Consider the following 57109-nt stretch of genomic DNA (forward strand, 5'->3'; position numbering starts at 1 on the left):
GATCCTGGCGTTCTTCCTCAACACGGTGATCGACCAGGAAATGGCGAAGGGCGGCACCGCGGCGGACGCGCTGACGAAGGTGCGGGGCACCGTCCAGGCCGACATCCTCAAGGAGGACCAGGGCCAGAACACGTGCCTGTTCTCCACCGAGTTCAGCCTGAAGATGATGGCCGACATCCAGGAGTGGTTCATCCAGAACCAGGTCCGGAACTTCTACTCGGTGAGCATCTCCGGCTACCACATCGCCGAAGCCGGGGCGAACCCCATCAGCCAGCTCGCGTTCACGCTGGCCAACGGCTTCACCTATGTGGAGTCGTACCTGGCACGCGGGATGGACATCGACGACTTCGCGCCGAACCTGTCGTTCTTCTTCTCCAACGGCATGGACGCCGAGTACACCGTGCTCGGCCGCGTCGCCCGGCGGATCTGGGCGATCGCGATGAAGGAGCGGTACGGCGCGAACGAGCGCAGCCAGAAGCTCAAGTACCACGTCCAGACGTCCGGGCGGTCGCTGCACGCCCAGGAAATGCAATTCAACGACATCCGAACGACGCTCCAGGCGCTGACCGCGATCTACGACAACTGCAACAGCCTGCACACCAACGCCTACGACGAGGCGATCACGACGCCGACCGAAGCGTCGGTGCGGCGGGCCCTGGCGATCCAGCTGATCATCAACCGCGAGTGGGGTCTCGCGGTGAACGAGAACCCGCTGCAGGGCGCCTACGTCGTCGACGAGCTGACCGACCTGGTCGAGGAAGCGGTGCTCGCCGAGTTCGACCGCATCTCCGAGCGCGGCGGTGTGCTCGGCGCGATGGAGACCGGTTACCAGCGTGGCCGGATCCAGGACGAGTCGATGCTGTACGAGCAGCGCAAACACGACGGGTCGCTGCCGATCATCGGCGTCAACACGTTCCTGCCGCCGGCCGGTGGCGAGGAGATCGGCGAGATCGAGCTCGCCCGGGCCACCGAGGACGAGAAGCGATCCCAGGTCGACCGGGTGCGCGCGTACCAGGAGAGCCACCGGTCGGAGGCGCGCGACGCGATCCAGCGCCTCAAGGACGCCGCGATGGCCGGTGACAACGTGTTCGCGGTGCTGATGGACGCCGCCCGGGTGTGCAGCCTGGGTCAGATCACCGAGGCCTTCTTCGAAGTGGGTGGCGAATACCGACGCAACGTCTAGCGTGTCGGATTGGGGTGAATGGGGTGAATCGGGTTTGATTTGGCCCGGTGGAGCGCAGCCTTCAGGAGCCTGAGTTCCGGGAACCCAACAGCGATGAACCTGACTGGACCCGGTACGACGTGCCCTACGGATCGCCGTACGAGCGTCCTGGCACGGTCTACGGCCGATCCTCGACGGTGTACGGGCGAACGGTCACCGACCCCGAGGAGGCCGAGGAGACCGGCTTTCTCGGGTTCAGCGGCGAGCCGGAGCCGGCTCCCGGACGGCACTCCGTGGCGCGGCGGATGGGGCGGTCGTTCGAGGCGGCAGGTCTGCCCGCCGTCGCGCTCGGTCTCGCGGTGCTGGCGATCCTGATCGGCGGCATCGCGACGATCACCGGAATCATCGCGGTCGGGCGGGCGGCGACGGCGGAGTCCGCGGCCGAGCGGGCCGCCAGTGCGGCGGCGAGCGCGGTGGCGTGGGCTGGAGCTACGCAGGCTGTCCCGCAGCCGGTGGTGCCCGCGCCCTCGTCGGCGTCACCCACGCCGCCACCTTCGCCGAGTCCTTCGCTGGATCCCGACCGCCTCGATCCGGGTGCCAACTACGAGCTGGCGTACTCCGCGCAGCTGGTCCGGGTGCAGCCGAGCACGTGCGAGGGCACCGATGTCGACCTGGACGAGCCCCGCGTGCTGCCGCCGGCCGGTGCCGACGCGGCCTACCGCAGCTGCGCCGACGGCTTCCACCTGGACTTCGACGAGTCGTCGCGATTCGCGGTGGTGGCCGACCCGCAGGCGTCGGCGGGCGGGTGCGTGAACGCGATCCGCGCCGACCCGGGCGTCGGCTGGGTGTCGCCCACGCCCGGCACGACGGTCTGTGTCCTCACGTCGCGGCTCGCGGCCGAACCGCAGCGGCTCTCGACGAAACTCGCGCGGCTGAACGTGGAGAGTGTCGAGGCCGACGGGACGTTGGTCGCCGCGGTCACGGCGTGGGTCGTTCCGTAACGCGCTCAGGAGTCGGCGGGCCGGGCCGATTCAAGTGAGGTGACGAACCTTACGGACCGGACCGGCGTCGAGTTGCTCGTCGAGGTCGGCGCGCTGCTGTCCGCGTCGCCGTCGGTGGCGGCGCTGGACAGTGCGCTCGAGCTCTCGGTGGTCGCGGTCACCGCGTTCGTCGGCGGCCGCCGGGGCGAACTGGTCGTCCGCCCCACCGACCCCACCACCCCGTTTCCGCTCGCGGATGCCCCGGGCGCACGCCCGCCCGAGTCCGGGCGGCCGAGCGTCGAACTGCCCGAATCTGGGCGGCCGAACGCCGAACTGCCCGAATCCGGGCGGCCGAGCGCTGGGCGGCCCGTGCGCGTGAGCCTGGCGGATGCGCCGGGGCTCATGCCCGGGTTGCCGCCTGCTCCGGAGCCCGGTGGGCACGCCGCGCCGGTCCCGCCGGCGCTGACTCCGGCGGCGGGACCGGCGCCGTTGCCCGGGTTGCCCGCCGGCGCGCCCGGTATCGGCGCCGCGCCCGGGCTCAGCGACGTCCAGTGGCAGCGCCTCGACGAGGGCCGACCCATCGTCGACGACACCAGCCTCGGCGGCCCGGCCGTACTGATCCCGGTGTCGCACGGAGGCCTGGTCACCGCCGCCATCCGCATCGGCGGCGTCCTGAACGAGAACGCGGTGGTCGAGCACCTGCGCGGCAGCGACCGCGGTGAGATCGCGGTCGGCGCCGGTTCGCTGATCGGTGCCGCGATCGCGCGTCGGGCGTCGCTGCTCACCGAGGAGTCCGCCGACCAGCACGCCCGGACGCTCCTCGAGCAACTCGGCTCGGTGGTCGTGCAGATCGACACCCTGGGCCGCATCGCCTACGTCAACCCGGCGTTCACGCAGTTCACCGGCATCCCGGCCGCGGACGTGATCGGCCAGGGCGCGATGGACGGCGTCCACCCCGACGACCGCCAGGTCGCCGCCGAGCACATGGCCGAGACGTCGCGCCCCGGCCGCCCCGGCTCCGCCGTCCGCGACGTGCGTTTCCGCGACCGCGACGGCAACCCACGCTGGATGGAGGTACAGGGCGGCCCGCTGCTCGACGCCTCCGGCAACGCCGTCGGGTTCGCCGGCACGCTCCACGACGTCACCGAACGACGTCAGGAGACGCTGAACGCGAACGTCGCCAGGGACCGCGCCGAGCAGGCCCGCGACCGCGCCGAACGCTCGAACCGCGCGAAGGGTGAGTTCCTCTCCCGGATGAGCCACGAGCTGCGAACGCCGCTCAACGCGATCCTCGGCTTCGCCCAGCTGCTCGAGTCCGCGGAGCTCTCACCGATCGACGCGGACAACCTCGGCCAGATCCTCCGCGCCGGACGCCACCTGCTCGCGGTACTCAACGACGCGCTCGACGTCGCCCGGATCGAGACCGGGCGGCTCTCGCTCTCGGTCGAGAGTGTGCACGTCGAGCCGCTCGTCGAGGAAGCGCTCACGCTGATGCGGCCGGCCGCCGAGGAGGCCGCCCTCACGCTCGAGCGCCCCACGCTGGCCACCACCGGCATGGTCGCGCGCGCCGACCGGCAGCGGCTGCGCCAGGTGCTGCTCAACCTGCTGTCCAACGCGGTGAAGTACAACCGGCCCGGTGGCCGCGTCACCGTCGATTTCCACCCCGCCGACGACCAGGGCAGCCGGGTGGCCCCCCAGGCCGCGAACTGGCTGCGGATCACGGTCACCGACACCGGCCTCGGCATCCCCGCCGACCGCCTCGACGACGTGTTCGTGCCGTTCGAGCGCCTCGGCGCCGAGCGGACCGGCGTCGAAGGCACCGGACTGGGCCTGTCGCTGGTCAAGAGCCTGCTCGAGGCGATGGGCGCGCGGATCGGCGTGAGCAGCGTCGCGGGGTTCGGCAGCACGTTCCAGATCGACCTCCCCGCCAGCGCGACCGGCCCCGACGACGCGGTCGAGCTGATCGTCGCCGGGACCGCGCCGGTGTCGCCGGACGTCTCCACGTCCACCGTGCTCTACGTCGAGGACAACCCGGCGAACGTGACGCTCGTGCAGCGCGTCCTGAGCAAGCGGGAGCAGCTCAACCTCGTCGTGGCGCCCGACGGCCCGTCGGGGCTGCGGCTGCTGGAGGAGCTCCGGCCCGCGCTCGTGCTGCTCGACGTGCACCTGCCCGGGCTCTCCGGCGACGAACTACTGGCCGCGGTGCGCCACCACGCGGACCCGGTGCTGCGCCGGACCCCGATCGTGGTCGTGACCGCGGACGTCTCCGGGGGTGCCGAGCAGCGTCTCCGGGGCGCCGGAGCGGACGCGTTCCTCGCCAAGCCGATCGACGTGATGGCGTTGCTGGCGGAGGTCGATCTTCACGTGAGGTGAGGTGGGGCGGCTTTCTCGGGGGCGTCGCGGTGGGTGTCGTACCAGGTCAGGAGGCCTTTGACGTTCACCCCGTGCGGTGGTGCGTCGGCGTACGGACGCAAGCGCGCCACACCCCGGGCCAGGAGCGTCGCGGAGCCGGCCCGGTTGCCGCGCTGGGCGTGCGTAATGCCCACGCAGAACTGTGCGAGCCCCTGCCACAGCTCCCGCTCAGGTTCGGGTGCGGCCTTCCAGGCCGCTTCGAGCACCTCGTGGGCCGAAAAAGCGCGCCCACCGTCCAGGAGTCGCTGAGCTTCGTCGAGCGTCTGCGGAGGCGGCAACGGCTCTTCCGACACCGGATCGACGCCATTCGGGTCGCCGTAGTTCAGCGGACGTCCCATCGAGTCGCGCGGCCGAGCCTGGCGAGGCCGCCCCTCCATGTCCCGATCCCGGTCGCTGCGCATGACTTCACGATATTCGGATGCACGCGTGCGGGGCATCCTGTCCACTGTGGCGCTGTGGAGATCATCCTCTCGACGCTCATCAGCGTGCCCACCGGCATGCTGACGTCGTTCCTGTTCTGGTGGTGGTTCAGTCGCCGCCTGGCGCCCAGGATCGCCTGGTCGGACCTGATGGTCGCGCCCGCGGACGCCGACCTGACCGGTACCGACTTCGACATGCCACGGGTCAAGATCGTCAACGTCGGCCGCCGGAACGCGATCGACCTGCAGGTCTGGGCGCAGTTACGCCTGCCGCACGAGGTCGACGGGGCCGGTTCGCCGATGTCGCTGGTCGAGCTGCCGACGTCGATCACCTGGCTGCCGCGGCTCCAGCGGGACGGGTACCGGTACGTGCGGCTGTGCCTGGGCAAGGTGCCGCCGGAGGAGCTCGAACGCGTCGGCCTCGACCCGTCGGTCGAACTGCCCACGCTGCTGCGCGAGCACGAGGACGCCGCGGTTCGAGTGTTCCTGTTCGCCTACGACGGGTTCAGCGGCGCCCGCAAGATCTTCGTCTCGCCGGACTACTGCGCGGACACGCTGATCACCGGCGCGTTCGAACCGGGCACCGCCCTGAACGCCCACCCGGCCCCGGCTCCACCCGCCGCGGACTGAGCAGCCGCGGCGCACACGCACGGACCGCGGCACCCCCGGGGCTCGCGCCGCGCGTGAGCGCGGCGCGAGCCGGGCTCACGCCTCGGTGGGGTCCTCGGCCGGGGTGGAACGCGGGGGGACGCCGGCCACGCCGGTACCCGCGGTGTCGGAGCGTAACTTTTCGAAGCCGGGCGCTACCCGCGTGGGGTCGAACTCGACCACGGTGTAGTCGGCCAGGCACTTCTCGGCGTAGGGGTCGAGCGAGAGGCGCCGGTTGAGCTCCTCGCGATCGACGTTGTCGGCGAAGATCACGCCACCGTGGCGCGGCACGCGCCGACCCGAGGCCACGAACACACCGTCGGCGAACTGGCTGTCGAGCCAGGCGAGGTGGGCCTCCTCTTCGGCGTCCACTTCGGAGATATCAGCGACGTAAGTGAGTGTCACAACGAACATTCGCGAACACTATCGGCTGCGCGCCAGCCGCCTGGCCGATATGCGGAGAACGGTAGCTGACCAGCGCTGGGCGGAACGGCAATCGTGTGACCTAGCCCATGAGGTGGAATACCCGATCGGCTCGATAGGGTTTGCAGGACGTAACGTCACCCACCGTGGTCGGTTCCGCAGTGCGCGGAGCGGCCCGTCCCACCGCCGAAGTGAGCCCTGCCCCGATGTCCGCACACGCCTCGACCAGTCCCGCCGTCGCCGAGTGGGAAGCCTGGCGCACCCGCCGGGAAGCCGCCGTCACGTCGCCCACCGGGAACCTCGCGCTGGTGGAGACCCGCTGGTCAGGGCCGGGAGAGCCGGAACCGGAACTGGACTCGCGCGACGGGGAGACGGTCACCCGGCTGCAGCGGCGGAACATCGTCACCGGTGCGGTGGAGCACGGGTTGCGGCGGTGGCACCCGCAGTCTCCAGCTATTTCGCACTTCGTCCGGATCGACGCGTTCCCGTACGATCCCGCGCTGGTACTGGAAGCGACGCTCCGTAGCGATCCGCAGCCGAAACTCGTCGCGTTCGAGCATCTGCAGGACAACGGGCGCACCCGGGATCTCGCGGTTCCCGGCGACATTCTGCTCCGCTACGACGGTGCCGACTACACGCTGAACGCGTTCGACGACGACGGCACGCTGCTCCTGGTGTTCGGCGACGCGACGAACGGCGTCGACACGTACGACGCCGGGCGGTTCCTGTTCGTCGAACGGCAGGCCGGCACGGACCGGGTCGTGCTCGACTTCAACCGGGCGTTCGTGCCGCCGTGCGGGTTCTCGGCGGAGTACAACTGTCCGATGCCGCCGCGGCAGAACCGTTTTCCCGGCCGCATCGAGGCCGGCGAGAAACGCCCCGTGTTCCGCACCGGCTTCTCGATCCACTGACAAGGCGCACCAGCGCACGGTCAGTAACCCTCATCTCACCCCCCAGCGTGCGGCGGTTCGCCGTGTGGCGTAGTCAGGAGCATTGTGAAACGGACAGCAGTGATCGGCGGGATCCTCAGCGCGGTTCTGGCGCTCGCCGCTTGCGGCGGTGGCGGGAGCGGGTCGGGGGAGCCGGACACGAACGCGACGATCCAGGTCGGGTCGCTGTACGAGCCGTCGAACCTGGACAACACGAACGGTGGCGGCCAGGGGGTCACCGAGGCGTTCAACGGCAACGTCTACGAGGGGCTGTTCAAGCTCACCGACGACGGCAAGGTCGAGCCGCTGCTGGCGACCGACCACACCGTGAGCCCGGACGGCCTGACCTATACGTTCACGCTGCGTGACGGCGTGAAGTTCCACTCGGGCAAGACGCTGACCTCGGCGGACGTGAAGTACAGCATCGAGAAGGTCACCGCCGCGAACTCGCAGTCGGCGCGCAAAAGCAGCTTCGAGGTCATCAAGAACATCGCGACGCCGGACGCCAAGACCGTCGTGGTGACGCTCTCGTCGAAGTCGATCTCGTTCGTCTACAACCTGAGCTACATCTGGGTCATCAACGACCAGGCGAAGAACCTGAACGCCAGCGAGGACGGTACCGGCCCGTACAAGCTCGGTGCCTGGAAGCGCGGATCGACGCTCACCCTGACGAGGTTCGACGGCTACTGGGGCACCAAGCCGAAGAACAACGGTGTGGAATTCCACTACTTCACCGAGGCGACCGCGCTGAACAACGCGTTGCTCACCAACCAGGTGGACGTGGTGACGTCCGAGCAGTCGCCGGATGCGTTGAAGCAGTTCGACAATGCGGACTACACGATCAACGACGGCAAGTCGACGACGAAGCTCCTGCTGGCGTTCAACGACAAGAAGGCGCCGTTCGACAAGGTCGAGGTGCGCAAGGCGGTGTCGGCGGCGATCGACGACAAGAAGCTGCTGCAGTCGATCTGGGGCGAGTACGGCACGTTGATCGGCTCGATGGTTCCGCCGACCGACCCGTGGTACGAGGATTTGACCTCGGTGAACGCGTACGACGTCGCGGCGGCGAAGAAGGAACTGGCTGCGGCCGGGCTGCCGAACGGATTCACGTTCACGCTCGACACCCCGAACTACGACCCGCACCCGACCGTCGCGACGTTCGTGAAATCGGAGCTGGCCAAGGTCGGAATCACTGTGAACATCAACGTGATCACCGCGGACGAGTGGTACACGAAGGTCTACAAGAACCACGACTTCGTCGCGACGCTGCAGGAGCACGTGAACGACCGGGACGTGGTCTGGTACGGCGACCCCACGTTCTACTGGGGTTACGACAACCCGCAGGTCACCGCGTGGGTGAAGCAGGCCGAGCAGTCCGACACCGAGGCCGCTCAGACCGAGCTGCTCAAGAAGGTCAACCAGCAGATCGCGGCCGACGCGGCGTCGGACTGGCTGTACCTGTACCCGCAGATCGTGGTCGCGTCGTCGACGCTGTCGGGGTACCCGGTCAACGGGCTGAACTCGCAGTTCTACGTCTACGGGATCACGAAGAGCTGACATGCTTCGGTATCTGCTCCGGCGACTCGCCTTTCTGATCGTGTCGCTGTTCCTGGCCAGTGTCGTGCTGTTCCTGCTGCTGCGTCTGTTGCCGGGGGATCCGGCGAATGCGTTGCTGTCGGTCGGGGCGACGCCGGAGCAGATCGAAGCGGCGCGGCACCAGATCGGTACGGATCGGCCGCTGCTTTCGCAGTTCCTGCCGTGGCTCGGGGATCTGGCGACGTTCTCTTTCGGGACGTCGTTCGTGTCGTCGTTGCCGGTGGGGCCGGAGATCGCCTCCCGGTTGGTCGTGACCGTGCCGTTGACGCTGTTGGCTTTTCTGCTGGCGTTGGTGATCGCGGTGCCGGTGGGGTATCTCGCGGCGTCGCGGACGTGGTACGGGTCGGTGTTTTCTGCTGTCTCGCAGTTGGGCATCGCGGTGCCGGCGTTCTGGATCGGCATTCTGCTGGTCACGGTGTTCGCGTTGCAGTGGCGCGTGTTGCCGGCGGGTGGGTTCCCGTCGTCGGATTGGGCTTCGATTCCGGATGCCTTGCGGTCGCTGGCATTGCCGATCGTCACCATTGCGCTGGTGATGTCGGCGTCGCTGATCCGGTACGTGCGGTCGGCGACGTTGGACGTCGTGGGGTCGGATTATCTGCGTACCGCCCGGTCGCTGGGGTCGTCGTTCTCCGGGGCGTTTCTCCGGCACGGGGTGCGTAACGGCGCGGTGCCGGTGGTGTCCATTCTCGGGATCGAATTGGCGACGACGTTTCTCGGCGCCGTGGTGATCGAGAGTGTGTTCGCGCTGCCGGGGCTCGGGTCGTTGCTGACGGATGCGATCGCGGAGCACGACTACCCGGTGATCCAGGGCGTGCTGTTCGTGAGCACCCTTGCAGTGCTGGTGATCGGGTTCCTCGCCGATCTGGCTCAACGGTTGATCGATCCGCGGCTGCGGTCGGGGATGGTGTCGTGAGCGGGCGGTCTCGGCGGCGGTCGGTGGCTTTGGTGGTCGGTGGGGTGGTCGTCGGGCTTGTCGTGTTGGTGGCGGTGGTGTCGCTGTTCTGGACGCCGTACGCACCGGACGACACGACCGGTGGGCGGCTCACCGGACCCTCCGGTGCGCACTGGCTCGGCACCGACAAGCTCGGCCAGGACCTGGTGACCCGCCTGATGATCGGTGCCCGGATCGCGCTGGAGACGGGGCTGGGCGCCGTGCTCCTGGGCGGCGCGCTGGGGATCGCGTTCGGCCTCGCGGCCGGGTTCGCGCAGCGCTGGCTGGACGACACGGTCGCCGCGCTGCTCGACATCCTGATCGCGTTCCCGACGCTGCTGCTCGCGATGCTCGTGGTGGCCGCGCGCGGCGCGTCGTTGACGTCGGCGGTGCTCGCGATCGGGCTCGCGATGTCGGCGATCGTGGCGCGGCTGACCCGCATCCTGGTGAAACGCGTGCTCGCGCAGGACTACATCACCGCGTCGAGGACCTCGGGTACGCCGTGGCTCCGGGTGATCTGGGAACACGTGCTGCCCAACATCTGGCCGACGCTCGTCGTCAACCTTGCTCTGCAGTTCGGGCTGGCGGTTCTGGCCGAGGCCTCGCTGTCGTACCTGGGGCTCGGTCCGCCGCCGCCCAACGCCTCGTGGGGTCAGTTGCTGCAGGAGGCGCAGGCCACGGTGCTGACCGCGCCCGTCGGTGCGCTCGCGCCGGGCGTCGCTCTGGTGTTGTTGGTCGTTGGCGTGAACCTGATCGCTGACGGGCTGCGGGACGTGGCGGATCCGACGCGGCGGAGGTCGGCGTGAGCGTGTTGTCGGTCTCGCAGCTCTCCGTGTCGGGGCTTTCCGGGCCCGTGGAGGGCGCGCTCGTGGACGGCGTTTCGTTCTCCGTGGACGCGGGGGAGCGGCTCGGGCTGATCGGGGAGTCGGGGTCGGGGAAGTCGTTGACCGCGTTGGCGGTGCTCGGGCTGCTGCCGGCGGGGCTGGCGGCGTCGGGCAGCGTGCGGCTCGGGGGCACCGAGGTGGTCGGTGCGTCCGAGCGGGTGCTGAACGGGGTGCGGGGGCGGTCCGCGGCGATCGTGTTCCAGGAGCCGCTGACCGCGTTGGACCCGTTGATGCGGATCGGCAAACAGGTGGCGGTACCGCTGCGCCGATTCGGTGGCGGCTCGGTGACCGATGCGCTCGACGAGGTCCAGTTGCCTGCCCGCGTCGCGCGGGCGTATCCGCACGAGATTTCCGGTGGGCAACGGCAGCGGGTCGCGATCGCGATGGCGCTGGCGTGCCGTCCGGCGCTGCTCATCGCGGACGAGCCGACGACCGCGTTGGACGTCACCGTGCAGGCGGACGTGCTGACGCTGCTGGACGGGTTGGTGCGCGACCGGGGCATGGGGCTGCTGTTCATCAGCCACGACCTGGCCGTGGTCTCGCGGATGACCGACCGGGTCTTGGTGCTGTCGCAGGGGCGCGCGGTGGAAGCCGGCGTACTGACCGATCTGCTGCGCGAGCCGCAGCATCCGTACACCCGATCGCTGGTAGCGGCCGCGCGCCAACTCGATTCGGCGCTGGATTGGAGCGCGCGATGACATCGCCAAGTGCCGCGGGCGCGGCGGGCGGCACTGCACGGGGGGCGGTGTTGGAGGCTCGGGGGATCGGGTTTGCGTATCGGGGTGCCGCGGCGGTGCTTTCGGACGTTTCGGTCGCGGTGACCGAGGGACGCAGTCTGGCGCTGGTGGGGGAGTCGGGGGCGGGAAAGACCACGTTGTTGCGGCTGCTGCTCGGGCTGGCGCGGCCGTCGTCCGGGTCGGTGTTGTTCGACGGGGCACCGCTGGCGTCGGCGGGGCGGACGTTCCGGCGCAGCGTGCAGACGGTGTTCCAGGACCCGTACTCGTCGCTGGATCCTCGGCAACGGGTGGGGCGGATCGTGTCCGAGCCGCTGCGGTCGCTCGGCGTCGCCGGGGACGTCGCGGCGGCGCTGGACGCGGTGGGGCTGCCGCCGGACGTCGTCGACCGTTACCCGCACGAGTTCTCCGGCGGCCAGCGGCAACGGATCGCGATCGCCCGCGCGATCGTGTGCAATCCGCGCGTGCTGCTCGCGGACGAACCGGTGAGCGCGCTCGACGTCTCGACCCGCGTGCGGATCGTGGACCTGCTCGCGTCCTTGCGCGAAGAGCGCGGGTTGACGCTGGTGATGGTGTCGCACGACCTCGCGGTGGTGGCGAGCTTGTGTTCCGAGGTTGCCGTGCTCGAGAAGGGTCGAATCGTCGAGCAGGGTGACACGACCACGGTGCTGGGGTCGCCGTCGCACGCGTACACGCAACGGCTCGTCGCGAGCGTCCCCCGGCTGCCTGGGGTGTGAACCCTTTGGTGGGGTATAGCCCACCACAGGGTTCAGGGCTCAGCGGGTGAGTTCGGCGATTCCGGCGAGCAGGCGGTCTATGTGGGCCGGGGTCGTGCCGATGCCCACGCTGGCGCGGACGGCGGTTGCGCCCAGGTCGGCGCCCGCGCGGGCGGAGGCGTCGTCGAGCAGGCGCTTGGTCAGGGGATGCGCGCAGAAGAGCCCGTCACGGACGCCGATGCCGTGGTGGGTGGCCAGGTGCGTGGACACGTCCGACGCGGACACTCCCGCCACCGCGAAGCTGACGATACCGACGCGGTCGTGTCCGTCGGGGAACGTGCGGAGTTCGCCGACGCCCGGGAGGGCTGCGAGCCCGTCCCGCAGCTGCTGCACCAGGGCGTTCTCTTCGGCGGCAAGGGTGGTTCGGTCCGCCGCGGTGAGCGCCTCGCATACCGCGGCCAGGGCGACAGCGCCCAGGAGGTTCGGCGTTCCCGCCTCGTGCCGCGCGGGTCCGGAGTTCCAGTCGACCGCGTACCCGATCAGGTCGCCGTTCGTCACCGGTGCGACGTACGCGGTGGCGCCTCCGCCGGCGAGATACGGGTCGGCGGCGTCGAGCCAGTCGGCGCGCCCGGCGAGGACACCGGCGCCGAACGGGGCGTAGAGCTTGTGTCCGGAGAGCGCGAGGTAGTCGATGTCGTCGGTGGCGAGTGACACCGGTCGATGCGGTGCGAGCTGCGCGGCGTCCACGGCGATCCGTGCGCCGTACCGGTGCGCGACCTCGATGAGCGCAGCGAGCGGCCACACCTCCCCGGTCACGTTCGACGCTCCGGTAACAGTCACCAGCACGGGCCCGGTGAGGCCGGCCAGGTTCGCTTCCAGACCCGAGACGGCTTCGGCGACGGTGTGGGGGACCGGGAGGGAGATCGTGTTGGTCCAGGGGAGGAGGTTGGCGTGGTGTTCACCGGCCCACCCCACCACCGTGGTGTCGGCCGGTAGCGCCCTGGCCAGCAGGTTCAGGGCGTCGGTGGTGTTGCGGGTGAAGATCACGTGGTCGTCCGCGCGGGCGCCGACGAAGTCGCCGATCGACTGGCGGGCCCGCTCGTAGGCGAGCGTGCTGCGCTGCGACGCCGCACCGGCGCCCCGGTGCACGCTCGCGTACCAGGGCAGGATCGCGTTCACGGCGTCCGCGGCGGCGCGCAGGCACGGGGCGGTCGCGGCGTAGTCGAGGTTGACGTGGTCGGTGACGGTTCCGTCGAACAGCGTCACCGGCAGGTCCCCACCGAGCACCGACAGTCCCGACGTCGAAGCGGTGGGCGTGGGGAGGGCATAGGTCAGCACGAGGCGTCACTCCTGGCACAGGGGACCCCGCAAGGTCCGCGCTTGCCCGCCGCAGGATCGCGGCTGGGCCAGGTCTTCACCCGGGGCACCCCACCGCGAACCGTGGAGGGTTGCCGGCCAGCGAGCCGGGGCTTGGCGCTGGCACTCATGACCTACGCCGGGAGTTTACACACGGCCCGTTGACTTCTCGCGTACGTACGATGTACGTATTACGTACGTCGTACGTATGGGAGGCCCGATGACGCTCGTGGACACCCGGCAGCGTCCGAACCGACTGCACGCCGAGTTACTCGCCGCCGGTTCGTGGTCGACACGGCACGGAGTGGCTCGATTGGCGATGAGCCGGGCCCGCAAGCAGGGTGATCTGCAGGCGCGGCTGTTCTCGGACAAGTCCGTTCGCGACGACCCGTTCCCGCTCTACACCCAGATCCGCGACCGCGCCCCGATCGTGCGCGGCTCGTTCCTGGCGGCCACCGCTCATCACCGCATCGCCGAGGCGGCGCTGCGCAGCGACGCGTTCGGCGTCGTCTCCGATCCGGAGGCGCTCCCGCCGGCGGCGCGTTGGCTGATGACCCGCCCCCAGCGGACGATCGGCCCGGTGACGCCGCCGTCGATGCTCGCCGTCGATCCGCCGGTGCACACCCGGTACCGACGGCTGGTGTCCCGGGTGTTCACCGCGCGGGCGATGGCGTCGCTGCGCGGCCGGGTCGGTGAGCTCGCCGACGAACTGCTCGACCGTGCCGACCGGGACACCGATCTGATCAGCAGCTACGCGAGCCTGCTGCCGGTGACGATCATCGCGGAAATCCTCGGTGTGCCGGCCGACATGCGTCCGCAGTTCGTCGCGTGGGGGAGCACGGCGGCTCCGGTGCTCGACATCGGACTCTCCTATCGCGAGTACCGCCGGGTGGATGCCGCGATCCGCCAGCTCAACGACTGGATGAGCGGCCACTTCGCCCGGCTGCGTCGCGAACCGGGTGACGACCTGATCAGCCGCCTGATCCACGACGACAACGATCTCGACGAGAACGAGCTGCTGGCGATCGCCGGGTTGCTGCTCGCTGCCGGGTTCGAGACGACGGTGAACCTGATCGGCAACGGTGCGGCGCTGCTGATGTCGCACCGGGACCAGCTGGACGGTGTGGAGTGGGGCAACGCGGTCGAGGAGATTCTGCGGTACGAGTCGCCCGTGCAGAACACGGCGCGGCGGGCGCTGCGCGACACCGAGGTGGCGGGGGTGAAGGTGCGTCAGGGCACGTTCCTCTCGATCCTCATCGGCGGGGCGAACCGTGATCCGGAGGTGTTCGACGACCCCGAGCGCTTCGACGTGCACCGGGGGAACGCCAAGGAGCACCTCGCGTTCTCCAGCGGTATCCACTACTGCCTGGGGGCGTCGCTCGCCCGGATCGAGGGGGAGGAGGCGCTGCGCCGACTGTTCGAGCGCTACCCGAACGTTCGTCCGGCTGGCCCGGGTCGCCGGCGCCCCACCCGCACCCTGCGCGGCTACGACGAACTTCCCGTCCACCTCGGATAGCTGGCGCTGCGCGTTGTATGCCTACCTAGGGGACAGAAAGGAGCTGACGTGCGCAGAGGTCCGGAGCCCGTGGTGCGGCAAGTGCTGACGCGCGAGCGGATCGTGCACGCCGCGGTCGAGCTGATCGAGCGGCACGGCGTCGACGCACTGTCGATGCGCGCGGTGGCGGCCGAGCTCGGCGTCGCGGTGATGTCGCTCTACAACCACGTGCCGAACAAGGCCGCCCTCATGGAGGGGGTCGCCGAGTACGTCGTCGCGGGGCTCGACACGGTGCCCGCCGGTACCGGCGACTGGCAGGGCGAGGCCCGCGCCCTCGTCCGCGCGTTCCGGACCGCGGCCCACGAGTACCCACACTCCATGCGGGTGGTGCTGACCCATTCGATCGACACCACCGCGGCGTCGCGCCTGGCCGAACGCGCGCTCGCGCTCGCAGCGGAAGCCGGCTTCGAAGGCGCCACCGCGGTGCGGATCGTGCACGCGCTGATGGCCTACGCGGTCGGCTCGCAACTGCAGGCGCTCTGGCTCGGGCAGCTTCTCGATCGGGTGTCGGAGGATCCGGGGATCAAACGGGTGGACCCGGCGAAGTTCCCGCACGTCGTGGCATCCGCGTCGGCGCTGCTGGCGCACGACCCCGAGGCTGACTTCGAGTTCGGCCTCGACCTTCTGATCGCGGCCATCGACGCTTTGCCGCATACTGGTTGAACCAGTGAACCAGCGGACGTAAGCTGGCCCGCATGACCGAATACGTGCTCGTGTTCGCCGTACCGGTTTTCGTGCTGTGCGTGGCGCTGGAAATCGCCTCCTACCGGCTGCTGAGCGACGAAAGCGAACTCGGGTACACCGCGTGGGACACGGTGACGAGCCTCTCGATGGGGCTCGGGTTCCTCGTGGTGGAGGCGTTCTGGAAGATCGTCACGCTGGCGGCCCTGGCCGGGGTGTACGCGCTGACGCCGTTGCGGCTCGACCCGACGTCGATCGGGACGTGGGTGCTGTTGTTCTTCGCCGACGACCTGGCCTATTACTGGTACCACCGGTCGCACCACGAGGTGCGGATCCTGTGGGCGTCGCATGTGGTGCACCACTCGAGCCGGCGCTACAACTTCTCCACCGCGCTCCGGCAGCCGTGGACGCCGTTCACCGCGTTGCCGTTCTGGCTTCCGCTAGCGGCGATCGGCATCCCGCCGTGGATGATCTTTTTCCAGCTCTCCGTGAACCTGATCTACCAGTTCTTCCTCCACACCGAACGCATCGGGACGATGCCGCGCTGGTACGAAGCGGTGTTCAATACGCCCTCCCACCATCGGGTGCACCACGGCACGCAGCAGGTCTACCTCGACCGCAACTACGGGGGAATCCTTATCATCTGGGACCGACTCTTCCGGACGTTCGAGCCCGAGGGCGAGCGGGTCGTCTACGGTCTGACCAGGAACATCGAGACGTACAACCCCGTGCGGGTGGCGTTCGGGGAGTACGGAAAGATCGCCCGCGCGGTGCGAGGGGCGTCGTGCTGGCGTCATCGGGTGGGTCACCTGCTGCGCGGGCCGGGATGGGTTCCGCCCGTAAAGTCTGCGGCGTGACCTTCAGTCCGATTGCGCGCAGCGGTGTGTCCGACGCGGTCTACCGGCAGTTGCGGGATGCGATCCTGACCGGGTCGCTCGCTGCCGGTTCGTCGCTGCCGGGCGAGCGGACGCTCGCCGAGGAGTTCGGAGTGGCGCGGCACGGGCTGCGGGAGGCGATCCGGCGGTTGCAGCAGGCGCGACTGGTCGAGGTGAGCCACGGTGGCGCCACCCGGGTGCTGGACTGGCGAGTTTCGGCCGGACTCGAGCTGCTCGGTGATCTGGCGGCGTCGCTGGAGTTGCCGGGGAGCGCGATCCTGCGGTCGGCGCTGGAGATGCGGCTCGCTATCGGTGTGGACGCGGCGCGGTTGGCCGCCAACCGGGCTTCGGCGGACGCGGCCGGCGAGATCGAGGAGTACCTGACCGGTTCGGTGGGGGTCACCGACCCGGTCGTGCTCGCCGAGCGCTACGAGCAGTTCTGGCGGTTGATCATCGTCGCCGGTGACAACCTCGCGTACCAGCTCTCCTACAACAGCCTGGTCCTCGCGATGAACCAGAACGCGGAGGTGACGCGGGAACTCGCCGCTCCCGAGGCCGCGGATCTCCCCACTCAGCGGGTGCTCGCCACAGCGATCGCATCGGGCGACGCCGACGGCGCCGCCGCCGCTGCCCGCCGACTGACGTCAGTGATGCTTTCCCGCCTCTAGCGGCGGCGGTTGGGGTCGGCCAACGGGACGAGGGTGCGTTCGCCGAGGCGGGTCATGGCGTGGAGTGGGGCGGTGGCGGCCCTGAGGACGCGGGCGAGCCCCGGGCGACCCTGTTCCCGCACCAGGAGCGGGCCGATCGTGCTCATCACCTGCGTCAACGCGGGGAGTGGCCGCCCGAACAGCGTCAGCTCGACGATCCGGCCCGCGTCGTCGAATCGCAGTAGCTGGGCCTCTTCGAACTGCTCCGTGCCGGCGCGACCGGTCATGAACAGCGCGCGGGTGCGGTCGTCGCCGACCTCGGTGTGGTAGCGCACGTCGTCGAAGACCTGCACCGCGGCGACGAGCATCTCGCGGACCTGTACACGGCCCTCGAAGCGGAACGCGGCCGTGAGCGGCGAGATCGCGACGGCGTTCTCGGCGAGGCAGGCAGTGGCCGCCTCGGCGTCGCCGTTCTCGCCGGCAGCACGCCACTGGGCGGTCGTGGTTTCGATGGTGGTGGGCATCGTGACCTCCTCGACGGGGTGCTCGTGACGGTAGCGTGAATGTCTACGCGGTGTCGACGGTTCAGTTTTGTCGGAGGGCCTGGCTAGGTTCCCGGACCGTGGCACAACTCCTGGCAGACACCCGTCCACTCCGGACCTCACCCGAGTTCCGGAGAGTCTGGGGTGGCCACATGGTCTCGGCCATCGGCACCGGCATGACCGCTGTCGCGCTGGCGATCCAGGTGTGGGAGATCACCGGGTCGTCGTTCGCGGTCGGCGCGATCGGCCTGGTCACGATGGTGCCGACGCTCGCCCTGGGGCTCCTCGGAGGCTCGATCGCCGACGCCGTCGACCGGCGGCGGCTCGTCCTGGTCATGAGCGTCGGCCTCGCGATCGTGGCCGCGCTGCTCACCGCCCAGGCGCTGCTCGATCTGCGTCAGCTCTGGCTGCTGTACGTGCTGGCGGCGGCGCAGTCCGCGCTCTCCGCGGTGGACACGCCTGCCCGGCGGACGTTCGCGCCCCGTCTCCTACCCCCGGCGCTGCTGCCGGCCGCCGCCGCGCTCACCCACCTGGGTTGGCAGGTCAGCGCGTTGATCGGTCCGTTGATCGCGGGTGGGTTGATCGCGACCGTGGGGGTCGCCGCCGTGTACCTGGTCGACGCGGTCAGTTACGCGGTGTCGGCCTGGGCGGTGTCGGGGATCCGGCCGATCCCGCCGGAGGGTGGCGGCACGGCGGTCGGGCTCCGCTCGGTCGTCGACGGGCTGCGGTACGCGCGGCGGAGCCCGCTGGTGGCGGGCAGCCTGCTCGCCGATTTGAACGCGACGGTCCTGGCCATGCCGCACGCACTGTTTCCCGCGCTGGCCGCCACCCGGTTCGGCGGTGGGGAGGCCACGGCGAGCCTGCTCTACGCGGCGGTCGGGCTGGGCGGGTTGGTGGCCGGTGTGCTGTCCGGTCCGCTGGGCGGAATCCGTCGCCAGGGCGTGGCGATGCTCCTGGCGGTCGGGTGCTGGGGAGCGGCGATCGTCGGCCTCGGGCTGAGTCCGGCGCTCTGGCTCGGCGTGGTGTGCCTGGTGGTCGCGGGCGCGGCGGACGTCGTCACGGTGGTGTTCCGCGGCACGATCCTGCAGCTGACGACGCCGGACGAGCTGCGCGGGCGGATCAGCGGCGTGGACTTCGTCGTGGGCGCGGGCGGCCCCCAGCTCGGCAATGCGCGTGCCGGTGCGGTCGGCTCGCTCGTCGGCCCCGCCGCGGGCGCCGCCCTCGGCGGAGCCGCCTGCGTCCTGGGCGCGCTCGCCCTCGCAGTGGCCCTGCCCACAGTGCGGCGGTATCGCCTCGAGACTGCCGATGGGTAGGGCGGAATCACAGCGAGTAGCGTGCCGTTGGGATTAACGGAGCCGTCGCTCCGCTAGAACGGATCGTCGAACAGGAGTCCGCCGTGGCCGATTCGCCACCCCAGAGCGTCGCCGACGCCGCACCCGCGCCCACCCCCGAGCGCGGTCGGCGCCCCGGAGCGTTCCTCGGCGTCGTCGTGGCCATCTCGCTGCTGCTGTTCGGCGTGCCGTGGTGGACGCTGCTCGGCCCGTCCAACGACTGGCCGCTCGCCGTCGTCCTCGTCGGTTCGCTCGTGCTGCTCGCCGGCTTCATCGGCCTGCCGATCTCGATGATGCGCGGCCACGGCCGCCACGACGATCGTGCCGCCCGCATCGGCGACACGCTGCTCGGCGTCGTCTGGGTGCTTTTCGTCTGGTCGGTGATCGGCGACGTCCTGCGGCTCGTGCTGTGGCTGGGCGGGGTCGACCACGCCTCCCGGATCACCGCGGTGTTCACGCTGGTCGTGAGCGTGGTCCTGCTGGTGTGGGGCCACTACGAGGCGATGCGCGTCTCCCGCGTCCGCGAGCTCGACGTCACGCTGCCCCGGCTCGGCGCCGGCCTCGACGGCACCCGCGTCGTGCTCATCGCCGATACCCACTACGGCCCGATCGATCGCGCGGAGTGGTCACGCAAGACCGCGGAACTGGTCAACACGCTCGACGCGGACGTCATCGCGCACGCGGGCGACATCGCCGACGGCACGCCCGACCAGCGCGAGGAGCAAGCGGCGCCGCTCGGCACGCTGAACGCGCGGCTGGCGAAGGTGTACGTCACCGGCAACCACGAGTACTTCAACGAGGCGCAGGGTTGGCTCGACCGGATGTCCGCCCTCGGCTGGAACTCGCTGCACAACCGCCACGTCGTGGTGGAGCGCGGCGGCGACCGGCTGGTGGTGGCGGGCGTCGACGACGTGACGGCTGCCGGTTCCGGGCTGGCCGGGCACCGCACCGACCTGGACGGCGCCCTGGCCGGCGCCGACCCGGAGCTGCCCGTGCTGCTGCTGGCGCATCAGCCGAAGTTCATCCGGCGCGCCGCCGAGGCGGGGATCGACCTTCAGGTGTCGGGGCACACGCACGGCGGCCAGATGTGGCCGTTCAACTTCCTGGTGCGGCTCGACCAGCCGGTGGTGCGGGGCCTGTCGCGCCACGGCGAGCGGACGCAGCTCTACACGAGCGGTGGAACCGGCTTCTGGGGGCCGCCGTTCCGCATCTTCGCGCCGAGCGAGATCACCGTGCTGACGCTGCGGTCGGCCGCGCGCTGACGTTGTCCAGGAGTAGGTGAACGGTGAGTTCGAGGCGGGCCGCGACGTCGCTGACCGAGGCCCGCCGGGTGACCCAGGCGACCAGGTTGGAGAGCCACACGTCGCCGATCACCCGGGCGATCGCCAGGTCCTCGGCGCTCGGCTCCTCGTGGATCGCCTGCCCGAACATCCGCTCCATCAGCCGGGCGACGGTGTCGACCTCGGCCGACACGCTGGCGTCCGCGAACATGAACGCGCGGGTCATCGCCTCGGTGAGCTGCGGGTAACGCTGCAGCTTGCGGGTGACCCGCCCGAGCACGAACAGCACTCGCTCGCTCGGCGTCTCGCCGGGGATGTCGACCCGGTCGAGCTTCTCCTGGGCGTTCTCGAACTCCCGCGCGAGTCCGGTGACCAGCAGGTGGTTCTTCGAGGGGAAGTACCGGTAGAGCGTGCCGAGTGCGACGTCGGCGTTCTCGGCGACGGCACGCATCTGCACGGCCTCGTACCCGCCCTTGGTCGCGAGTGCGATCGTGGCATCGAGCATCCGCTTGCGCCGGTCACGCTGCGCGGCCGAGCCGAGGTCGTCCTCGGTGAGCGCGTTGAGCGTGTTGAGGACGCTCTGCCCGCCACCGCGCGCACGAGATGGTCCGGCCATCGGGTCAACTCCCTGGATCTGACGGATACGCATACGAGAGTACCCCGGGCAAGGAGTCACACGTTCTAGTGTCGGGGGTCCGTCACGTTCCCGTAACGCACGATCGTCCCTTCGTGACACTGGAGAAACCGTTCACTTCGTCGCGGAACGCCGCGGCGTGCCGTTAGAACCTGTTCTAGTATTCGGTGGTGGACTTCACTCCCGAACCACCCCTGCGGGACGCCGCGGAGCTGGCCGCGCTGGTGGCCGAACGCTCCGGCGGCGACCGCCTGTGGGACGCGCTCGTGGACGCCGGACTCGTCGAACTCGCGTTACCCGCCGGCGTCGGCGGTGACGACCTCGGGCCCGCCGGAGCGGCCGTCGTCCTCACCGAACTCGGGCGCCGGGCGGCGTCCACGCCGTTCTTCGCGACGCTCGGCGTCGGGGCGCTGACGCTGGCCCGGTGCGGTGCCGCGGAGGACGTGCTCCGGCGCGTCGTCGACGACGGTGCGGTGCTCACCGCGGCGCTGCACGAGCCGTCGGTGGCGTTCCCGCGCTTCCCCCGTACGGTGGCCAGTGCGGTTACGGACGGGTACTCGCTCTCCGGGGTGAAGCTCGGAGTGCCGGACGCGGACGCCGCGGAGCACGTCCTGGTGCCGGTGGCCGGACCCGCGCTGCTGTTGGTCGACCTCCGGACGCCGGGCATGGAGGTCTCCCGCGTCCCCGGCGCCGGGGAGAACGCGCCCTACCGCCTGGCGTTCGACGAGGTCTTCGTTCCGGCCGAGGCGCTGGTCGGCGGCGCGGACGCGGTGAGCGACCTGTACCGCCTGGCGCTGGCCGCGGCGGTCAGCTACGGCGACGGCCTGCTGGCCGGGGCTCTGGACCTCACCGTCGCGCACGTGGCCACCCGGGAACAGTTCGGGCGGCCGTTGGCGACGTTCCAGGCCGTCGCCCAGCAGATCGCCGACGTCTACCTGGCGTCGCGCACGCTCCACCTGCTGGCGCAGTCCACGGTCTGGCGGCTGCAGAACGGCCTCGACCCGGGCACCGACGCCGAGGTGGCCGCGTACTGGGTCGCGACCGAGCTCCCCGCCGCGATCGGTACCTGCCACCACCTGCACGGCGGCCTCGGTCTCGACCGCGACTACCCGCTGCAGCACTTCTCGGCGGCGGCCAGCGACCTGGCACGGCTGGTCGGCGGGCCCTCCGAAACGCTCGACCGGCTCGGCGCGCAGTACGTGGAGGACAAGTGCTGATCGACCTGACGTCCGCACAACGCGCCCTCCGCGACGAGATGCGCGCGTACTTCGCCGGGGTCCTCTCACCGGCCGAGCGGGAAGCGATGCTGGTCGACCGGCACGGCCCCGAGTACCGCGACCTGATCCGGCGCCTCGGCCGCGACGGTTGGCTCGGGCTCGGCTGGCCCACCGAGTACGGCGGGCGCGGCCTCGGCCCGGTCGAGCAGCAGCTGTTCGTCAACGAGGCGACGCGCGCGGACGTACCACTACCGTCGGTCACACTCGAGACCGTCGGCCCGACGCTCCAGCGGTACGGCACCGACGACCAGAAAGCGCGCTTCCTGCCGGGCATCCTGCGCGGCGACGTCCACTTCGCGATCGGCTACACCGAGCCGGAAGCCGGCACCGACCTCGCGTCGCTGCGCACCAGGGCGGTCCGCGACGGCGCCGACTACGTCGTCAACGGCCAGAAGATCTTCACCACCGGCGGGCACGACGCCGACTACATCTGGCTGGCCTGCCGCACCGACCCCGAGGCGCCGAAGCACCGCGGTATCTCGATCCTGATCGTCGACACCCGCGACCCCGGCTACACGTGGACACCGATCATCACGTCCGACGGTGCGCACCACGTCAACGCCACCTACTACCGCGACGTCCGGGTGCCGGTGTCGATGCGCGTCGGCGAGGAGAACCGTGGCTGGCGGCTGATCACCACCCAGCTCAACCACGAGCGGGTGATGCTGGGGCCGGCCGGGCGGCTGGGCGGGCTGCTCGACCGCGTGCGGTCCTGGGCTTCGACCCGGACGGACCCTGCTGGCGCTCCGCTGCTGGAGCGCGACGACGTACGACGTGCTCTGGCGCGCGTCCATGCGTTCCAGCGTGCGAACGAGCTGCTCAACTGGCAGGTCGCCGCGGCGGCGGGCGGTCCGGGGGAGATCGCCGACGCGTCCGCCTCCAAGGTGTTCGCTGCGCAGGCGGTCCAGTGGGCCGGGCCGCTGCTGGAGGACGTCGTGTCCCGGCACGGCGACCCGGCGGACCCGGAGACCGCGGCGCTGCTCCGCTGGCTCGACGTCCAACGCAAACGCAACACGGTCCTGACGTTCGGCGGCGGCGTCGACGAGATCCAGCGCGAGCTGATCGCGACGGCGGGCCTCGGGCTGGAGAGGGTGCCCCGATGACCTCCACCATTCTCGACGCCGCGAAGAAGATCCGGGCCCGGGGCGAGAGCGCGCCGTTCGTGGCGCGCGATCCGGTCAGCGAGCCGGTGATGCATGCCTGGCTCGACGCGCTGGGCGATTCCAATCCCGTCTACGTGGATCGTGACGCCGCCGTGGAAGCCGGGCATCCCGGCATCGTCGTACCGCCCGCGATGATCCAGGTCTGGACGATGCCCGGACTGGGCCGGGTCCGGGACGCCGACGACCCGCTCTGGCTGATGCTCACCGTGCTGACCGACGCCGGCTACCCGTCGATCGTCGCCACGGACTGCGACCAGACCTACCACCGCTACCTCCGGCCCGGCGAGAAGCTGACCGTGCGGTCCCGGCTCGGCGAGGTCACCGGTCCGAAGCAGACGGCGCTGGGTGAGGGCTGGTTCGTCACCACGCACAACACCTGGTACTCGGGCGACGAGCCGGTCGCCGAGATGGCGTGGCGAGTGTTGAAGTTCCGGCCGGCCCCGAAGCCGCCGAACGTGCTGCGGCCGGTCGTCAGCAAGGACACCGAGTTCTTCTGGGACGGCACGGCGAAGGGCGAGCTCCGCATTCAACGCTGCGAGAAGTGCGGTGTCCTGCGGCACCCGCCCGGCCCGTTCTGTCGATCGTGCGGCTCGGAGTTCTCCGGGTACCTCGTCGCCTCCGGGCGCGGCACGATCTTCAGTTACGTCGTGCACCACCATCCCCCGGTACCGGGGCGCCAGACGCCGTACGTCGTCGCGCTGGTGGAGCTGGAGGAAGGCGTCCGCATGCTCGGGGAGCTGCTGGACGGGCGGCCGGAAATCGGTACACCGGTCAGTCTCGTGTGGCAACGCATCGACGAGTCGCTGACTCTGCCCGCCTGGAGGGTTCGATGACGGATCTACCCGAGCTCGTCCTCGAGGTCACGCCCACGTTCGTCGTCAGCACCGCGATCGCCACCCGCGACTACCAGGAGGTGCACCACGACCGCGACCTCGCGGTGGCGCGCGGCTCGAAGGACATCTTCCTCAACATCCTGACGACGACCGGCCTGGTGCAGCGGTACGTCACGGACTGGGCGGGGCCGTCGGCGCGGATCGGTGGCGTGAGGATTCGCCTCGGCGTGCCGTGTTACGCGTACGACCGGCTCACGTTCTCGGGGTCGGTGACATCCGAGAACGAGGGTGTCCTCACGGTCGCCGTCGTCGGCCGGGTAAGTCGTGGTGACCACGTTCGCGGAACGGTGAAGGTGACGCTGTGAGCATCTCGGGGCAGGCCGCGCTGGTCGGCATCGGCGCCACCGACTTCTCCAAGGATTCCGGGCGCAGCGAGCTCAAACTCGCCGCCCAAGCCGTACGCGCCGCCCTGGACGACGCCGGGCTCACCCCCGCCGACGTCGACGGGCTGGTGAGCTTCACCCAGGACAACAACACCGAGATCGCTGTCGCCCGCGAGGTGGGCATTCCCGAGCTGACGTTCTTCAGCCGCATCCACTACGGGGGCGGTGCCGCGTGCGCCACCGTGCAGCAGGCCGCGATGGCGGTGGCGACCGGCGTCGCGTCGGTAGTGGTCTGTTACCGGGCGTTCAACGAACGCTCGGGTCACCGTTTCGGCCAGGTGCAGCCGGGGTTGGCGGTCGCACCGACCTCGGGAGGTGTCGACGCGGGGTGGTCGTACCCGTTCGGGCTCGGCACGCCGGCGAGCTGGGTGGCGATGTTCGCGCAGCGCTATTTGCACACGTACGGTGCCTCGTCGGAGGACCTGGGCCGGGTGGCGGTGACGATGCGCGCCCACGCGGCGACGAACCCGGCGGCGTGGTTCTACGAGCGGCCGATCACGCTGGAGGAGCACCAGGCGTCGCGGTGGATCTGCGAGCCGCTGCGGCTGTTCGACTGCTGCCAGGAAAGTGACGGGGGCGTGGCTGTTGTCGTGACGTCTGTGGACCGGGCGCGGGACCTCCGGCGAGCGCCGGTGCTGATCGCCGGTGCCGCCCAGGGGAGTGGCGACGACGAGTACCTGATGACCAGCTACTACCGCGACGACCTGACGCAGTTGCCGGAGCTCGGCACGGTGGCGCGGCAGCTGTGGGGGCAGGCGGGGCTGAATCCGGCCGATGTGGACGTCGCCGTGCTCTACGACCACTTCACGCCGTTCGTGCTGGTGCAGCTGGAGGAGCTCGGGTTCTGCGGGCGCGGTGAGGCGGCGGGGCTCGTGGCCTCCGGCGCCCTGGGGCTGGACGGTTCGCTGCCGACCAACCCCCACGGTGGGCAGTTGGGGGAGGCGTACATCCACGGGATGAACGGGATCGCGGAGGGGGTGCGTCAGCTGCGGGGTTCGGCGGTGAACCAGGTCGCTGGCGCGTCGACAGTGCTGGTGACAGCGGGCACCGGCGTGCCGACGAGCGGCCTGGTACTCACGTCGGCGTAGCGGTGACGCCGCTGAACCCCGGTGGCCGTCCCCGATAGCTCTGCTCGATCGTCGCGAGAACCTTGCCGGGGTCGTCGCGCGTGGAACTCCTCGGAGTCGGCCTCGAGCGCCAAGCCGACCTCTTGGATCCAGCCATCGGGGGTCGGCAGCTTCCAACGCACCCACGGTCGTCAGGCCGCGTTGCACGGATTCCGCCAAGAACGCGCGCGCGACCCGGAGCGGATCACCGCACCGGGCCGCATCCGCACCAGCGCGCTCTACCGAGCACACCTCGTACGCGCCACGTGGCCGCGCGCGCTGAGATCCAGTCTGGACCACAGGCGCCCAGCTGCGGTGATCACGACAGCTGAGCATCTGTGGTCCGAAGTGGACCAACACGCGCGACGCCGCCCCACATCTCGACGTCCCCCGGGCTCAGGTCCGTGGAGGCCCGCCACTCCGCGATGCTCACCAACCCCGGCTCCACCAGCTCGAGCCCCTCGAAGAAGCGCGACACCTCCGCGAACGAACGGAACTGCCCCGGCGTCGACGCCATGATCGGCGCCAGAGCCTCCAACTGTTCCGGCGTCTGGTGATCGATGGTGCCGTGCGACAACGCGAGGTACGAACCCGGCGCCAACGCATCCACGAGCTCCGCCACGCGCGCATACGGCGAATCCGCGTCCTCCAGGAAGTGCAGCACCGAGAACAGCAGCAACCCGATCGGCTGATCGAAGTCCAGCGGAGCCCGCGCCAGAATCTCGCCGGGGTTCCGTACGTCTCCTTCGAGGTACGTGGTGTTACGGCTCAGCAAAGGCCCCGCGTGCAACAGCACGATCGGATCGTTGTCGACGTACACCACCCGCGCATCGGGGGCCACCTCGTGCACGTTCCCTGCGCTCGGTATCCCCGTTCCCACGTCCAGGAACTGCCTGATGCCTGAATCGAACAAATACTTCACCGCTCGCTGCAGGAACCTGCGGTTCTCCACCGCCGCGGTGCGGGTGCTGGGGAATGCGGCCGCGATCGCGTCGCCCGACGCCCGGTCGGCGGCGAAGTTCACGGTGCCACCGAGCCAGTAGTCGTACCGCCGCGCGGGGTGTGCGACCGACGTGTCGATGCCGGGAGGTGCTTCCTCGTTGCTCACACGGGAATTACAGCGCACCCGCCGCATCGAGCGCCGCCAGGTACCCCGACGTCATCGCCGGCCCCAGCGTCGCCCCCGGACCGGCGTACGTGCGGCCCATCACCTGCGCGCTGGTGTTGCCCGCCGCGTACAGCCCCGGAATGACGCTGCCGTCGTCCCGCAGCACCCGCGAGTGGTCGTCGGTGACCAGTCCACCCTTCGTCCCGAGGTCGCCCGGCACGATCTTCACCGCGTAGAACGGCGGCTTCACCAGCGCCGCGAGGTTGGGGTTCGGTTTCACACGGGGATCCCCGTAATAGCGGTCGTACGCCGATTCGCCCCGCCCGAAATCGAGGTCGCGCCCCGTCGAAGCAAACCCGTTGAAGCGTTCGATCGTTTTTTCCAAAGAAGAAGAAGGAATTCCGATTTTTTCTGAAAGGCCAGCCAGAGACGAAGATCGAGCCGCCACGCCCGCTCGGTACCACGAGCCCGGCAGCGGTTGCCGTGGCCCCTTCGCGGTGAACAGGTACCGATCGCGATAGCGCTGATCGAACACCAGCCACGCGGGCACCCGCGGCTCGTCGAACGAGTACATCGCGTGCACGGCGTCCACGTACGGGGCAGCCTCGTTCACGAAGCGCTTGCCGTTCACGTCCACCAGCACGCATCCCGGCAGCGAGCGCTCCGCCAGCAGGAAGTACGGCCCGCGCGGCAGCGGCACCGACGGTCCCCACCAGGCGTCGTCCATCAGGCGCACCGCCGCACCGAGGTCCTGCGCGGTGCGGATGCCGTCGCCGGTGTTCGCCTCGGCGCCGACGGTCCACTCGGTGCCGATCGGCTCCTTCTGGTACTTCTTGCGCATCGTGTCGTCGCGCTCGAATCCACCGGCGGTGAGCACGACGCCCTTCGAGGCGGTCAACACCTCGGGCTCCGCACCCCGCACCGCGACCCGGACACCGGTCACGCGCCCGCCCGAAACCACCAACTCCAGCATCGGCGTCGACAACCACACCGGCACGTCGTGCCGCTCCAGCCCGGCGCGTAACCCGGCGGCCAGCGCCTGGCCCATCGTCAGCAGCTCGCGCCGCCGCATCCGGCTGCCCCACGCCCGGGCGCCGACGCGGGCCGCCGTGGCCACCCCTCGTGGATGCCGCATCACCAGGTTCAGCCAGCGGAACTCCGCCTGCGTGATCGCCAGCCCGCCCTTCGCGGCGAGGTACGGCGGCTCGAGCGTCGACCGCAGCGAGCCCAGCACCGACGCCGGGAACGGGCGCGGCTCCACCGACCGCCCCGTCGGACGTCCGCCGGGTGCCTCCGGGTAGTAGTCGGAGTAGCCGCGCACCCAGCCCAGCCGCAGCGGCGTCTCGCGCTCCAGGAGCGCGAGCATGTCGGGCCCGTGGCGCAGGAACGCGTCTCGCAACGCACTGCCGTCCTCGTCACCCGGCTGCGCCGCGGTCGCGACGATGTGCTCCAGGTACGTCTTCGCCGCTGCGGCGTCGTCGACCACACCGTCGCGCTGCAGCACGTGGTTGTTGGGAATCCAGACGCCTCCACCGGACCGGGCGGTGGAACCGCCGTAGCGCGGGGACTTCTCCACCACTATCGCGCGCAGGCCCGACGTGGCGGCGGCCAGCGCTGCGGTCATCCCCGCACCGCCGGCACCGACGACTACCAGGTCGAACTCTTGGGCAGCGGACATCGAAGCTCCTCTCGATCTGTAACACGTTATAGAAAAGTCGGACCGCACCGCTATGGTGGGAGCGAGCTTGAATCAGAACGCGTTCTAGAGCGGAGTCCTCCATGCTCGACGACGTCGACCTACGACGAGCGGCTGACGCCCTCCGGTCAGCCGAGCGTGACCGAGTGGCGATCCCGCCGCTGATCACCACGTTCCCGGGCATCACCGCCGGCGACGCCTACCGCATCCAGCTGCTCAACATCGAGCGGCGCGGCGCCGCGGTCGTCGGCCACAAGGTCGGCCTGAGCTCCAAGGCCATGCAGCAGATGATGGGCGTCGACGAGCCCGACTACGGCCACCTGCTCGCCGACATGCGCAACGCCGAGGACGCCCCGGTCGATACGAGCCGCTACCTGCTCCCGCGCGTCGAACCCGAGGTGGGCTTCGTCCTCGGCGACGATCTCCCCGAAGACTGCACCGAGGAGCAGGCCCTCGCGGCCACCGAAGCCATCGCGCCGGCGCTCGAACTCATCGACAGCCGCATCGTCGACTGGAAGATCGCACTTCCCGACACGATCGCCGACAACGCCTCCTCCGCCGGCTTCGTCCTCGGCAAGACCCGGCTCGATCCGCGCACTGTCGACCTCGCGGCGCTCCCGGTGATCCTCCACCGCAACAACGAGCAGGTCGGCTCCGGTACATCGTCGGCCGTCCTCGGCAATCCGCTGGTCGCGGTCGCCTGGCTCGCGCGCACCGTCGCACGCTTCGGCGTCCGGTTGCGTGCCGGGCACGTGGTACTTCCCGGGTCCTGCACACGAGCGGTCGACGCTCGTCCCGGCGACGTGTTCCGCGCCGAGTTCGGGCCGCTCGGCGCGGTGCACCTCACCTTCAAATGAGCTCTCCGACCAAGCGAGGTGACGCGTGAGGAAAGCACGGGCAGCGATCGTCGGGTCCGGCAACATCGGCACCGACCTGATGTACAAGTTGCTGCGCTCCGAGCACATCGAGCCGCAGTGGATGATCGGTATCGACCCCGAGAGCGAAGGCCTCCAGCGGGCGGCGAAAGCGGGTCTGGAAGCCAGCGCCGAAGGCGTCGAGTGGCTTCTGAAGCAGGACCAACGTCCGGACCTGGTGTTCGAAGCCACCTCGGCCTCCGTGCACCGCGCCAATGCCCCCCGCTACGCGGAGGCCGGGATCGTCGCGATCGACCTGACGCCCGCAGCGGTCGGTCCCGCCGTCATCCCTCCCGTCAATCTGGGCGACGAGTTGGGCGCAACGAACGTCAATCTGATCACCTGTGGCGGGCAGGCGACGATTCCGATGGTCGCCGCGGTTTCCCGGGCCACACCGGTGCACTATGCCGAGATCGTCGCCACCGTGGCGTCGAAGTCGGCGGGGCCCGGCACCCGGGCGAACATCGACGAGTTCACGCGCGTCACCAGCCGCGGTCTCGAGACGATCGGCGGCGCCGAACGGGGCAAGGCGATCATCGTGCTCAACCCGGCCGATCCGCCGATGATCATGCGCGACACGATCTTCTGCCAGGTCGCGCCCGACGCCGATCAGGCCGCGATCACCGCGTCGGTGGAGCGGATGGTCGCGGACGTGGCGGCCTACGTGCCCGGCTACCGGCTCCTCAACGACGTCCAGTTCGACGACGACCGGGTGAGCATCTTCATCGAGGTGGAGGGCGCCGGGGACTATCTGCCGCCCTACGCAGGCAACCTCGACATCATGACCGCGGCGGCCGCCCGGGTCGGCGCTGAGCTCGCTTCCCGGAGGGTGACGGCATGATTCGCATCACCGATACGTCCCTGCGGGACGGCTCACACGCCAAACGCCACCAATTCACTGTCGACGAAGTACGCGCGGTCGTCGGTGCGCTGGACGCCGCCGGCGTGCCGGTGCTCGAGGTGACCCACGGCGATGGACTGGGCGGTTCCTCGTACAACTACGGGTTCAGCCACACGCCCGAGCAGGAGCTCATCCGCACCGCGGTGGAAACCGCCACGCAGGCGAAGATCGCGTTCCTGATGCTGCCGGGCGTCGGCGTGAAGGACGACATCCGCGCGGCCGCCGACAACGGGGCGACGATCTGCCGCGTCGCCACGCACTGCACCGAGGCCGACGTCTCGATCCAGCACTTCGGCCTCGCCCGCGATCTCGGGTTGGAGACCGTCGGGTTCCTGATGATGGCGCACTCGATCCCCCCGGAGGATCTCGCCGAGCAGGCCCGCATCATGGCCGACGCCGGCTGCCAGTGCGTGTACGTCGTCGACTCGGCCGGAGCTCTGGTGATGGATCAGGTCGGTGATCGGGTTTCCGCCCTGGTCGCTGAATTGGGCGACGACGCCACTGTCGGCTTCCACGGGCACGAGAACCTGGGGCTGGGCGTCGCGAACTCGGTCCTCGCCGTGCGCGCGGGCGCCCAGCAGATCGACGGTTCGACGCGGCGGTTCGGCGCCGGGGCGGGCAACACGCCGGTCGAGGCGTTCGTCGGGGTGTGCGACAAGCTCGGCATCGAGACCGGCATCGACTTCTTCGCGATCGTCGACGCCGCCGAGGACGTCGTGCTGCCGACGATGCCCGAGGAGTGCCGTCTCGACCGGATGGCGCTGATCATGGGCTACGCCGGGGTGTACTCCAGCTTCCTCAAGCACGCGTTCCGGCAGGCCGAGCGGTACCAGGTGTCGGGCGCGGAGATCCTGGTGCGGGCGGGTGCGCGCAAGCTCGTCGGCGGCCAGGAGGACCAGCTCATCGACATCGCGCTCGCCATACAGAAGGAGCAGCAGGGTCAGCGCGAAGAGGCGGCCGCCACGAACCAGTCGCCGGTCAGGACGGGCTGACCACCGATCTCGTCCGCGAGTTGCTCGACGGTCAGGAAACGCTTGAAGACATGGTGGCGGGAGCCGTCGTTGAGGATGCGCTCCTGCTGCTGCTCGGGGTGTTCGCCGGGGCGGAGCGCGGTGTCGACGACGATCAGCTCGCGCGCCACCCGGCGGGCCTCGCCCAGGAACGTGGCGCGCTCCGCCGGCGGCAGGTGCCCGTAGAAGTGGCCGGTGAACACGCGCTCGAAGGCGTCGTCGGCGAACGGCAGGTCGAGCGCGTCACCGCGCAGCGCGATGCCGTTCCTCAAGCGACGCTGGGTCAGCGCCACCATCGAGGGGCTCTGGTCCAGCGCGACGACGAACCCGCGCAGATGTCGGGTGAGGAAGCCGCTGCCGCAGGCCACGTCCAGGGTGCGCGCGGGCTCCAGGGCGTGGACGAACCGGCACAGGTCGTCGACTTCGGCGTCCCAGCCCGGACGGAGGCGCGCGGCGAAGCGCCCGAGGCTCTCGTACCACTCGTCGTACTCCGCGGCGCGCTGCTCGTAGTACGCCGCCGTCCCGGGATCACGCGCGAACGAAGGCACCCGTCCACGATCGCTCCGATCCGCTGACCACGCAATCGGGGTCAGCCCCCATCTAGGATTCGGTTCGTGGAATCAGCGCCCCCTGGCCTAGACATCTCGATCGCGCACCCCGCCCGGCGGTACGACTACTGGCTCGGGGGCAAGGACAACTTCGCGGCCGACCGGGCAGCCGGTGACGCGATCGCTGCCGCGTACCCCAGCATCCGCACGCTCGCGATCGAGAACCGCGGCTTCCTGCGCCGCGCCGTCACGTACCTCGCGGGCGAGGCCGGGATCCGGCAGTTCCTCGACGTCGGCACCGGCATCCCCACCGCGAACAACACGCACGAGGTGGCGCAGACGGTGGCGCCCGATGCGCGTGTCGTCTACGTCGACAACGATCATTAATAACCGGGTAGTATGCACGCATGACGGGTTCACCGGTTCGGGGTGCGATTTCGGCGCTGGGTCTGGCGTTGGTGCGGGTCAGCACTGGCAGTCAGGATTTGCTGTCGCAGAAGCAGGTTATCGAAGCGGCGGCGATTGAGCGTGGGATCCAGATTGTGGACTGGATCGAGTTGCAGGGGTACTCGGCCAGTGGTGGGGCGCAGGAACCTGCGTTACGTCAGGCGATCGACCGAATCGGCCGTGGGGACGCGTCAATGCTGATCGTGACGGAGTCGTCGCGTTTGGACCGCAGGGAGAATCTCGACGCACAGGCGGAGATCCTGCTGGCGATCCGGGCGGCGGGCGGGGACGTGTTGTCACTGAGTGAACCGCTCTACGGGAAGACGGATTTTCCGGGTCGGATCGTGACGCTGGTGTTGCAGCAGGCGAACGCGGAGAAGTCGCGGACGGTGAAGGACACGACGTACCGCGGGATGGCGGTGATCCGCGACAACAAAGCGCATCATGGTCCGCTGCCGGCGTTCTGGACGACGGAGGGTGTCCGTTACGCCAAGCAGGCGGTGTGCGCAGATCCGGCCGCAGTGCGGGACATCTACGAGCGGGTCGCGGATGGGGAGTCGTTGTCGGCGGTGGCACGGTCCTACGGGATGTATCCAGCCGGGGTGAAGTCGGTGATCCGGTTCGCGGCGAACCACACAGGGTTCGTGGAGTGCCGCTACACCTACAACGGGGTGACCGAGACGTGGATGCACGCAGTGAGCGCGGTGGTGGAGTCGCCGTTGTGGTGGCGGGCGAACAAGGTCCTTGAGGCCAATCGGACTGCCGCGCGGGCGAACAAGGGCGGTCGGCCAGTGGCGAGCCCGGCGAACTGGGTTTCCGGGGTCCTGGACTGCCCGGGATGCGGCGGGTTCCTCTACGTAAACGTCGGCCGGACCCCGGCGGGTAACCTCCGGACGCCGAAGCTGCGTTGCGGCGGGAAAGCCAAGAAACGGCTGGCGTGCGGCCTTTTCACAGGGATCGACGCGGCTCCGATCGTGGAGTTGATCGAGGGCCGGTTCGCCGGGGACGAGACGCCGGTGCTGGCGTTCCAGCGGGTGGCCGGGAACGCCCACGAGCTCGATGCCCTGAACGCGGAGTTGCGGCGGGTGCAGGGCTCCTTGTCGGCCACCGAGGACGACAAGGAACTAGACGCGCTGATCGCGAATCGTAAGGCGATGAAGGCGCAGGTCGAGGGGTTCGCGCTGGTCCCGGACCGGTTCGACTACGCCCCGACGGGGCAGTCGGTCGCCGGAATGTGGACCGGCGGGGACGACGCGGTGAAACGGAGCATGGTCCGCGCGGTCAAGAATTCTTACGGCATGGCTCTGGCGCTCCATGAGGGACAGTGGGGTCTCACGATCGGCGTCGGTGGCTCAAACGGCCTCGGTGGCACGGACGACCCGGGTGACACCGTCGCGCCGCCCCGGGCCGACGGCAGGCCCGGGGCGGCCGAGATCGCCGCTGCGGACAGGATCGTTGATCTGGGCGACGGCTTGTGCTTCCGCCCCAGGCCTCGCACCGGGCCGAACAGCAACTCCGGGCAATAGCGCCTCTGCGCAGCGGCACGGAGTTGGCGCCGCGTCACGTCCTCTCGATCAGCTGCACTTCCAGCGTGGCGGCGCCGTCCACAGCATCGAAGACCCTGATGGATGCCCGGAGCCCGAAGAGCGTTCTTGCCATGTAGCGCCGCATCGCGTTCGCGACCTGGCGTGCCTGCTTGTGGTCGTAGCCGCCGAAGTACCGGCCATCGGTCTGACCGAAGGCCCTACTGTTCGCCATCTCGCAAAGCTGCTCACGCTGCGCCGGGGTGAGGATCTTGGACCTGTAGCCGAAGCCAAGGTCGTCTACGGACCGGGGAGCCACGCCGTGTTGGTCGGCGGCAGCGCGGTGCACATAAGGGCCGGAGATGCTCTGGTTTGTTGACGGCTCGCACATCGCATACATGGCTGCAGCTGATCACTACGTCGCTCTCCCGGCTGCGGATGCTCGTCTAAGGCCTGCCTCGTAACTCGACCGGGATGACGTTGGCCGGTTCGGCCGGGTTCAGATGGTGGTGGCGAGGTTGTGCATGAACGCGATCCCGCGGACGGCGTGAGCGGCACCGGTGCCGCGGCGGCGGCAGTCGCGGAGGATTTTCCAGTTCTTCATGCGGGCGAAGACGTGTTCGATGCGGGCGCGGACGTGACGGTGGGAGCGGTTGTGGTCTTCTTTCCAGTCCGGCAGCGGGGTCTTGTCGCGGTTACGGCGGTGCGGGATGACCACCCCGGCGCAGCGGGGCCCGCGGTAGGCGCCATCGGCGATCACGGTCGCGCCGCGGGTCGCCCAGGCCGCGCCGGAGTCCTGGTAGGCGGTGCAGTCGTTGCGGTTACCCGCCACCGGGTCACCGGCCGCGACCACGAGGTGGGTGTCGGCGTCGATGACGACCTGCACGTTCACCGAATACCGGTAATTCTTCGACCGCGCGCTGATGCTCTGATCGCGGACCGGGACGAGCGTGCCGTCAACGATGAGGACCCGCTCGGGTGAGTGCCGGCGGGTGACCGGTGAGAGCGTGAGCAACGGTGCGAGCCGGTCGATGATGCGGTGCACGGCGGCCTGCCTGATCCCGAAGAGCGGCGCGACCTGACGCATCGTCAGATTCGTGCGGTAGTACACCGCGACCAGCAGCACCCGGTCGGCCAGCGGCAGACACCACGGCCGTCCCGGACGACCGTCGGCGACCAGATCACCGCCCCGGCGGGCCACCGTCGCGACCAGACGCCGGAACTGCCGCTCCGACAAGCCGGTGAACACCGGGATCAACTCCGTCCGCGACGCCGACAACACCACCACGCAGCACCCAACGACCACCACAGACCGTGGTTACGAGGCAGGCCTTAGCTACACAGATCCGCAGTGCTACCAACAATGCAACACGCATCGGAAGTGCATGTGCGATGCACTGTTCAAGTACTCGCAGGCTTGACCGGGTGCGTTGAGTTTTGCGTCGTCTCGGCGGAGACAAGTCCTATGTAGCGCTTGGCCCCTACACTCAAGACATGGGTGGGAGACCTAGCCGCAGGTTAGCAACGAAACAACGGCAAGGCCGCGCGAACGTTCAGGTCACGGTCGCTGCTTCGCCAGGCAAAGGGTCTGGGTGGCAAGCCTTCATGACAGCCGTTGCAACTTTGACAGCCGTCGGTGCGCTCGCTTTTACTGGCGTCAGTATCCGACAGCAAACCACAGCGACACAAGATCAGATTTCGGCGAACCATGACCAAGAGATAACAAACAACCAGCAACGTACACTACTTGAGCAGCGCTACATATCGCGCATTGCGCAATATCATCCCGACAATACGATCGACAGGGTAGAGAATCGGTCTACGGCCTACATGGATCTTTTCGTCATGGGGGGATTCGTAAGCGCTGTGAGCCATGAGAAGCAGCGGCATAATTCCTCAGCCTCAGACTCACCAAGCCTCATTGGTCGCACCGCGAATCCGGATGAGTCCTCAGATCAGACGCCTATAGAGATATGGGGAATTTCTTCTCAATTCTACCCGTTGCCGCCTTGCACGGCCATCGAGTTTCTGTCTTCAAACGCGCGCGTGCCGCTGGTCTATATCGTCAGGGATCCCTTTAACGTCTCATGGGTTCGCTTCAGAAACGGCCGCTTCTCTAAATTGGTCCCCACCTCATCGGACGTGATGGCAGGATCAACGGAAACCTCAAAAGCGACTCGCACCATTCCATTAAGCGACTGTGGCGAGTCCCTGTAGGGGGAGCCAGACGGGAGGCACGTGTTAGCCGCTCTCCTCGAGGAATTCGTTAGGCAGGAGCCCGATAGAGGCTCACCCGGCGGTCGGCTCGGGTGAGCCTCTATGTGTCGGTCGCGGTCAGGTGTCAGTCGACGTCGGCCGCAGGAGGGTCCGGCTGTGGAGGTCGGGCGGCGGGGAGGAGGAGGATAACGCGCCCGGCCTGGATGTGCCGGTGCACCTCCGGGAGCCGGAACTGTCCGGGCTCCATCCTCACGACCGGTTTCCCGAAGTATTCCGCTGCGGACGCGTTCTCTTCGTCCGGCTCCGGCCGTTCGTCGGTGCCCTCTGCCCCGTCGCCATCTGGGGCAGAGTCACGACCTAGGGGGCTGGAGGACGGTGGCGCCGGAGGCTCCATCACGCACCGCCTGACAGCCGGAATGCGAGTACATCCTCGTGTCCGATCAGCCACTGTGGATCTCCGGCGGCGTGGGCGAGTCGGATGTTGTGCTGCTGGAAGAACGAGCCGCGTGGCACTAGCCGCCCGCCGCGTATCCCGGCGATGAGGGCAACGCAGCGGTCGACCAGTTCGAGACCCGCCGCTTGTCCGGCGGTGATGACCATGCCGGGGAGGTCGACCAGCTCGCCCCCGTGCCGGTACGGGCGGGCGGTGATCACGGCGTGCCCGCCGGGCCGCAGCAGCGCGCGAGCGCCGGTGAGAATCCGGGTGAAGCCCTCGGCGAGTTCGTCGGGTGACCGGTCGGCGAGGTTGCTGCGCTGGCCGGGGGTGGTGGCGTACCGGTTGTTGACCTTGCGCACTTTGCCGCGCCGCGGACCGGGCGAGCGGGCGTGCCCGTGGGTGGAGGGTCCGTAGGGCGGCGAGGTCAGTACGAGGCTGACCTCGCCACGGCAGCTCTCCGGCAGCGGTGCGGGCAGGTCCCGGGCATCAGCGCACCACACTTGGCCGCTGCCCGAAGCGCCTTGGGTGCCGGCGAGCGCGAGGTTCGCGGCGGCCAGCTCGGCCCACCGCTGCTCGAACTCGACCCCGACGCCATACCGGCCGAGGTGCGCGGCTTCCACGAGGCTCGTGCCGATGCCACACATCGGGTCACAGACCAGCTCACCGGGTTCGGTGTAGGTGGAGATCGCGCGGGCGGCGATGGCGGGCAGCATCTTGCCCGGATGCGCCATCGACTCCGGCAGATACCGGCCCCGGCGCTGGGCGGCTGACTGCTGCTGCCCGGTCAGCCACACCGACGACAGATGCTCAGTCACCCCGTACCTCCTGCTGGTCGGCGGCCTGCGGCTGGACCGGGATCGTGGCGACGTAAGTGGCGAAGATGAAGATGTCGGTGTGCTGCCGCTCGTGGGAGGGAACCCGCCGGCCCCCCGAGCCCGGCGGGTCTTGCAGGCCGGACCGCGACCGCCCGCCGGTGTCGGTGTCGAGGGGGGCGGTGTCGAGGGATGTCGTGTGCAGGGCGATGAGGTGCTGCTGATAGCGCAGACCGGCAGCGCGGGCGGCGACGATCACGCTCGTGGTGTGATCGCGGTAGCGGGCTCGGCCACGGTCGCTGGTCCGCTCGCGCTGGGCAGGGTAGGCGCCGAACGGGTCGATGGTGACCGCGAGATAGCCGCGCTCGGTCAGTGACCGGACAACCCGGTGCATCCACTGCCCGAACGCGGCATCGGTAGGAATACCGGGATCGGGCAGGTGGGCCAGGACCAGCCGCGCACGCCGCTCGGCGGCCGGCGGTGCGAACCGCCCGAGCCGGAGGAGATCCGCGCGGCGGCCGAGCCACTCGGTAACCGGCGCGACGGTGCCGGACAGGTCGGGGTCGACGATCGCGACGCGGTCGCCGAGCCGGGTGTAGACGGCGACGAGCGCGCCGACGGTCGCGGCCGACCACCCCGACGGGCGGGAGGGCAACTGCTGGCTTCCGGAATCGGTCGCAGGCCGGGGTAGAAGGACCGCCGAGGGAATCGGGATCCGGGACGGGTCAGGGGAGGCCGACGGGGCGGGCTGCGGCATGAGCGATGAGGCCAAAACCACGGTGCGGCGCTGACACCTACAGAAGGCAGCTCACGCGCAGATTTTGGAAAAGCTGCCTTGCGGGCAGATCGACGCTCGCCATGAACATAGAGCTCAAGCCACGAACAAGCCCTGTTCACGAGCAGCCCGCCAGCCCATCTAAGGAATTGTTCTGCCGCAGGGGCGAATCGCGCCGCACGCGGCTACCGTGTCGGCGAACCTCCTCGTAATTGCTCAGGTCGCCGCAGCGCAGCCCGATGCTTCGGGTGCTCGGCTCCCGATCCGCTCACCGGAGGCACCCGATGCGCATCCGTCACCTCGTCGGCCTCGCTGCATCTACAGCGGCGATCCGCGCTCTTCTGATGTCCGGCTTACCGCCCGCAGTTGCGATCCCCATCAGCGCTACGGCTCGGGAGGCGTCCCGGTGACCGAAGGGACTGCTGACGCCGCGGACGGCGCCGTCTCTGGTGAGATTGTCAGTGCGGATCCACGTGCCCAGGTCGCAGCCGCAGGCAAGGACCTACAGGCGTTCGAGGACCTCATGCTCAATGTGATCGAGCAGTGGGGCCTGCCCACCGAGGGCATCATCATCAACGTCCGTGAACGAGAGAAGCTTCTCCGAAATACCCCTGATGCCCTCGAAGCCCTCGACGCGGCCCAGCGATACCGCGCCTCTTACGTGGCCAAGATGATCCTGGCCGCGTCGGTCGGGCTATTCGACGCGGCCCTGAACTACCTCTGGAACGAGACGATCAACGAGCTGCGAGCCCGGGTCGCCTCGTTCGACATCGACTACTTCTTCGATCTCGCGGAAACCGACCCAGCTCGCCGCAACACTCTCCGGACAGCTGAGGACCTAGCGAAAATCGACGACGCAAAGCTGATGGAGGCAGCCAACCGCATCAAGCTGATCAGCGATGTCGGTTACAAACAACTCGATCACATCCGCTACATGCGCAACAACGCGAGCGCCGCCCATCCCAACCAGGTTGCACTCACTGGCCTCAAACTGGCGGAGTGGCTGGAGACCTGCATCCGCGAAGTCATCACCCTTCCCCGCGACCACGTCGTCGCGGATATCGGCCGTCTTCTCCACAACGTCCGAACCCAGCGCATGACATCGGCTGAGTTGACGGCCGCCGCATCGAAATTCGACAACCTCCCGCCTGACCAAGCCGACAATCTCGCAGCTGGCCTGTTCGGCATCTTCAACACTCCCGACGCCACCCCAGACACCCTGGACAACGTCCGCAACCTCTGGCCCGAGCTATGGCCCTACGTCGGCGAAGACCAGCGCAACGAATGCGGCGTCAAACTCTCACGGTTCCGCGCTAACGGCGACACCGGCCGCGCCCAACGTGCCCGGGACTTGCTCGACCTTGTCGACGGGACCGCCTACCTACCCGAATCTGACCGCGAGGCCGAACTCGCCCAGGCCCTAGACGACCTCACCAACGCACACGACGGTTGGAACAACTTCTATCAGGAACCGCCGGTCGCCCAACGTCTGCTGAACCTCGTCGGCACGCACGGCCAAGTCCCTGACCGCCTCAGCCCGAAGTACGTGCGCGAGATCGTTTACGTGTTCCTCACCAACGGCAACGGCGTCGCATGGAGCGCCGACCCCATCTACAAGAACCTGATCGGCAAGTTCAACGGCGGGCAAGCAGCGACCGCCCTCCGATCCTTCGCCGACAACAAAATCGCTATTCGGCTCCAGCACGATCTAGCCCGCTCCAAGTGGACTGAGCTTCTCGACCTCATCGCGCCAAAGCTCACAGGCCGGCGCGACCGAGCGCTTCTAGGAGCCGTCCGCGCCTTCAACGGAACTCCTGATCAACTCAGGATCGACAGCGGCATCAAGCAGCAGCTCGACGTCCCCAGTCCACGCAGAAGCATGCCAATCCGCGGGACAAGCGCCACCAACCCGCCATCACAACCTGGGTAATCCCGGCACTAACAAGTCTCGCTGTCGAGCCACCGCATGACCACTACGAGATCTCCTCGGAGCTCCGAATGACACGTTGGTCGGCAAGGAACACCTCGGCGTGGGCACGATAACGAGATCCCAGCGTTTCACTGGTTGCGTACATCAGGCCATGCGCCCGGATGGCGGGAAGTGCCCACGTTGCCTGTTCTCCTGCGTCCAGCCTCTTGGGCAGGCTCGGGCCGATCGCATCGCCCACAGGCTGGAAGGACACCTTCCCGCTGCGCAGGGACCACTTCACGACCGTGACGGGCTGACGACCAACGTTGGTCGCGGACACGATCACGACCGGCTCCGGGAAGCCCTGCTCCGCCAGCTTCTTGAGTTGCGGGTCGTCCATGCGCTGAGAGCCGGTTATCACCGCACCCCCCGCACCGCGCGCACCCACTTGCAACTGAACTTTGACCCGACCGCCGGTCAGCAGGTAGTTGGCGATGTTCCAGGTGAAGTTGAGGACGCCGAGCACCAGGCCCAACACGCCAACGATGAACGCGGCAACTGTCATACGTCGGCAGCGTAGTGACGGGAACCGACAAGTCTCGCTTGTCGCTCGTGCGAGGCCTCGCCAGGAGCGCGCGATCCGGCGTCTTACACCTCCAGGTCGAGCGGACCTGGACGAAGGAGCCCATCTCGGTGCCAGACCTTGTCGTTCGCGTCCCGGAACTGCACGAACGCGCCCCATTCTTCGCCTTCGTTGTAGAGCGCGTTGCTGTCGTCGTAGGGATTGATGTGCTCGCCCGGCGGAAGTGTCAGGTCATCAACCCGCAGCCTGACGAAAGGACCGGTGAACTCAGGCGGCGAGCCGGCCGGACCGCTCCGCCGCTGGCGCACATGAACCTGGACATCCCAGGTCGGAGCGTCGGAGCCGTTGCGGACCTCGGCCCCTCGCCTCGGTAGATGGCGGCCCATGCCCTCCGAAGCAACTGGCGTGATTTTGAACCACGCAGTTATCTTGGCCGCCTGCTCGCGGGACGCAGCTTCGGCTCGCTCGTTGTCGCGTGCCTGCTCCAGCTCGGCGAGTTTGTCGGCGCTCTTCGCCGCAGCTTTCGCCCAGATCGCCGCGTTGCGTGCGATGCCCGCGCTGACGAGTCCGACTAGCACCGCACCGACAGCGGCGCCGAGGTCAATCCACTCTCCCGTGTCCATCGCGCCAGGTTAGTTCTGCGTCACCAGCGCCGATGCACCGCGCCGGTCCCGCAACATGAGCTGCTCGACCCATGCGAACCGCTCGCCGTCCACCGGGTTGCCACAGAGGTCGAGGGCGTTGATCGAAAGGAGTCGCAGCGGGCGCTGGGCTGCCTTCGGTCCGTCCGAGGTGTCGGTCACTCCCGCCGCCCCTGTGGGTTGACTAAGCTGCGGCGTTGGCTCGTCGGAGGAACCGCTGCGGGCAGGGGTCCTCGTCGCCGCCGACTTGACCGAGCGAGGATCGATGTGACCCACAGCACAAATCTTGCCGCCCGCAGAACACCCTGTTGGTCGCTCCGTGGAAGTGAGCCACGCGACGTGAACGCGCTGGTGACTGCCCTGAACGGCGGTGTGCAGCCGGGGATAGCGCCGTCCCTGTTCGAGCCCCACGCTCCCGGCTGAACGCGCCGCGTCCAACGCGGAGGGTCGGCGGTGGTGACCAAGTTGCGTTCACGGGGGCCGGGTGAATCGGTGGCGTTCCCCGGCCGGAGTCGGCCGGTGGAGCACTCCCACCGGCTCGTTCCCCGGAGATGTCCTCATGGTTCGCAGTGCCCGTTCCTCACGTTCCCGTCCGCCGGTCTCGGTCACGGCGGCGACCTCGCGACGCACCGTCGCGGCGCCGTGCCCCGTGCGGCCACCGACCGCTGAGCCCGGCCCGCCGTTCGATATCGCGGAGACCGCGCTGCGGCTGCTGTGCGAAGGCCCCTCGCCCCTCGCGGTGTCCGGCCGGGCTCTCGGTCACGGCCTTCCGCGCCGTCCGATCCGGCTGACCGAGCTGGCCGCGATCCTGATGCACCCCTCGGCCAGCTTCCCGGCGCGCGACGCGGTGTGGCGGCTACTGGTCACCCGCTCCCGCACCGACGGTCCCGCGTGGGTGGTCGGCGCGACCGGCGTCGCGTTGCCCGGCCTGCGGGCGGTCGCCGGTCGACTCGGCCGCCCCGGTGACCCGGACGTCCAGGCCGAGGTGCTCGCCGGGTTCCTGGCGGCGCTGCGCACCCTCGACCTCTCCACGCCGAAGGTGTGCCCGCGGTTGTGCAACTCCGCGCAGAGCGCGGCCCGCGCCGCGCTGCGCTCGAACCATGCCGGCCCGGCGGAGGCGTCACTGACGGAGGCGGCGGGCGCGGCACCGGGAGTCGTGACGGTGGGAGGTCATCCGGATTTCGTGCTCGCCCGCGCTGTCCGGGCCGGTGTCCTCAACGTCGCCGATGCGGACCTGATCGGCGCGATCCGCCTCGAAGGCATACCGGTGCGGGAGTACGCCGCACGGCTCGGACTCACCGAATGGGCGGTCTACAAGCGGCGCACCGCCGCCGAGGCACGGCTGGTGGCCGCCTTGAACGCGGGCGACCTCGACGACTTGAACGCGCAGGTCATCGCCGAAGCCACCGGCACCGCCCAACCATGAACACCCCGCCCACCCGAGCGGCAGCCCGCCGCCGCAGATGCTCCGTCCACATCGGGGCTCGGGACCAGGGCGATTCCAAGATCCGGTCGTCTTCTGCCATCTGATGAGTGGAAGCACCCGCACCGCGAGTCGGCGGTGGTGGTGTCCGGCTCGGCGCCCCGGACGGCGCTGACACCTCGTCCTGGCCCTCTGTCCCCTGAAGGAGGACGGCCTCGGCCGGGCCGGACACCACCACTGCGGCTCCCGAGCATTTCCGCTCACGCGGCGCTGCTTCCGGCCTTCTCGTGTCCCGTTCTCGTTTGGCCCGGCCTGTCTTTTCCTGCGCGCCTTTGCGGCGCCGGATCACGTCGGACCTCGTTCCGGAGGTGTTGTTGTGCTGATCGCGAAGTACTGGCGGCGGGGCCATCACCGCCGCCCCCTGTTCTGGAACCGCTCTTGTCGCGGGCGGGTGCTCGCTGCCGTCGTCGTGACCGTCGCAGGTGTCCTTCTGGTGGTCCTGGTGGGGTTCGCTGATGCGGCGATGGGCGCCGAGAGCCCGTCAGCGGTGGCACCGCCGACCACGTCCACCGCCGACCTCGACGATGTGATCAACCGGCTGTGGGTGCTGCTGACCGGGCTGCTCGTCGGTTATGCCGGGCTGATGCTCGCGTGGGGTGCGGTCCGCCGGATCGGCGCGGACGGTGACCCCGGCGAGATCGACCGGGCCAACCGGACGATGCGCGGCGCGCTGATCGGTCTGGCCCTTGGGATCTTGGCCCCGATGCTGGTCGCGGAAATCGCGAAGGTGTTCCTCTGATGCGCCGCCGCGAACGTCGCGCCTACGGCGAAGCCGTCACCGGCGGGGACGCCTCGCGTGCACAGCCACGGCGCCTCGCCGCTGCGGCAGCGCTGATGCTTGGCCTCTTGATCGGGGCGGGAGTCGTCACGCCGGCCGCGTCTGCTCGGGCAGCTCCTCCACCGAGCCCCGCCCCCGCCCCCGCACCGGCGCCCGCACCGTCGCCGGGCACTCGGTCCCCGTCGGCTCCCAGCGCCACCCCCGAGCCGTCGGCACCGGCGCCCTCCTCGCCGACAGAGCCGTCACCGACTGCGCCGTCACCGGCTCAGCCGTCGCCGATCGCGCCGGGTGCCCCGCCACCGAGCAACCCGTCGGACACCGGCGGCGGAGTGCTCCGGAACCTGGTGCTCGGGGTCGTGCTGGACATACTCGCCGACCTGGAGGCATCCGCGGTGAACCCCGTCTTGCGGGTCGTCGCCACGCTCCTCGTGGCCACGCCGAGCGTGACGGACTCCGCGCTGGTGCGCGGTCTCTGGGGCGGCAACGCGGTGTTGGCCAACAGCCTGCTCGTGTTGTTCGTGGTCGCCGGAGGCTTCGTCGTCGCCTCCCAGGAAACCCTGCAAACCCAGACCGGGTTGCGCGAGATCGCGCCGCGCGTGGTGCTGGCCGCTGTCCTGGTCAACTGCAGCCTGATCATCGCCCGCGAAGCGATCGCGCTGACCAACGCCATCTCGTCAGGTGTGCTCGGTCAAGGCGTCGACGAGGACGCGGCGGCCGAAAGTATCCACGCCGCGATCGGTGGCAACGGCCCGGACCTGCTCGGCGCGTTGTTCGGCCTCGTCGCGCTGGTCCTGTTGATCGTTCTGGTCGCCACCTACGTCGTGCGGGTGGGTGTGCTGCTGGTGTTGCTCGTGCTGGCCCCGCTGATGCTGTTGTGTCATGCGTTGCCGCAGACCGAGCGGCTGGCCGCGTTGTGGTGGCGGGCGTTTCTGGCCTGCCTCGGGGTGCAGATCGTCCACGCGGTGGTGTTGCTGTTCGCGGTCGGGTTGCTGCTGACTCCCACCGGGCCCCGGCTGCTCGGCGTCCCGCTCACCCCCGACGGGTGGCTACAGCAGCTCCTGTTGATCGTGGTGCTCTGGCTGATGATCCGGGTGCCGTTCTACGCGCGGCAGCTCGTGTTCTCCGGCAACGGTGGCCGGGGTCTGGTTTCGCAGGTCGTCCGCGCGTACTTCCTGTGGCGCACCGTCGGCAGCCTCGTCGGCACTAAGGGCGCCGGTGCGAGCCGATCCGCCGCAGCCGGGCGAGGTACACGTCCGGCCTCGGGTAACGCCGGCAACGGCCCACGCCGCAGCTCCCGCAGCGCAGGCCCCGCCCGAAGCGGCGGCGCGAGCGCACCACGCCGCGCCCCCGCCCAGCCGCCCACCTTCAGCAGCGCCCCGGCGACCCAGCGCAGCAACGCGAGTGCGCGAGGCAGCACCGCAGCCGCCTCCGCTGCGCCGCCCACGTTCAGCCACGCACCAGCCGTCCAGCGGGCAACCCCGAACACGCGAGGCCGGGCCGGAGCCGTCCCGGCGACGCCACCCACCTTCAGCGACCCCGCGTCGGCCCAGCGCGGCAGCGCGAGTCCACGGCCCCGCACCGACGTCACTCCGGCGACGCCACCGGCGTACAGCGGCGCACCGTCCGCCCCGCCCCACGGCGCGAGCGCACGGCGCCGTGCCGGAGCCGCCCCGGCGGAACGGCCTGCGTTCAGTGACGCGACGGTCCCGCCGCGCGAGCACCCAGCGGCACCGGGCGGCGCGGCTCCGCGCCGCCGATCCCGGCAGCCCCACCGGACGACCTGGGCCGAAGCCACCGGCACCGCGACACCACCGCGGGGACGCGCCGAGTGGCTGCCGCCCGCGCCGCCCCGGATCCGCCGACCCCGGCCACCCGCGCCACCCCGATTCAGTAACGGAGAAACAGGAGGTCGCTCGTGAACGGGCTCGCCAGCGTTGCGGTACCCGCCGACGTCACGCGCCAAGACCGGCTGCTGCTCGGTCTGACGGCCGCGCAGGTCGCCGCCTTCGCCGTTGCGGGCCTGCTCGCCTGGGGCGGTTGGGGCATCGTCCACAGTGTCTGTCCACCGGCTATGTATCTCGCCGTCTGCGTGCCGGTGCTGCTCGCGGTGGCGATTGTGGTGCTCGGCCGCCGCGACGGCGTACCCCTCGCGGTGTGGCTGCGGGCCGCCGTGGCTTTCCGGCGAGCACCGCGCCGCATGGCCTGGCCGGAGCCCGCCGACTCCCGGTCGCTGCCGGAACCGCCCCGGTGGCTGCGTGCCACCGGGCGGCGGGGGTGGCGGCGTCCGCCGGGGCCGTGGCGCTCTCCCGCGCGCGGCATCAACGCCGACGGGTTGATCGACCTCGGCCCGGACGGCACCACGGCGGTACTCGCCGCGTCCACGGTGACCTTCGGGCTCGCGCAACCCGGGGTGCAGTACGCGTTGCTCGGCGGGTTCGCGCGCTGCCTGCACGGCTTGGACGCACCGATCCAGATCCTGCTGCGTGCGGCACCGGTCGATCTGCGCCCGCACGCCGATCACCTCGCCACCGGTGCGCCCCACCTGGCTACCCGGCAGCTGACCGACGCCGCCCGCGCACACGCCGCGTGGCTGGCCGGGCTCGGCGCCGAGTACGAACTGCTCACGCGCGAGGCGTTCGTCGCCGTCCGCGATCGCACTCCGAGCGGGGCCGCGCGCCGCGCGGTGCAGACGGCTGCGGACCTGACCGCCGCCGGAGTCCCGGCCACCGCTGTCATGGCCGATGAGGCCCTCGGGCTGCTGGCCGACTCCCTGAACCCGGCAATCGTCACCGAGCAGCCTGCCCCACCGGTCGCACCGGCACCACCAGCGCCACCTCCGCCCGCAGCCGGACCGTCCACACGCGGCGGCTGGCCCCTGGCCGCACCCGCACCCAGGCGCACACCGCCGCCCGATGAAGGAGACCGCTGGTGAAGCTCATCCCTCGCCGGGCCACACTCGTCCCCGCCGCAGAACGGCGCTCGTCGGTCCCGCGGACTGCCGTGCCCGGTCCGGAGGCGGCCGAGGTCACCCCCGGCTGGGTCGCGCTTGGCGACCCGGCGCTCGCTGGGGCCGGCGGCCAGGAACTCGTGGCGACTTTCGCGGTGACCGGGTATCCGGCGGAAGTCACCCCGGGCTGGTGGGCGACGCTGCTGACCTGGCCTGGCCGCCTCGACCTGGCCATCCACATCGACCCCATCGGGACGCAGGCCGCTGCCGATCGGCTGCGCCGGTCCCGCTCGCGGCTGGAGGCCTCCCGGCGCCATGACGCCGAGACTGGGCGCCTGACCGATCCGCGGGTTGACGCTGCTGCCGACGACGCCGCCATCCTCGCCGCCCGCGTGGCGCGCGGTGACGGGCGGTTGTTCTCGGTCGGGGTCTACCTCACCGTCCGCGTCGCTGCCGCCGAGGATCTCGCGGCCGCGGTCGCCGAGGTGCGCGGGATCTGTGCGGGGATGCTGCTGACCGTCGTGCCGGTCACCTGGCGCCAGCTCCAAGGCTTCACGAGTTCGCTGCCGCTGGGAGTGGATCGGCTCGGGATCCGCCGGATCCTCGACACCGACGCCCTCGTCTCCACGTTCCCGTTCGGCACGCCCGACCTTCCGCTACCCGCCGCCCGGCAGGGGGCGGGCGGGGTGTTCTGGGGCTTCAACGCGCACTCGCCCGGACCGGTGGTGTGGGACCGGTGGAGCCAGCCCAACCACAATGCGGTGATCCTCGCCGCGTCCGGCGCGGGAAAGTCCTACCTCGCCAAGCTCGATCTGCTGCGCAACCTCTACAGCGGGGTGAGCGCATCGGTGATCGACCCGGACGGCGAGTACGGCGAACTCGCCGCCGCCACCGGCGGACAGCTGGTCGCCCTCGGCGCACCCGGCGTGCATCTCAATCCCCTCGACCTGCCCGACCTCTACCCGGACGCGATCGCTCGGCGCGCGCTGTTCGCGGTGTCGCTGGTGGAGGTGCTGCTCGGTGTGGCGCTGTCACCGGGCCAGCGCGGAGCCTGGGATCAGGCGGTGCGGATGGCCTACCGGGTCGCCGGGTTCGTCGAGGACGATCCCGGGTCGTGGCGGCGTCCGGCGCCGCTGCTCGCCGATGCCGTGGCGGCGCTCGCCGCCATCCCGGGCGAGGACGCCGCCGCACTCGCGGGCCAGCTCGACCCGTACGTGACCGGCTCGGCGAGCGGTCTGTTCGCCGGAGCCACAACCGCCCGGGTGCATCCGGCGTGTCCGCTCGCGGTGTACGCGCTCTCGGCGCTGCCCGACGAGCTAACCGGAGCGGGGATGCTGCTCACCCTGGATGCGGTGTGGCGGCGGCTCACCGACCCCCGCGCCCGCGGACTCCGCAAACTCGCCGTGGTCGATGAGGCGTGGCAGCTCCTGCAGAACCCCGCCGGGGCGCGCTTCTTGTTTCGCGCCGCCAAGGCCAGCCGCAAGCATCGCGCCGGCCTGACGGTCATCTCCCAAGACGTCGACGACGTCCTGTCCACCGAACTCGGCCGCGCGACCGTCACTAACGCGGCCACGCCGATTCTGCTGCGCCAGGCCCCGCAAACCATCGACGCGCTCGCCGCCGCGTTCGACCTGTCCCCGGCAGAGGTGGGGTGGCTGCTGGCCGCGCAGCGCGGAGACGCGCTGCTGGCCGCCGGGGCGCGCCGGGTCGCGTTCCGTGCGCTGGCCGACGAGCGCGAACATGCCCTGTTGCTGGCCGGAACGACCGATCAACCCTGACCCACCCCGCCGTCCGGCCCTTGTGCCTGCGGTTCCGGCTCGCTGACGTCCCCGGGGAGCTGGTCTGCCGACGTCTACCGGGAGGTTGCTCATGCCCGAAGTATCGCCAGCCCCGATCGCGTTCCTCGTCGCGCTGACGGTCGTGGGGCTGGTCTGTTGCGTTCTCGTCGCGGCGGGTTGCGTGTGGTGGCAGCATCAGCGCCGGACCGCCTGGCAGCGCGCGGCGTCCGGTGCCCGCTGGCTGGGCATCACCCCTCCGGCGCAGGTGAGCGCCGGATCGGCCGAGGCCCTGTGGCGGCTGCTGGCAGCGCAACTACCCACCGACACCTGGTTCACCCGGCGCCCGGCCCGGCTGGTGTGGGAAGTCCACGCCGCCGGAGAACAGCTGCGGGTCGGGGTGTGGGTTCCGGCCGGGCATTCGCTGGTCGCGGTGCGCCGCGCGATCGACCGGGCCTGGCCGGGTGCCCGCCTCACCGAGGCCCGCCCACCCGCCGCGCCTCGGGCGGTGCCGGAAATGCGGGCGGTGGCCGGGGGATGGCTGGGCGCGATCGTCCCGGACGGCCTGCCGCTGCTGCACCCTGGCCTGACCGACGCCGCCGGAAGTCTCCGCGACCGCCCTGCCAGGTCGGAGGATCCGCTACGGGCGGTCTACGGCGGGCTCGCGTCCGCCGGGCGCACCGGCCCCGCCCTGCTGCAAATCGTCGTCGGTCGCGCGCCGTTCGCCCGCGTCGGTGCCGCGCGCCGCTGCGCCGCCTCCCGGCGTCACCGCCGGACCCTGACCGACGCCGCTCTGACCGGCCGGGCGGCCGCGAGCGTGGCCGTGGCCGCGGCTGCCGCCCTCGGGCTGGTCCTGGAAATCCTCGCGCCGCCACGACACCGGCGCCGCGAAGAACGGCAGGCGTGGGAACCCGAGCGGGTGCGGGCCGCGCGGGTCAAGGCACATGGCGGCCCGCACCTGCTCACCACCGTACGGGTCCTCACCTCCGGACCCACACCAGAAGCGGCGCACGCGGCAGCCGCCGAAATCCTCGCCGGATTCGGGCTGCTCTCCGCGCGGCTGACCCGCCGCCCCTGGCCGAAGCACACCACACACGCCCCGGCCCGCTGGGTGCGCCTGGGTGAACGGGTCCTGACGACCCCCGCCGAGACGGCAGCGCTGGCCGGGCTGCCTGCTGACCCGGCCCTGCACGGCCTGGCGGCGGCAGGGGCGCGGCGCCGCGCGAGCAGCACCGGGACCTGGACCCCGCCCAGGCCGCCGAGCGGCCCGCCGGTGGGGGGTCGGCCATGACCGGCCCCGACCACCCGCGCCGAGCGCGCGGCGTACCGGGTGCGCGCCGGGCCGCCGAGGAGCCGGGCGGGCTCGGTGGGCTCGGCGGGCGCGTGCTGGGAGTGACCAACGCCGGCCCCCGCCGCCCGATCGGAGTCTCCACCGAGGACGCCCGCCATCACCTGCACGTGCTCGGCCCGACCGGCACCGGCAAGACGTCGCTGCTGGTGCGCCTGGCGTTGCAGGACGCCGAAGCCGGGCGCGGTCTGGTCGTGTTCGACCTGTCGGCGAAAGGCGACCTGGTCACCGATCTGCTCGACCGGCTGCCCGCCGCGTGCGGGAACCGGCTGGTGGTCATCGACCCCGCCGAGCAGGACGCGCCGCCGTCGCTGAACCTGCTCGATCCGCGCCTGCACACCCGCCGCCCGGCCGCCCCGTCCCCGTCCGGGCCGGGTGTCGCCGAGACGAACGTGCTCGACGCGACCGGCGGCGCGGGCGGGCCGCATCTGGTGGCGGCGCGGCTCAGTGAGGTGATGGGGCGGGTCTGGTCCCGCTGGTGGGGCTCCCGCACAGCCGACATCGCCCACCACGGACTACTCACCCTCGCCCACACACCCGGCGCGACCCTCGCGCAGCTGCCCCGGCTGCTGTCCGACCGGGCCTGGCGCGCCCGGCGGGTCGGCGCGCTCGCCGCCCGGCTGCCCGATTGGGAGTCCACGACGCTCGCGGAATTCTGGGCCGGGCTCGACGAGCTCTCCACCGGCGGGCGGGCGGCGCTGGTCGCGCCGCTGCTCTCCCGGCTGCGGCTCGTGCTCTCGCACCCGTTCGCGGTCGCGTTGTTCGGTACCCCGGCCACCACCGTGTCGCTGGCCGACGTCCTCGACGGCGGCGTCCTTCTGGTGCGGCTGCCGCGCGGGCTGATCGGCGAAGACGGCGCCCGGCTGATCGGCTCGCTGCTGCTAGCGGCGGTGTGGCAGGCCGTCACCGCTCGCGCCGCGCTCCCGGAGAACCGCCGGCGGGACGCCTCGGTGATCATCGACGAGGCCCAGCACGTCCTTCATCTGCCGATCGGCATCGACGACGCCCTCGCCGAGGCCCGCGGCCTGCACGTCTCCTTCACCCTCGCGCACCAGTACCTGGGGCAGCTGTCCGACACGATGGCGCGCGCGATCGACGCCAACGCCCGCACCAAGGCGTACTTCGCGCTCGCGCCCCGGGATGCCCGGGATCAGGCCCGCCACCTCGCGCCCTATCTGGACGAGAGCGACCTGAGCGGGCTCGGCGCGTTCGAGATCGTGCTCAGGCCGCTCGCTGACGGGCGGCTTCTGCCCCCGGCAACCGCCACCACTCTTCCACCCCCGCCGCCGATCTCCGGACGCGCTGAGGCGCTGCGGGCCGCCGCACGCACCCACACCGGACTCGACCAGACCACCCGGCGGGCGCTACGCGTCGGGCACCTCGACGCCCCGGCCCGGCCCGCGCACACCGGCGCGCGCCAGCCGTTCCCCTCCGAGCGACCGTTTCCCGCTGCCGAATTCTTCTCGGCCACCCACCCCGATGCCTCCGCCCGCCGTCCGCTGTCGGACGTACCCACCGAGGCGGCCGGTCTGCCCGGTGCCCCGCCCCGAACCGGCTTCCCCGTTGCGCACCGGCGGTCGTCCTCGCCGTACCCGCCCTGGGCCAGCCACCCCTCCCGCGACCTATCCGACGAACCGACCACAACGCCTGACGAACAGGAGACGCCATGGAACACCAGCCTCTAGACACCAGCGGCCGGGCACTCGGCTATAGCGCCGTGGCCAACGAGCTGCGGCGCCTGACCGACCGGGACCGGTGGCTGCTCGACCTGCTCCACGACCACCGCGTCCTCACCACCGAGCACATCGCGCAGTGCGCGTTCGACTCCCGCCCCCGCGCCTTGAACCGCCTCGGACAGCTCTACCAGCGGCAAATCCTCGACCGGTTCCGCCACTACCAGCGGCCCGGGTCGCAGTCCTGGCGGTGGACCCTCGGCCCCCTCGGCGCCGGAGTTCTCGCCGCCGCGGCGGGCCGCACCCTGCCGAGGCCCGCGACCGTGCGGCAGGAGACGCTCCGGCTGTCTGCGTCCGGCCGGCTCCCGCACCTGCTGGGAGCCAACGGCGTCTTCACCGCCCTGCACGCCGCCGCCCGCCAGGACGCGACCGGAACCACGAGCCTGGGCCGCTGGTGGAACGAGACTCAGGCCACCCGGCACGCCGGAGGACTCGTCCGCCCCGACGGCCACGGCCTCTGGACCCACGGACAGACCCAGACACCGTTCTGGCTCGAGTACGACACCGGCACCGAAACCCTCGGACAGCTGACCACCAAACTCACCACCGGCTACGCCCAACTCGCCGGAACCCCGGTCTGCTACCCGGTGCTGTTCGTGCTGCCCGCCGCCGCCCGCGAACAGCACCTGCACGCCGCGTGGAACGCCACCGGCATCCCCGACGGGCTCACCGTCGCCACTACCCACACCCCGCCCACCACGCCCGACCCCACCGCACCGCGCAGCACCGCAGCGGCCGGACCCGCAGGGCCGGTCTGGCGGACCTGGCCCCGGCCCGCCGAGGCGCCCCGGCTACGTCTGTCCGATGTGGGGCATCCCGGCAGGGCCTCCGTCGGCTGATGCGCCGACGAGTTCCCTGCTGCGGCATTCGTGAGGCCACCGCGAGTGGTGCTCATCGCGATCTACCGGGCCGGTGCTCTCGCGAGAACTCTCACGAGAACTCTCGCGGACGCTCCACGAGCCATGACCAGCCGGGTCAACTCTCGCCCACACCCACCCAGAAACACCCAGCTCACGCCCAGGACACGCGCCCGGTCGAGCGGACCCGACTGGTAGTACCTACCAACCCTGCCGGTCGTCACCCGCTGCTCTTACAAGCACACAACCGAGCCCTTATCGCTCGCCGGCTCCTGGAGCTTGTCGCGTGAAGGCCGTCCTGCTCGCCGTGGCCGCTGTCGTCGTGCTGCTGATCGGACTGACCTCGCTGGCCGGTGCCGCGCTCGTCACCGTCACGAGTACCGGCCCGGCACCGGCCGGAGGCACCGACGCCCCGGCCGGAGCGGTCAGCTCCGCCGGATGGGTACGCCCGGTGCCCGGCCGGGTCGGCTCCGGGTTCCGCACCGCCGACCGGCCCGGACACGACGGCGTCGACCTGATCACCCCCCGGTATACCGTCGTGCGGGCGGCGTCGGCCGGGACCGTGGTCACGGTGGTCTGCAACGCCCACCGCCGCGACGGCACGCCGTACTCGTGCGACCGGGACGGCTCACCGGACGTCCTCGGGTGCGGCTGGTATGCCGAACTGCGGCATCCCAGCGGGGTCGTGACGCGCTACTGCCACCTCGTCGAACACCCGGCGGTGCACGTCGGGCAGACGGTGAGCGCCGGTGACCCGATCGGCAGAGTCGGTACGTCGGGCAATTCATCCGGCTCGCATTTGCATTTCGAAACCCACACGAGCTATCCCGCCGACACCGCCAATGCCACCGATCCGGCGGCATTCATGGCCGCGCACAGCGTCACCCTATAGGCCAATTCCGCACATCGGCAATGAAGAGATATTGAGCACCCGCGCCAGGGCTTGACGTCCGGCTAGATTCGAGCGCCGAGCCGTTCCGCGATGGCGCCCTCCGGCAATTAGGCGCGAGCCACCGGAGGCGTTCCCGCATCACGTCGGGGCACAAATTACCTGTTCAGTGACCGCCCTAGCGGTGGGCGGTTTCCGTGGCGTAGCGGCCCGCACAGCGGCCGGAAACGGCATCACGCGCGAGCCCGATCACACACGAATCGAGTTGGGAAAAATTGTTACGGACGAATTCCGGAATTGCTATTGACACCCCGCCGGTGCGGAGCGTCCATGGACGTAGCGCGAAACACCGACCCCCCGCCCGCACCAATTCGCGCCACATTCCCCGGTCGCGGGAAATGTCATCGCGGGCACCCGTGGAATTCGTTTCCGTCCGGAGGTATGTCATGTCCATCGAACTCACCGGCAACGCCGTGGCCGTTGCTGCCGAACTGAACGACCGGCCCGACGGGGCCACCGTCGGCGAGCTGGCCGACCAGCTGCGCCTGTCCACCCGGGCTGTCAGCACCGCACTGAAAGAACTGGCTGCCGTCGATGTCGTCACCCGCACCACCGGCGGCACGGATGACAGCGGTAAGAAACTGCCCGACCGGTGGACGCCCACCGTGGACGAGCCCGGCACCGACCCGGCCGATACCCCCGCACCCGACGACACCCCCACCGCCGACGACACCCCCACCGCCGACGACACCCCCACCGCCGACGACACCCCCACCGCCGACGACACCCCCACCGCCGACGACACCGCACCGGCGTCCGACACGACCCCGGACACCGACTCGGCCGACACCGCCGACGGTGGCACGGACGGCGACCCGGCGGACGGTGACCCGGCCCCCGACAACGAGGGGGACCAGGAGGACGACGACGAGCCGGACATGCGGGTGCTGCTGGTGGCCGATTTCCTCCGCAGGCGCGCGGCCAAGCGCCCAATTTCCACTGACTACGTCACGCAGAAAACCGGTCTGAAAGCCGCCGTGGCGAAAGTTATTCTCGCGTCGATGGAACTGGCCGGGGCCGCTGTGCGCACCACCGGCCAGGGCCAGAACGGACAGGAGGACCTGTGGCAGCTCGGCGAGGCCGACCCGGCCACCGTCGTGGTGCAGGACGGCCCGATCATGTGCGAGTGCAAATGTGGACACCGCCACCGCCGGGGCGGCGGCCCGAACACCGCCACGCGCACCCGTTCGGCCACGCCCGGCACCAACGGCGACGGACAGCGGGCACTGGCCCCCGGTGAGTTGACACGGATGGTGCTCGCCATGGTCAACGAAAACCCCGACGTCGAATGGACGGCCGGAATGATGGCTAAGGAGATGAACCGCTCGTCCGGCGCCATCGGCAACAACTTCGGCCGCCTCATCCGGGACGGACTCGTGGCCATGGTCGACACCGAGGGCAAAATCGTCACGGCACTGCCGCAGCCCGACGCCGACCCCGCCACCGACAGCGACTCGGCCGACACCGACTCGGCGGACGGCACCACCGAATAGCCCGCACCGCCCGACGCCCCGCACAGGCCCTCACCGGCCTGTGCGGGGCGTCGTCGTGCGCGCCCGGCCGTCCGGCAGACCCCGACCCGGGTCGGGGGTCGGAGTCGGGGTCGGGGGTGCGTTCCCGCCCGCCGTCCCGGTGGGCGGTGTCGCGGACCGGTGCGCACCCCCGGGGCGGCCCGGTCTGTGGGTGCCGACCGGGGCGCGCGCCATCACAACCCGCCGGGGCCGCACACCGACGCTGCGACGGTTCCCGCCGGGTGCGGGTGCCCCGGTGGTGCCGCACGACGGCCCCCGTCCGTGACATGACACGGCGCACGGGCGCCGTGACATGACACGGCGCACGGGCGTCGGTGAGCGACCGGTGAAACCGGCCCGTCGGCACCGGGTGCCCCGCCGCGTACCGGTGCTGAGCGGTCTGCTGACGCGCGAATCCGGCCGCCCGCGACACCAGGCCACACCGGCGAATCCCGGTCCGCAGAATGCGTTTCGCGTACTCCCTCGCGATCGGACTCCGGATCGGACTCGGCCGCCCTCCGGCCGCCGGCCTGGGGTTGGAGTCGTGCCCTGTCTCCCGCGCGGGTCGAGCGGTGTTCTGGCCGGTCAAGGGGGCGCTACCGGCGGGCTTGACCCCTTCATCCGGGCCGACAGCATCAGATGTGGCACCCCGGCCACCCGGGGCACCACACCGACCGGCCCGGGGGCCTCCCTCCGGGCACCATGCGTGTCAGAATTTTAAGGAGTAAGGGAATGCCTCCCACCCGCAAACGACGCGGACGCCGCGAACTCACCGACGAGGAACTCGCCGCGATCCGCGAACGCAACGAACAGCTCCTCGACCACGCCGAGGAAGCCCTGCACGACCCCGCCGAGGTCGCCGACCGGCTCCGGACCGTCCTCGCGACGGGCTCTACCGGATCGCTGCTGCACTACTCGCTGCGCAACCTAATCCTGCTCACCCAGCAAGCCGAGGAACGCGGCATCGACCTGACCGAAGTCGACACCGGCAAGGGCTGGAGGACCCGGGGACGCCACATCCTCCCCGGCGAACGCGCCCTCTACCTCACCCAGCCCACCAGCGACCCCAAGGGACAGGACGGCGAGACCTCCGGCGGGGACGCGGGCGAGTCCGCCGCCAGTAGCGGAGGGTCCGACGGAACCGAGGAGGGGGCGCGTCGTCCCCGGTTCCGGATGTCGCCGCGCTTCGACCTCTCCCAAACCGGCGACCTGCCGCACATCGGCACCGAGGACCCGGAGAACCCGGCCCCGTGCGTCCACTGCGCAGCGCCCGCCGACCAGCCGTGTATGGCCGAGTGCGACTGCGCGTACTGCCAGGCCTCGCGCGCGGCGGTGACGACCACGGAGCCGGGCGAGACCATCTGGGCCAGCCTCGTAATCCAGATCGAGCGCGAGGGCTACACCTTCGACTGGCCCGCGGACCCGCAGCACCTCGGCGAGAGTTACCCCCGAAATCTCGCAGTCGCCGATCACGACACTCGCGCGCTGCACGTGGCCCCGGATGCGAGCGCTGCGGACCCCGACGCGCTCGCCGCTATCACTGTCGCGCTGGCCGACATCCTCACCCAGCCCCGGGAAGAAGCCGAGACCGGCGACGTTACCGACCTCGGCGACGGTGACGGGCGGTGAGCCGCCGCCCGTCGGAGGAGTTCCTCGCCGCACTGGTCGTCACCGCCGTCGAGCACGGCGGCTACGGCTGGTTCACGGTGACCGACTTCCAGTGCCCGCAGGACGATCCGGAAGGGACCTACGCCGTGATCGATGCTCCGGACAGCGACCTGCGCCGCACCCGCATCGACCCGCGAGTGATGGACAAGGGGCTCGCGATCATCCGGCGCGCCACCGGGCGTCTGCCCGACGTCCCCACTCCACCCGACCACCCCATCTACCACCACCGCGACACCGGCGAACCGCTCTACATCTCCCACGGGCAGCGGCACAAAATCCTCCTCGCCGCGCGCCGCGACGACGCCGGGCAACTCGACATCGTCGACGCCCTCGCCGTCCTGGAGATCGCGCTCTTCGGCGCCGTTCTCTGCACCTGACACCCGGTAACCCCTTTTCACGGCGCTCGTGGTGCCGCTTCCGATCCGGAGCGGCACCGCGGGCGCCGATCCGCACTTTGCGTCCGGTGGCGGGCCACCGGCGCACCGGAGATCCTCGCGGGAGCCCGGACCGTCTCTGCCTTTGCGGGAACCGACTGCCGGTGCGATTCCGAGTGCGGCCCTGGCCGCGCGCCGCCTCCGCAGCACGGGTGCGGCCGGCGCCTTTTGCCTCTCAGCCATTTGCTTAGGGCCTCGTTTCGCGAGGAGGGCGTCTGCGCCCTCACGGGCCTCGGCATGATGAGCTCCGGATGCGTGATCGCGCCCGGACCGACCGGCCCGCGCCGGAGCGGCCGGGACGAGGAGGGAGAGCCCGTGGCAACCGTCCTTGGCCGCCCGGTGCCTTCTGATGTTCCGTTGCGGGAGATCGACGGCGTCCCGTGCACGACCCGGGCCGGTATCGCCCGGCTCGCCGGATGGCCGGAGGGCTGGTCCGCGCACGTCCGCGCGGGCACCGATCCGGCGTTTCCTCGCGCGCTTCCGCGTCGGGCCGGTGGCGCCTACTGGTACCGGCTGCCCGACGTCGAGACCTACCTCGCCGTCCTGGCC

At 70.3% G+C, this 57109-nt stretch carries 56 protein-coding genes, 1 pseudogene and 1 riboswitch (2 of these 58 only partly in view); of the genes and pseudogenes, 41 read left to right on the plus strand and 16 right to left on the minus strand.

Translation table 11 applies throughout. The features are described from left to right. From icmF to ACGFY5_RS20680, 3 genes are all read left to right on the plus strand, one after another. On the plus strand, positions 1–1183 hold the 3' portion of the coding sequence (gene icmF, locus ACGFY5_RS20670; RefSeq protein ID WP_392721926.1) for a fused isobutyryl-CoA mutase/GTPase IcmF. Its footprint begins 2219 nt before the window's first position; 1183 of the gene's 3402 nt are visible here — the last part of the coding sequence; its start codon lies off the left edge, out of view; the stop codon is at positions 1181–1183. A gap of 119 nt (positions 1184–1302) precedes the next feature. Next, positions 1303–2163, plus strand: a complete 861-nt coding sequence (locus tag ACGFY5_RS20675; protein WP_392721927.1) for a hypothetical protein — start codon at positions 1303–1305, stop codon at positions 2161–2163. 39 nt (positions 2164–2202) lie between these two features. Next, positions 2203–4515, plus strand: a complete 2313-nt coding sequence (locus tag ACGFY5_RS20680) for an ATP-binding protein (RefSeq protein WP_392721928.1) — start codon at positions 2203–2205, stop codon at positions 4513–4515. Here ACGFY5_RS20680 and ACGFY5_RS20685 read toward each other — a convergent pair. Continuing rightward, the gene (locus ACGFY5_RS20685; RefSeq protein WP_392721930.1) at positions 4503–4955 is read right to left on the minus strand and encodes a DUF309 domain-containing protein; all 453 of its coding nucleotides are present in this window, start codon (positions 4953–4955) and stop codon (positions 4503–4505) included. The genes ACGFY5_RS20680 and ACGFY5_RS20685 overlap by 13 nt on opposite strands. Before the next feature lie 54 nt (positions 4956–5009). Between ACGFY5_RS20685 and ACGFY5_RS20690 the strand changes: the two genes are divergently transcribed. Further along, positions 5010–5603, plus strand: a complete 594-nt coding sequence (locus ACGFY5_RS20690; RefSeq protein ID WP_392721931.1) for a hypothetical protein — start codon at positions 5010–5012, stop codon at positions 5601–5603. 75 nt (positions 5604–5678) lie between these two features. Here ACGFY5_RS20690 and ACGFY5_RS20695 read toward each other — a convergent pair whose 3' ends face one another. After that, complete coding sequence (locus tag ACGFY5_RS20695) at positions 5679–6035, minus strand: YciI family protein (protein ID WP_392721932.1); 357 nt, start codon at positions 6033–6035, stop codon at positions 5679–5681. A gap of 215 nt (positions 6036–6250) precedes the next feature. On the opposite strand from ACGFY5_RS20695, the gene ACGFY5_RS20700 reads away from it, so the two are divergent. The 6 genes from ACGFY5_RS20700 to ACGFY5_RS20725 all read left to right on the plus strand — a co-directional run bounded on the left by ACGFY5_RS20700 (position 6251) and on the right by ACGFY5_RS20725 (position 11855). Continuing rightward, positions 6251–6955: a DUF1684 domain-containing protein gene (locus ACGFY5_RS20700; protein ID WP_392721934.1), complete on the plus strand. Its 705-nt coding sequence runs from the start codon at positions 6251–6253 to the stop codon at positions 6953–6955. A gap of 84 nt (positions 6956–7039) precedes the next feature. Continuing rightward, complete coding sequence (locus ACGFY5_RS20705) at positions 7040–8530, plus strand: ABC transporter substrate-binding protein (protein WP_392721936.1); 1491 nt, start codon at positions 7040–7042, stop codon at positions 8528–8530. Position 8531: 1 nt separating this feature from the next. Then, complete coding sequence (locus ACGFY5_RS20710; protein ID WP_392721938.1) at positions 8532–9482, plus strand: ABC transporter permease; 951 nt, start codon at positions 8532–8534, stop codon at positions 9480–9482. Beyond that, positions 9479–10306, plus strand: coding sequence for an ABC transporter permease (locus tag ACGFY5_RS20715; RefSeq protein WP_392721939.1), 828 nt, complete (start codon positions 9479–9481; stop codon positions 10304–10306). Before ACGFY5_RS20710 ends, ACGFY5_RS20715 begins: the two co-directional genes overlap by 4 nt. Further along, complete coding sequence (locus ACGFY5_RS20720; protein ID WP_392721940.1) at positions 10303–11082, plus strand: ATP-binding cassette domain-containing protein; 780 nt, start codon at positions 10303–10305, stop codon at positions 11080–11082. The genes ACGFY5_RS20715 and ACGFY5_RS20720 overlap by 4 nt, the downstream gene beginning before the upstream one ends. Continuing rightward, positions 11079–11855, plus strand: coding sequence for an ABC transporter ATP-binding protein (locus ACGFY5_RS20725; RefSeq protein ID WP_392721942.1), 777 nt, complete (start codon positions 11079–11081; stop codon positions 11853–11855). Before ACGFY5_RS20720 ends, ACGFY5_RS20725 begins: the two co-directional genes overlap by 4 nt. 39 nt (positions 11856–11894) lie before the next feature. Here the strand turns inward: ACGFY5_RS20725 and ACGFY5_RS20730 are convergent, their stop codons facing one another. Then, positions 11895–13169: an aminotransferase class V-fold PLP-dependent enzyme gene (locus ACGFY5_RS20730; RefSeq protein WP_392722568.1), complete on the minus strand. Its 1275-nt coding sequence runs from the start codon at positions 13167–13169 to the stop codon at positions 11895–11897. 36 nt (positions 13170–13205) lie between these two features. Next, positions 13206–13325, minus strand: a riboswitch (SAM riboswitch). A gap of 184 nt (positions 13326–13509) precedes the next feature. Between ACGFY5_RS20730 and ACGFY5_RS20735 the strand changes: the two genes are divergently transcribed. From ACGFY5_RS20735 to ACGFY5_RS20750, 4 genes are read left to right on the plus strand one after another with little or no spacing between them, the layout of a single operon-like run. After that, complete coding sequence (locus ACGFY5_RS20735; protein WP_392722569.1) at positions 13510–14706, plus strand: cytochrome P450; 1197 nt, start codon at positions 13510–13512, stop codon at positions 14704–14706. A gap of 48 nt (positions 14707–14754) precedes the next feature. Beyond that, entirely contained in the window at positions 14755–15408 is a 654-nt protein-coding gene (locus ACGFY5_RS20740) for a TetR/AcrR family transcriptional regulator (protein WP_392721943.1), read from the plus strand. A 32-nt stretch (positions 15409–15440) separates the two neighbouring features. Beyond that, positions 15441–16283: a sterol desaturase family protein gene (locus ACGFY5_RS20745; RefSeq protein WP_392721944.1), complete on the plus strand. Its 843-nt coding sequence runs from the start codon at positions 15441–15443 to the stop codon at positions 16281–16283. Further along, positions 16280–16969: a FadR/GntR family transcriptional regulator gene (locus tag ACGFY5_RS20750; protein ID WP_392721946.1), complete on the plus strand. Its 690-nt coding sequence runs from the start codon at positions 16280–16282 to the stop codon at positions 16967–16969. The genes ACGFY5_RS20745 and ACGFY5_RS20750 overlap by 4 nt, the downstream gene beginning before the upstream one ends. Here the strand turns inward: ACGFY5_RS20750 and ACGFY5_RS20755 are convergent. After that, the gene (locus ACGFY5_RS20755) at positions 16966–17472 is read right to left on the minus strand and encodes a nuclear transport factor 2 family protein (RefSeq protein WP_392721948.1); all 507 of its coding nucleotides are present in this window, start codon (positions 17470–17472) and stop codon (positions 16966–16968) included. The genes ACGFY5_RS20750 and ACGFY5_RS20755 overlap by 4 nt on opposite strands. Positions 17473–17642: 170 nt before the next feature. Here ACGFY5_RS20755 and ACGFY5_RS20760 point away from each other — a divergent pair, with 170 nt between their 5' ends. Together ACGFY5_RS20760 and ACGFY5_RS20765 are read left to right on the plus strand one after the other, a co-directional pair. Next, positions 17643–18803, plus strand: coding sequence for an MFS transporter (locus ACGFY5_RS20760; protein ID WP_392721950.1), 1161 nt, complete (start codon positions 17643–17645; stop codon positions 18801–18803). Between the two features lie 83 nt (positions 18804–18886). Then, positions 18887–20083 (plus strand): metallophosphoesterase, encoded by a 1197-nt coding sequence (locus ACGFY5_RS20765; RefSeq protein ID WP_392721951.1) that lies wholly within the window; start codon positions 18887–18889, stop codon positions 20081–20083. On the opposite strand, the gene kstR is transcribed toward ACGFY5_RS20765, so the two are convergent. Then, the gene (gene kstR / locus ACGFY5_RS20770; RefSeq protein WP_392721952.1) at positions 20049–20717 is read right to left on the minus strand and encodes a cholesterol catabolism transcriptional regulator KstR; all 669 of its coding nucleotides are present in this window, start codon (positions 20715–20717) and stop codon (positions 20049–20051) included. The genes ACGFY5_RS20765 and kstR overlap by 35 nt on opposite strands. Positions 20718–20905: 188 nt before the next feature. Here kstR and ACGFY5_RS20775 point away from each other — a divergent pair, with 188 nt between their 5' ends. The 5 genes from ACGFY5_RS20775 to ACGFY5_RS20795 are packed head-to-tail and all read left to right on the plus strand — an operon-like array spanning position 20906 to position 25539. Next, complete coding sequence (locus tag ACGFY5_RS20775) at positions 20906–21952, plus strand: acyl-CoA dehydrogenase family protein (RefSeq protein ID WP_392721954.1); 1047 nt, start codon at positions 20906–20908, stop codon at positions 21950–21952. Further along, positions 21946–23115: an acyl-CoA dehydrogenase family protein gene (locus ACGFY5_RS20780; RefSeq protein ID WP_392721956.1), complete on the plus strand. Its 1170-nt coding sequence runs from the start codon at positions 21946–21948 to the stop codon at positions 23113–23115. The genes ACGFY5_RS20775 and ACGFY5_RS20780 overlap by 7 nt, the downstream gene beginning before the upstream one ends. Continuing rightward, positions 23112–24008, plus strand: coding sequence for a bifunctional MaoC family dehydratase N-terminal/OB-fold nucleic acid binding domain-containing protein (locus tag ACGFY5_RS20785; protein ID WP_392721958.1), 897 nt, complete (start codon positions 23112–23114; stop codon positions 24006–24008). The genes ACGFY5_RS20780 and ACGFY5_RS20785 overlap by 4 nt, the downstream gene beginning before the upstream one ends. Beyond that, positions 24005–24373: a MaoC family dehydratase gene (locus tag ACGFY5_RS20790; RefSeq protein WP_392721960.1), complete on the plus strand. Its 369-nt coding sequence runs from the start codon at positions 24005–24007 to the stop codon at positions 24371–24373. Before ACGFY5_RS20785 ends, ACGFY5_RS20790 begins: the two co-directional genes overlap by 4 nt. Beyond that, positions 24370–25539 carry a lipid-transfer protein gene (locus ACGFY5_RS20795; protein ID WP_392721961.1) on the plus strand — a complete coding sequence of 390 codons (1170 nt, stop codon included), beginning with the start codon at positions 24370–24372 and terminating at the stop codon, positions 25537–25539. The genes ACGFY5_RS20790 and ACGFY5_RS20795 overlap by 4 nt, the downstream gene beginning before the upstream one ends. Positions 25540–25876: 337 nt before the next feature. Here ACGFY5_RS20795 and ACGFY5_RS20800 read toward each other — a convergent pair whose 3' ends face one another. After that, positions 25877–26665 carry an SAM-dependent methyltransferase gene (locus ACGFY5_RS20800; RefSeq protein ID WP_392721963.1) on the minus strand — a complete coding sequence of 263 codons (789 nt, stop codon included), beginning with the start codon at positions 26663–26665 and terminating at the stop codon, positions 25877–25879. 7 nt (positions 26666–26672) lie between these two features. Then, on the minus strand, positions 26673–28343 hold the full coding sequence (kstD, locus tag ACGFY5_RS20805; protein WP_392721965.1) for a 3-oxosteroid 1-dehydrogenase: 1671 nt from the start codon (positions 28341–28343) through the stop codon (positions 26673–26675). A gap of 101 nt (positions 28344–28444) precedes the next feature. On the opposite strand from kstD, the gene ACGFY5_RS20810 reads away from it, so the two are divergent. From ACGFY5_RS20810 to dmpG, 3 genes are read left to right on the plus strand one after another with little or no spacing between them, the layout of a single operon-like run. Next, entirely contained in the window at positions 28445–29218 is a 774-nt protein-coding gene (locus tag ACGFY5_RS20810; RefSeq protein WP_392721966.1) for a 2-keto-4-pentenoate hydratase, read from the plus strand. A gap of 25 nt (positions 29219–29243) precedes the next feature. Further along, positions 29244–30116 carry an acetaldehyde dehydrogenase (acetylating) gene (locus ACGFY5_RS20815; protein ID WP_392721968.1) on the plus strand — a complete coding sequence of 291 codons (873 nt, stop codon included), beginning with the start codon at positions 29244–29246 and terminating at the stop codon, positions 30114–30116. Next, entirely contained in the window at positions 30113–31168 is a 1056-nt protein-coding gene (dmpG, locus tag ACGFY5_RS20820) for a 4-hydroxy-2-oxovalerate aldolase (RefSeq protein ID WP_392721970.1), read from the plus strand. Before ACGFY5_RS20815 ends, dmpG begins: the two co-directional genes overlap by 4 nt. Here the strand turns inward: dmpG and ACGFY5_RS20825 are convergent. After that, a complete protein-coding gene (locus ACGFY5_RS20825) occupies positions 31117–31734 on the minus strand; it encodes a class I SAM-dependent methyltransferase (protein ID WP_392721972.1) in 618 nt (205 codons plus the stop codon). The genes dmpG and ACGFY5_RS20825 overlap by 52 nt on opposite strands. A 66-nt stretch (positions 31735–31800) precedes the next feature. Here ACGFY5_RS20825 and ACGFY5_RS20830 point away from each other — a divergent pair. Together ACGFY5_RS20830 and ACGFY5_RS20835 are read left to right on the plus strand one after the other, a co-directional pair. Then, positions 31801–32115, plus strand: a pseudogene (locus tag ACGFY5_RS20830) (SAM-dependent methyltransferase); the annotation flags it as partial. A gap of 26 nt (positions 32116–32141) precedes the next feature. After that, the gene (locus tag ACGFY5_RS20835) at positions 32142–33707 is read left to right on the plus strand and encodes a recombinase family protein (RefSeq protein WP_392721974.1); all 1566 of its coding nucleotides are present in this window, start codon (positions 32142–32144) and stop codon (positions 33705–33707) included. Positions 33708–33741: 34 nt separating this feature from the next. Here the strand turns inward: ACGFY5_RS20835 and ACGFY5_RS20840 are convergent, their stop codons facing one another. Continuing rightward, positions 33742–34023: a hypothetical protein gene (locus ACGFY5_RS20840; protein WP_392721976.1), complete on the minus strand. Its 282-nt coding sequence runs from the start codon at positions 34021–34023 to the stop codon at positions 33742–33744. 180 nt (positions 34024–34203) lie between these two features. Next, on the minus strand, positions 34204–34992 hold the full coding sequence (locus ACGFY5_RS20845) for a transposase (RefSeq protein ID WP_392722570.1): 789 nt from the start codon (positions 34990–34992) through the stop codon (positions 34204–34206). 317 nt (positions 34993–35309) lie between these two features. On the opposite strand from ACGFY5_RS20845, the gene ACGFY5_RS20850 reads away from it, so the two are divergent. Beyond that, positions 35310–35921 (plus strand): hypothetical protein, encoded by a 612-nt coding sequence (locus tag ACGFY5_RS20850; RefSeq protein ID WP_392721977.1) that lies wholly within the window; start codon positions 35310–35312, stop codon positions 35919–35921. A gap of 393 nt (positions 35922–36314) precedes the next feature. Here the strand turns inward: ACGFY5_RS20850 and ACGFY5_RS20855 are convergent, their stop codons facing one another. After that, entirely contained in the window at positions 36315–37172 is an 858-nt protein-coding gene (locus ACGFY5_RS20855) for a TRM11 family SAM-dependent methyltransferase (protein ID WP_392721979.1), read from the minus strand. After that, on the minus strand, positions 37165–37824 hold the full coding sequence (locus ACGFY5_RS20860; RefSeq protein WP_392721980.1) for a hypothetical protein: 660 nt from the start codon (positions 37822–37824) through the stop codon (positions 37165–37167). The genes ACGFY5_RS20855 and ACGFY5_RS20860 overlap by 8 nt, the downstream gene beginning before the upstream one ends. 526 nt (positions 37825–38350) lie before the next feature. Here ACGFY5_RS20860 and ACGFY5_RS20865 point away from each other — a divergent pair. Continuing rightward, positions 38351–39874, plus strand: a complete 1524-nt coding sequence (locus tag ACGFY5_RS20865) for a hypothetical protein (protein ID WP_392721982.1) — start codon at positions 38351–38353, stop codon at positions 39872–39874. 43 nt (positions 39875–39917) lie between these two features. Here ACGFY5_RS20865 and ACGFY5_RS20870 read toward each other — a convergent pair whose 3' ends face one another. The 3 genes from ACGFY5_RS20870 to ACGFY5_RS20880 all read right to left on the minus strand — a co-directional run bounded on the left by ACGFY5_RS20870 (position 39918) and on the right by ACGFY5_RS20880 (position 41239). Beyond that, complete coding sequence (locus ACGFY5_RS20870) at positions 39918–40418, minus strand: hypothetical protein (protein ID WP_392721984.1); 501 nt, start codon at positions 40416–40418, stop codon at positions 39918–39920. Positions 40419–40501: 83 nt separating this feature from the next. Next, entirely contained in the window at positions 40502–41059 is a 558-nt protein-coding gene (locus ACGFY5_RS20875; protein ID WP_392721986.1) for a hypothetical protein, read from the minus strand. A 9-nt stretch (positions 41060–41068) separates the two neighbouring features. Continuing rightward, a complete protein-coding gene (locus ACGFY5_RS20880; protein ID WP_392721987.1) occupies positions 41069–41239 on the minus strand; it encodes a hypothetical protein in 171 nt (56 codons plus the stop codon). A 487-nt stretch (positions 41240–41726) separates the two neighbouring features. Between ACGFY5_RS20880 and ACGFY5_RS20885 the strand changes: the two genes are divergently transcribed. Together ACGFY5_RS20885 and ACGFY5_RS20890 are read left to right on the plus strand one after the other, a co-directional pair. Then, on the plus strand, positions 41727–42503 hold the full coding sequence (locus ACGFY5_RS20885) for a hypothetical protein (RefSeq protein WP_392721988.1): 777 nt from the start codon (positions 41727–41729) through the stop codon (positions 42501–42503). A 373-nt stretch (positions 42504–42876) separates the two neighbouring features. After that, entirely contained in the window at positions 42877–43299 is a 423-nt protein-coding gene (locus ACGFY5_RS20890) for a pilin (protein ID WP_392721990.1), read from the plus strand. A 126-nt stretch (positions 43300–43425) separates the two neighbouring features. Here ACGFY5_RS20890 and ACGFY5_RS20895 read toward each other — a convergent pair whose 3' ends face one another. After that, complete coding sequence (locus ACGFY5_RS20895) at positions 43426–43554, minus strand: hypothetical protein (RefSeq protein ID WP_392721991.1); 129 nt, start codon at positions 43552–43554, stop codon at positions 43426–43428. Positions 43555–43667: 113 nt separating this feature from the next. On the opposite strand from ACGFY5_RS20895, the gene ACGFY5_RS20900 reads away from it, so the two are divergent. The 11 genes from ACGFY5_RS20900 to ACGFY5_RS20950 all read left to right on the plus strand — a co-directional run. Then, on the plus strand, positions 43668–45257 hold the full coding sequence (locus ACGFY5_RS20900; protein ID WP_392721993.1) for a hypothetical protein: 1590 nt from the start codon (positions 43668–43670) through the stop codon (positions 45255–45257). Continuing rightward, positions 45254–46270, plus strand: a complete 1017-nt coding sequence (locus ACGFY5_RS20905; protein ID WP_392721994.1) for a PrgI family protein — start codon at positions 45254–45256, stop codon at positions 46268–46270. Before ACGFY5_RS20900 ends, ACGFY5_RS20905 begins: the two co-directional genes overlap by 4 nt. Positions 46271–46275: 5 nt before the next feature. Further along, positions 46276–48063: a VirB4 family type IV secretion system protein gene (locus tag ACGFY5_RS20910; protein WP_392722571.1), complete on the plus strand. Its 1788-nt coding sequence runs from the start codon at positions 46276–46278 to the stop codon at positions 48061–48063. Between the two features lie 91 nt (positions 48064–48154). Further along, on the plus strand, positions 48155–49351 hold the full coding sequence (locus ACGFY5_RS20915; protein WP_392721996.1) for a hypothetical protein: 1197 nt from the start codon (positions 48155–48157) through the stop codon (positions 49349–49351). Further along, positions 49348–51093 (plus strand): type IV secretory system conjugative DNA transfer family protein, encoded by a 1746-nt coding sequence (locus ACGFY5_RS20920; protein WP_392721997.1) that lies wholly within the window; start codon positions 49348–49350, stop codon positions 51091–51093. The genes ACGFY5_RS20915 and ACGFY5_RS20920 overlap by 4 nt, the downstream gene beginning before the upstream one ends. A 32-nt stretch (positions 51094–51125) precedes the next feature. Beyond that, a complete protein-coding gene (locus tag ACGFY5_RS20925; protein WP_392721999.1) occupies positions 51126–51980 on the plus strand; it encodes a replication-relaxation family protein in 855 nt (284 codons plus the stop codon). Positions 51981–52284: 304 nt separating this feature from the next. After that, the gene (locus ACGFY5_RS20930) at positions 52285–52890 is read left to right on the plus strand and encodes a M23 family metallopeptidase (RefSeq protein WP_392722000.1); all 606 of its coding nucleotides are present in this window, start codon (positions 52285–52287) and stop codon (positions 52888–52890) included. Between the two features lie 443 nt (positions 52891–53333). Beyond that, positions 53334–54440, plus strand: a complete 1107-nt coding sequence (locus ACGFY5_RS20935; protein ID WP_392722002.1) for a MarR family transcriptional regulator — start codon at positions 53334–53336, stop codon at positions 54438–54440. Positions 54441–55190: 750 nt separating this feature from the next. After that, entirely contained in the window at positions 55191–56087 is an 897-nt protein-coding gene (locus tag ACGFY5_RS20940; protein ID WP_392722004.1) for a hypothetical protein, read from the plus strand. Beyond that, positions 56084–56503 (plus strand): hypothetical protein, encoded by a 420-nt coding sequence (locus ACGFY5_RS20945; protein WP_392722006.1) that lies wholly within the window; start codon positions 56084–56086, stop codon positions 56501–56503. Before ACGFY5_RS20940 ends, ACGFY5_RS20945 begins: the two co-directional genes overlap by 4 nt. Before the next feature lie 372 nt (positions 56504–56875). Next, a protein-coding gene (locus ACGFY5_RS20950) for a hypothetical protein (protein WP_392722007.1) crosses the window boundary here: on the plus strand, positions 56876–57109 show its 5' portion. 336 nt of this gene lie beyond the right edge of the window; 234 of the gene's 570 nt are visible here — the first part of the coding sequence; the start codon lies at positions 56876–56878; its stop codon lies off the right edge, out of view.

The sequence above is a fragment of the Cryptosporangium sp. NPDC048952 genome (genome assembly GCF_043197895.1).
Taxonomy (GTDB): Bacteria; Actinomycetota; Actinomycetes; order Mycobacteriales; family Cryptosporangiaceae; genus Cryptosporangium.

Excerpts from the sequence above, each read along its gene's own strand:
- ACGFY5_RS20685 (WP_392721930.1), bottom strand. The coding sequence starts at position 4,955 with ATGCGCAGCGACCGGGATCGGGACATGGAGGGGCGGCCTCGCCAGGCT.
- ACGFY5_RS20695 (WP_392721932.1), bottom strand. The coding sequence starts at position 6,035 with ATGTTCGTTGTGACACTCACTTACGTCGCTGATATCTCCGAAGTGGAC.
- ACGFY5_RS20700 (WP_392721934.1), top strand. The coding sequence starts at position 6,251 with ATGTCCGCACACGCCTCGACCAGTCCCGCCGTCGCCGAGTGGGAAGCC.
- ACGFY5_RS20710 (WP_392721938.1), top strand. The coding sequence starts at position 8,532 with ATGCTTCGGTATCTGCTCCGGCGACTCGCCTTTCTGATCGTGTCGCTG.
- ACGFY5_RS20725 (WP_392721942.1), top strand. The coding sequence starts at position 11,079 with ATGACATCGCCAAGTGCCGCGGGCGCGGCGGGCGGCACTGCACGGGGG.
- ACGFY5_RS20735 (WP_392722569.1), top strand. The coding sequence starts at position 13,510 with ATGAGCCGGGCCCGCAAGCAGGGTGATCTGCAGGCGCGGCTGTTCTCG.
- ACGFY5_RS20745 (WP_392721944.1), top strand. The coding sequence starts at position 15,441 with ATGACCGAATACGTGCTCGTGTTCGCCGTACCGGTTTTCGTGCTGTGC.
- ACGFY5_RS20755 (WP_392721948.1), bottom strand. The coding sequence starts at position 17,472 with ATGCCCACCACCATCGAAACCACGACCGCCCAGTGGCGTGCTGCCGGC.
- ACGFY5_RS20760 (WP_392721950.1), top strand. The coding sequence starts at position 17,643 with ATGGTCTCGGCCATCGGCACCGGCATGACCGCTGTCGCGCTGGCGATC.
- kstR (WP_392721952.1), bottom strand. The coding sequence starts at position 20,717 with ATGGCCGGACCATCTCGTGCGCGCGGTGGCGGGCAGAGCGTCCTCAAC.
- ACGFY5_RS20785 (WP_392721958.1), top strand. The coding sequence starts at position 23,112 with ATGACCTCCACCATTCTCGACGCCGCGAAGAAGATCCGGGCCCGGGGC.
- ACGFY5_RS20790 (WP_392721960.1), top strand. The coding sequence starts at position 24,005 with ATGACGGATCTACCCGAGCTCGTCCTCGAGGTCACGCCCACGTTCGTC.
- kstD (WP_392721965.1), bottom strand. The coding sequence starts at position 28,343 with ATGTCCGCTGCCCAAGAGTTCGACCTGGTAGTCGTCGGTGCCGGCGGT.
- ACGFY5_RS20810 (WP_392721966.1), top strand. The coding sequence starts at position 28,445 with ATGCTCGACGACGTCGACCTACGACGAGCGGCTGACGCCCTCCGGTCA.
- dmpG (WP_392721970.1), top strand. The coding sequence starts at position 30,113 with ATGATTCGCATCACCGATACGTCCCTGCGGGACGGCTCACACGCCAAA.
- ACGFY5_RS20835 (WP_392721974.1), top strand. The coding sequence starts at position 32,142 with ATGACGGGTTCACCGGTTCGGGGTGCGATTTCGGCGCTGGGTCTGGCG.
- ACGFY5_RS20850 (WP_392721977.1), top strand. The coding sequence starts at position 35,310 with ATGACAGCCGTTGCAACTTTGACAGCCGTCGGTGCGCTCGCTTTTACT.
- ACGFY5_RS20870 (WP_392721984.1), bottom strand. The coding sequence starts at position 40,418 with ATGACAGTTGCCGCGTTCATCGTTGGCGTGTTGGGCCTGGTGCTCGGC.
- ACGFY5_RS20875 (WP_392721986.1), bottom strand. The coding sequence starts at position 41,059 with ATGGACACGGGAGAGTGGATTGACCTCGGCGCCGCTGTCGGTGCGGTG.
- ACGFY5_RS20915 (WP_392721996.1), top strand. The coding sequence starts at position 48,155 with ATGCCCGAAGTATCGCCAGCCCCGATCGCGTTCCTCGTCGCGCTGACG.
- ACGFY5_RS20920 (WP_392721997.1), top strand. The coding sequence starts at position 49,348 with ATGACCGGCCCCGACCACCCGCGCCGAGCGCGCGGCGTACCGGGTGCG.
- ACGFY5_RS20935 (WP_392722002.1), top strand. The coding sequence starts at position 53,334 with ATGTCCATCGAACTCACCGGCAACGCCGTGGCCGTTGCTGCCGAACTG.
- ACGFY5_RS20940 (WP_392722004.1), top strand. The coding sequence starts at position 55,191 with ATGCCTCCCACCCGCAAACGACGCGGACGCCGCGAACTCACCGACGAG.